The organism is Aquabacterium soli, from assembly GCF_003933735.1.
Taxonomy (GTDB): domain Bacteria; phylum Pseudomonadota; class Gammaproteobacteria; order Burkholderiales; family Burkholderiaceae_C; genus Aquabacterium; species Aquabacterium soli.
Map to the genome: position 1 here is coordinate 1 of NZ_RSED01000020.1, position 56,458 is coordinate 56,458.

Consider the following 56,458-nt stretch of genomic DNA (forward strand, 5'->3'; position numbering starts at 1 on the left):
AGTTTTCGGTCGGCGTCAACAGGCGACGTTAACCTGCAACTGCTGCGCGCTTATGCGCGGGCTCTGCTGCTCCGCGATAAGGCGTGCCTCAGCAAAATCGAGGGCGTAGCCTACAGGCGAAACAAGCGCACTGCCCGCCAATGCGATGCTGATAGCTTTCAGACGATGCAATCGCATCGAGGCCGGCGTTGTGCCTCGGCCGTACGCCGACGGGCGCCCCTCGGGGGCGCCAAAAAAGGGAGTAAACATGGTTGTCCTCGGAATTGGTATTCACGAAATCACGTGGTCTGCCGCATCGGTGCGCGGCGAGCACGGATCGGCGTGTCAATTCCGCAGGACTTGAAACGTGAGATAGATCGGGGGAAAGCCCGCGCGGGGATTGGGAGGAATGTAGGTAACGTGCCGCCTGAGGGCTACCCGGTCGAGAACCAACCCGGGCAGCGAGTTGGGGAGCCACATCACGTGCGCCGCGAGAAACTGAATGTCCAGCCCCTGCCATGAAAGCGCCGACTCCCGATCGCCACTGCAATGAGCGTGGCACAACTGTGGCGCTTCGCTGTCCATGGAATCAGGCATGCCGGTGCAATCCGACATTGGCAACTTGTCAGCCTGCTGCATCGAGATCGTGGCACGCATTTGCGTGGTTTCCACAGATGCCCTCGGGTCTGGCTTGGGACAGACGTACATCGCCATCGCAACCTGCGAGAAAAGCAAGGTTACGACTAGGCCGCTGGTAATCCAGCGGCTCCATCTTGCGAGAAGGCGCCTTAAGCCGATCATGCGGACATACTATTGGAAGTTGTAGGGAGTTGAATTGATCAAGGTCAGTTTCCAGGATGAATTGATGCGTCTGGACGGCGCCTTGGCCCGAACCGGCACCCGCTGCAAATCCACCGGCAAGGGCGGCCACCGCACGTGGTTGTCATGCTTTACGCGCCTCGGCAACTCGCAAGGCTCTAAGCTCAAATCGATCAGCTACAAGATTCGTCTGCCCCGAGAGTCGCTGCAGGTGCGTAATGACCTCGTAGGGGCCATCGGCTATTGGGCGCGTGCAGATTCCGCACTGGCTAGCGGTTTCGATGCGTGATCGCGAAGAAATCCCTACGCCATATCCAGCTGCGACCCAGAGCAATAACATCTCAAAAGAACTGACATGCTGGACATTCGGCCTTTCCGTTGATGACATGGAGGACAGGTACTGGTCCAGCGGAGGAGAATATTCGGCCTTCCATCGAAACACGGAGTGCTCCTTAAGTTCGTCTATTCTGATTGACTGCTGCCGGAGCAGTGGGTATCGCAGCGGCGTGGCAAGAGCTGTCGCCTCGAACCAAATAGAAAGACTCTTGAGCGAAGAATCGCTCACCTGCTTCAGAGAAAGGCCGACGTCGAAGCGCCGTTTGTACAGGCCCGTAATGAGATCGCTCGCCGTAACCTCATTAAATTCCATAGAAACTTCGGGCTCCTCCGCGCGCTGCAGGGCAAGCAATGCAGCTAGGTACGAAGAGGCCACACCAGGCGCTATGGCGAGCCTGAGCTGTGGGCGTGGGCTGGTGGCGTCGTGCATGAGAGGCCCCAAGAAGCGATAAGACAAGGATGGAAAGTCTTCATGATAGCTAGTTTGAGTTAAACTTAACGTGGTTAAATTGTTTGGACTGTTCGACGCTTCCAAGGATGGAGAAGCGAACTGTCCGACGAGGCCGTCCCCCAGGAACTACCACTTTCGACGCCGAGCCAGCGTTGGCATTCGGAGCGGCCGTTCGTGTCGCCCGCCTGACGCAAGGTGTTGCTCAGGAAGAACTGGCTGCGAAAGCAGGGATCGAGCGATCGCACATGGGCAAAATAGAGCGTGGGGAGCACATGCCCACTCTCGCTCTGATCTTAAGAATCGCCGCCGGACTCAAGCTCAGTGCTGCGGAACTCGTCAGCGCAGCCGAACGCAATCTTCGTGCCGCGGCGCACGATTCAGATAGGCATTGACGCTTTAGTCATCCGGAGGTCCTCGCAGACGTTCGATGAAGCGATCCAGCGAAACCGATGAGTTGCTGCTTTCTGGCCGAAGCAGATAGGTTGTGATTACCGCCGTGTCCTGCGCCAGAGGGCGAATCACCACGTCCGGCCTCTGGCTGATGGGAATCTTGGTCGCCGTCATGAAACCAATCCCATAGCCTGCGCCGACGAGCGTTAGCATCATGTCCAGCGACGACACTTCTTCGACAACGTTGAGTCTGTGTTCCAGAACCTGTAGCAGCCGATTTAGTTCTCGGCAGTAGCCTTCGCAGGCCAGTTTGTCGCACAGAACCAGTGGGTGACCCTGAAGTTCGTTCAGCGGAACTTGCTTGTGCGCAAGAAGCGAGTGCCGCGCTGGCACGGCGATCACAATCGGGTCTCGCCAGATCGGTTCAGCCACGATGCCTTCGCCAACATCCGCCGCATGTGCAAATCCGATCGTGAAGTCGCCAGACCGTAGGCCCCGTATCTGCTCGGTCAGCGGTACCTCGGAGAGACGTATCTCGACCTCGGGCTCTTCCGCGCGGCAACGAGCTAGGAACGCCGATAGTCGTGGGTCCATCGCACCATCGGAAATTGCAATGCGCAGGCTGCCCCTCAGGCCCGCGGCAATTGCTCTGGCATTCTCACGCGCTTGCTCCAGGACAGTGAAGAGTCGGCGGGTGTCCTGCAAGAATGCCGCCCCCGCCACGGTCAGCCGTGTGCCCCTGCGGTCGCGGTCAAACAGCGTGACCCCAAGCTCATCTTCCAATTCCTTGATCGCGCGAGACAAGGGGGGTTGCTCTATATGCAGCCTCTCGGCCGCCCGCGTGAAATGCAACTCCTCTGCTAAGACGACAAAGCATCGTAGATGACGCAACTCCATAAATCGGGCTCCTCGCAAGTTCTCATTCGCGCCAGATGTCCCGTGGACGAATCACGGTGGACGGGGAGGCTGGATCCATTTCAGGGAAGTTGATGCGCTTGACATCGCAAAAACTGGCATCTTGAGCGCTCGTGGTTGCTCGTGACGCGTCCCAAGCGCGCGCGCGCCCGATCGGGGCGCGCGTCTCTGTCACACTGTGCAGAAGCTTTGAAAAGCACCGCACACCCGCGGCGTCATCCGCCGTGCTCTTTTTGTAGCAGCGACCCGAGGCGAGCGACTTCATTGCTGGTGATCGCGATGTTGCGCCCATCCTTCGTCGACACCGAAGCTCCGACATTGAGATAGACGGCGCGCCCGAAGCGGCTTTCCTGTGCCATCTTTCCGTCCTTGAAGATGTACAGCGTTCCTCCGTCAGCCAAGGGAACCATTTCCTTGGCTGCTTGGGCTGCTGCATGACCGGCGAAGGCTGGCACGGAGAGAGCGCTCAACAGGGCGGCAATGACAATTTGCGATTTCATGATCGACTCCTTTGTAAAAACGACGACAACTTGCGCCGCGTCGTTAAATGTAAAAGCAGGCGGTCTACAGAGCGCTTACCCGTGCATTACATTCAATTCATGTGCTGTCATCTGCCGCCCATGAAGGACTAGGTTCCAGTGGGAGACAAGATGCCAAGCCATGCAACGCTCGCCAGAACCAAAACGGCCAAGGTCGCCTCCGTGAACAGACTCTGCCTAAGCTTAATGACTGCCTGTGCGCGATTGCCTGCCTTCAAAGCTGCCTCCAGGCTCGGGCTCAACCGATACCGATTGGCAGCAGCCAACGCCAGCATGCCTGCGAAAAGCAAGAGCTTTACCATCAGCAGCCGGCCATACAGCGTCGAGATGAGCGGATCAAACGATGGTCCGGCGATCAACAGGTAATTGAGAATTCCACTCACGACGAGTGCAGCCACGATCGCTGTACCTATGCGAGCAAAGCCATTCGACGTCCGACTGAGGACCGCTACCGGGTCTTGCGCGACATCCCGCTTGTGGGATGCCAGCATCAAGAACGCCACCAATGCGCCCACCCAAGCGCCCGCTGCCCAGAGGTGCGTGATATCCGACGCAAGATGGATGTAGCCGCGAACGCCGTCGTCCATCGCGCCGTGGCCTGCCCACGCAAGGGTCGCCAGCGCCACGCCGGTGGAGAGCGCCATCACTGCAAATCGCAAGGTAGCGTTCAATTTCAACATTGCGACGAGCACACACACCAACAGCGCGAGGATGCGAATGCACCAGGCGATGCCCATGTGCGTGCCCGTAATGAGCATGTCGAAGACGTGCGTTGACAGCTCCGCGTAGCTCTGGGCACCGGACATGGCCTTGGCCATGACCGTCATGCCCCACATCGACAGGGCAATGCCGATGGCAGCGGATGCGCCAATGAGGACGCGATAGCGGCGCGAGATCGTCGAGGATCGCTCGTCGTTGCCCAAAGCATAGAGACCGAACATGGCGACGCCAAACGCCGCCGCCAGGTCCAGATACAGCGCCAGGCGCAGGACGATGGTCAACCAATCCCCGGCCATGGGCTTACTTCACCTTGAAGGTGACGTTACCCGAGATCGGATGCGTGTCCGAGGAGACGGCGCGCCATTCGACGCGATAGTCACCGGGCTGGAGCGCCTGTGCCGGCGTGATGACCATGGTCTTGCCGTCGCCGGCAGCCGCGACGCTGGCGTTGATCTTCATCGGGCCATGGCTCGCCATTCCCGGCATGCCAGTCATGACAAGGCTCGCGGTGGAGAACTGCGGCACCAGCGTCTCGGAGAACTTCAGCTCGATGGTGGCTGGCGCGGAAACCTGCGACTTGTCGGCCGGCGTTGAAGACACCAGCGAAGGATGCGCGAATGCGGCGGTGGCGAACAGACCAGCAGCGATCGGCGCGACGAGCTTGGCGATGAAATGTGAACGGGTCATAGAAGTTTCTACTGGATGTGTGAGGTGTGGTTTAAGAACGAAATGCCGAGATAAGGCTTGCACCTTCGCAACGGCGTGGAACGAAAAAAACGGTTCGCTGGGCGATAGCAGGCTCCTGTAGGTTCAGAAAGAAAATCCGGTCACAGTCGGCTCGCTCTCAGGCGCAAGGCGTTGCCAACGACGGACGCCGAACTCAGGCTCATCGCCAATGCTGCGATCAGCGGCGACAGCAGCCAGCCCGTGAGGGGATAGAGAACCCCGGCGGCGATGGGGATGCCCAGCGCGTTGTAGAGGAAGGCGAACATGAGGTTCTGCTTCATGTTGCGCACGGTACTCACCGAGAGCGTGCGAGCGACAGCGATGCCACGCAGGTCGCCCTTGACAAGCGTGACCTGGGCGCTGTTCATCGCCACGTCGGTTCCCGTTCCCATGGCGATGCCCACGTCTGCCTTCGCCAAGGCCGGCGCGTCGTTGATGCCGTCACCGGCCATGGCGACGATGCGTCCTTCTTTCTGCAGCCGCTCGATCAACATGAGCTTGTCCGCCGGCTTGACCTCACCATGCACCTCGTCGATGCCCAGGCGTGCACCGACGGCTTTGGCGGTGGTCTGCCCGTCCCCGGTGGCCATGATGACCCGCAGGCCCGCAGCCTTCAACGCGGCCAGGGCCTCGGGGGTGCTGCCCTTGACCGGATCGGATACGGCGAGCAAGCCCGCGAGCTGCCCGTCCACCGCCAGGTACATGACGCTGGCCCCTTCGCCGCGCAGAGCTTCGGCCTGGGGTACGAGCGGTTCCACCGATACGCCAGACTGTTCCATCAGCACTGTGTTGCCCAACGCCAGTTGCCGGTGCTCAACCTTTCCGCGCACGCCGATGCCGGTTCCCGATTCAAAGCTCTGAGGCTTCACGAGTTGGAGGCCCTGGGCACGCGCGGCCTGCACGATGGCGTCGGCCAGGGGGTGTTCACTGCCCTGGTCCAGGCTGGCCGCAAGACGCAGCACCTCATCGTTCGTAAAGCCGGGCGCTGCGACGACCTGATCGAAAGCAGGTCGGCCTTCGGTCAGGGTTCCTGTCTTGTCGATGACGAGGGTATCGACCTTGCGAAGATTCTCGATCGCCGCGGCATCGCGGAACAGCACGCCCTGCGTGGCGCCACGGCCCGTTGCGACCATGATCGACATCGGCGTGGCCAGACCCAGCGCGCACGGGCAGGCGATGATCAGGACGGCCACCGCATTGATCAGTCCATAGACCCAGGTGGGCTGTGGCCCGAAGAATCCCCATACAAAGAGCGTCGTGACCGCAATGGCGACGACGGCCATCACGAAGTAGCCGGCAACGACATCGGCCATGCGTTGCATCGGTGCCTTGGAACGCTGCGCCTGGGCGACCATCTGGACGATCTGCGACAGAACGGTGTCCGAGCCGATCCGCTCCGAACGCATGACCAGCGCGCCGCTGGTGTTGAGTGTGGCCCCGATGACCTTGTCGCCCACGCGCTTGCTGACGGGCAGCGGTTCGCCGGTCAGCATGGATTCGTCAATCGAGCTGCTGCCCTCGTGCACGATGCCATCCACCGGCACCTTCTCGCCGGGTCGGATGCGCAGCAGGTCGCCGACGTGCACATGGCTGAGCGGCACGTCTTCCTCGCTGCCGTCCGCATTGATGCGCCGCGCGGTCTTGGGCGCCAGCCCCAGCAGCGACTTGATGGCCGCCGAAGTCTGGGAGCGGGCCTTGAGTTCCAGCACCTGGCCGAGCAGTGTCAGCGAGATGATGACGGCGGCGGCCTCGAAATACACGCCGACCCGTCCCATGGACATGAAGGAAGCTGGAAACACTTCCGGCGCAACGGTTGCCACAACGCTGTAGATGAATGCCGCACCTGTTCCCAGGCCGATCAGTGTCCACATGTTCGGGCTGCGGTTGACCACGGACAGCCAGCCGCGGGAGAAGAAGGGCCAGCCGGCCCACAGCACGATCGGCAACGACAGCACCAACTCGACCCAGCTCTGTGTAGCCATGTCCATCAGGTGCAGCCGCTCGCCCAGCATCGCCAGCGCCAGGACCACGAGCGTCAGCGGCAAGGTCCACCAGAAGCGACGCGAGAAGTCACGCAACTCCGGGTTGTCGTCATCGAGGTCGGGCAGCAGAGGCTCCAGCGTCATCCCGCACTTGGGGCAGGTTCCCGGATGATCCTGGCGGATCTCCGGGTGCATCGGGCAGGTGTAGATGGTTCCGGGCGCGGTTGGCGATGCCGCCGGGGCCGGTGAAACTGCGGTGCTGGCATGGTGATGCGGTGCATGGCCGCTGCGTGTGCCTATGCCCGCGTCACCGCTGGCATATCGCGCCGGATCGGCGTCGAATTTGGCCTTGCATCCGGTGCTGCAAAACAAGTACGTGTTCCCCAAGTGCGTGGAGCGGTGCTGCGACGCCGCCGTGACCGCCATGCCACACACCGGATCTCGCGTCGCGGCATCGGGCTGCGTGTGGCTTGAGGACCCGCCCGCATCGTCACTTCCAGCATGGCTGGCGTGATGGTGGTGCGTATGCGGGCCGGACGTTGTGGCACCCGCCGCCATGCCTGCGTGCTCCTGTCCTGAAGACTTACTGGGTGAATTCATAGTGACAAGTGGCCTCCGCCGTTAACCGTTGGTGTCTGGTGATCGCAGCAGGCCGCAGGCGCGCAAGGAGACAAGCGCGGCGTCGCGTGCTCGCACGGTGCGAGTGCCTCGACTCATTGCTTCTGCTCCTTGGAGGCTGCGGCACCTTCCTCACCCTGACGCGCGGCATGATCGTGTCCGCCGTGGCCGTGACCACGGTGCATGAACAGGTGCATCAGCGGACAAGCCGCCAGCAGCAGGAAGGGGAGATAGCCGGCAACATGCGCCGTGTGCTCCTTGAGCAGGAAATACGCGGCGACAGCGGCGATGATGAGGAACGCCACGCCGTAGCGCGATCGCCAGAACCGGGGACGATCGCTGGGGGTCTGTGTGTGCTGATGCTGCATGGCATATCTCCACGAAGAAGGGTTGATGGATGGTCAGCGATGCGACTGATAGACCGTGCTGCTACCGCTTTTCCCGATCAGCAGCACGTCGTAGGCGTCCTTGCGTCCACCATAGGCCGGACCATCCATGCCGGGCGAACCGACCGGCATGCCCGGCGCCGCGAGGCCGATGGCCTGGGGGGCTTCGCGCAGCAAGCGTTGAATGTCCGAGGCAGGCACATGACCCTCGATGGCATAGCCGCCGATCTGCGCCGTGTGGCAAGAACCGTACTTCTGTGGGATGCCCAGCCGCGTGCGCGCTGCGGTGTTCCCGGTGTCGAGAACCTGCACATCGAAGCCTGCGCCTTGCAGGTGTGAGACCCAGTCCTTGCAGCATCCGCAGCTCGGGTCCTTCCAGACCTTGGCAATCGGTCGGCTCTGCGCCAGGCTCGGTCCTGCGAGTGCCATCACCAACAAGCCAGCGATCAATGCCTGGCGTCTCGGCACTTTGCCCTGGCTTCTGTCGTAGTGCATGTTCATAGATTGCCTCTCATCAGATGATCAAACCCGCTAGGTTCTAGAACCAGAATCGCACGCCAGCCACCCAGCGCGTCTGCTGGGCACGGCCGCCTTCGGCACGCACATAGTCCGCGGTGCGTCCGAAGCTGCCCGCCCGTTCCACGCCGATATAGGGGGCGAACTGGCGACTGAATTCATAGCGCAGGCGCAAGCCAGCAGACGCTTCGGCCAGGCCCTTGCCGATACCGCGTTCCGGGTCGTCCTTGCCATAGAACTGCAACTCGGCGCGAGGCTCCAGAATCAGTCGCTGGGTCAGCAGCAGCTCGTAGCTGCCTTCGACACGCAGCGCCGTACGTCCACCACTTCCCACGTAGCCCGTCGCCTCCAGCTCGAACCAGTAGGGGGCGAGGCCCTGGATGCCGAAAGCCAACCATTGACGGCTCGGGCCTTCTCCGTTATCCACCCGAACGCCGAGCTGGGTGTCCCAGTACGGTGCGACGGCGTGCCCCCAGAGAAGCTCGGTACGCGATTCTTCGAGCTTTCCTTTGGCGATATCGCCTTCGGCCTTCACGACGGCCTTGTTGTAGGTCGTCCCATACCACGCCTGGAGGTCGTAGGCCGTGGAATCGTCCCCTTTGCGCGTGAAGCGGCGTTCCAGGGTTTCGCCGCGCAACGAAAAGAACCTGTGTTCGTCGGCCAGCATCAGCCGCGGCACACCGGGTACGGCGTAGTCGCCCGATCCCAATGTCAGGCCATTGGAGTAGCCGTGCGGATCGCGGGCGTCAGGAGGCGCCGACCCGCCCTGCATCTGCATGTTGCCGTGATCCATGGCCGGGGCCGCGGTCGAGCCGCTCGCCGATGTCGCGTGACCCGCGTGCGGGTCGGCGGCAGGAGCCACGGTCTGAGTGGATGGCGCGGCCGTTTGAGCGTCGGCCTGGCCGTGCGCTGCATGGTCGTTCTGTGCTTGTGCCTGGGCGGCGACGCTTACCAGGGCCAGAAGCGTCGTGGCCAGTGCGCGAGTGGGGAGTGCTTTGGACATTCTTGGTCTTCCTTGTGCGCTGGGTTCAAGACACCACGACTTCGCGGAACATGCCGGCATCCATGTGGAACATCAGGTGGCAGTGCCACGCCCAGCGGCCGAGCGCGTCGGCTGTCACCAGGAAGCTGATGCGTTGTGCTGGCTGCACCGGCAGGGTGTGGCGGCGCGCAAGGAAGCGACCGTCGGGGCTTTCCAGCTCGCTCCACATGCCGTGCAGGTGCATGGGATGGGTCATCATGGTGTCGTTGTGCAGAATGACCCGCAGCCGCTCGCCGTGTTTGAAGTGCACCGGCGTGGACTTTCCGAACTCCAGCCCGTCCAGGGACCATGCGTAGCGTTCCATGTTGCCCGTAAGGTGCAGTTCGACCTCCCGGCCAGGGCCTCTCTTGTCCAGCGGCCCCGACGGGGTATGCAGATCCGCGAGGGTCAACACGCGCCGACCGTTGTTGCGCAGTCCGATGCCGGGGTCATCGAGGTTGGTGCGCGCCATGTCAACGCGCATGTCCGTGCTGGCACCATACTCGGTGCGAGCGTGGCGAGCAGTAGTGCTGGGCACGGCCAGTCCCCCCGCCGCCGCGGCGTGTTGGCTGTGATCCATCGCCATGCCACCGTGGTTCATGGCGCCGTGGTTCATGCCAGCCATCGCCCCATGATCCATCCCGGACATCGAACCCGAGCCCATCCCGGTCATGCCCGTCATCCCGGTCATCTCCATGGCCTGGCCGGACCCGCCATGGTCCATGCCCCCCATCATGCCGCCCATCATGTCGTTCATGGTCAGCCATTCGACCGGATCGAGGGCAGGCACGGGAGCTTGAAGACCTTCACGCACGGCCAGCGTGGCACGCGCGTAGCCTGTCCGGTCCATCGCCTGGGCGAAGATCGTGTAAGCGTCATCCCGTGGCTGGACGATCACGTCGACGGTTTCGCCAGGACCGAATCGGAACTCATCGACGGTCACCGGCTCCACGTCAACACCATCGACGTGCACCACCGTGAGTTTCAGTCCGGGAATGCGTACGTCGTAGAAGGTGTTGCCCGCACCGTTGACCATGCGCAGCCGCACGCGCTCACCCGGTCGGAACAGCGCCGTCCAATTGCCGGCGGGGGTGACGCCGTTGGCCAGATAGGTCAGCGTGGCGGCAGACAGATCTGCGAGATCCGTCGGATTCATCCGCATCTCGTTCCACATTTTGCGCTTGTCGATCGCAGCGGCCGTGCCTTCGCGCGAGGCGTCCCGGAAGAAGTCGAAGACGGTAGGTTGGTTGTAGTTGTAATAGTCGCTTTGGGACTTGAGCTTGGTGAACACCCGCATCGGGTCTTCGTCGGTCCAATCCGAGAACAGCAGCACGTGGTCACGGTCGGCGTGGATGGTCTCGGCGCCAGCAGGGTCGATGATGATCGCCCCGTACATGCCCGTGAGTTCCTGGAAGCCGGAGTGCGAGTGGTACCAGTAGGAGCCGCTCTGCTGAACCTTGAAGCGGTACGTGAAGGTCTCGCCGGGAGCGATGCCATTGAAGCTGATGCCCGGCACGCCATCCATCTGATACGGCAGGATGATCCCGTGCCAGTGAATGGATGTGGCTTCACGCAGCTTGTTGGTTACACGGATTGTGACGGTGTCACCCTCGCGCCAACGCAATGTCGGTGCCGGCAGCGAGCCGTTGATGGTCGTAGCCACGCCTGGCTTGCCCGTGAAGTTCACGGGCGATTCGGCGATCACCAAGTCGAACTCGGTGCCCTTCAGCACAGGGGCGGCACCGCGCGTCGCGGAGCCTTGCTGGGCAAATGCCTTGAACGCTGGCGTGGACAGCCCAGCGAGAACGCCGCCGGCGGCTAACCCTTGGACGAAACGCCGACGAGAAAGGCCCTGTGGGGGCACGATAAAAAAGGGTGAACGAGGCGGCATGGCCTGAAATCCTCCATAGATGACTCGGAAGTCGTTCTAAACGCCACCCCATCCTGAGCGGCACAGTTCGACGCAATGCAGGTCATGCTATGGGTTGGGCACTTTCTATCGAATGACCCTTGAATTACATTCATGTAATGTTCGTGTCATGTTCGTGGAAGCTGGCACCCAGTAAATTACTGATTGAAAGTGGATGAATGCGTACATCGTGAGCGGCTATTGCTCTGCGCCGTAGCGATTTCATAGGACATGCGATGAAACTGCTAGTCGTTGAAGACGAGAACAAGACGGCGGATTACGTCCGCCAAGGTCTCATGGAGGCGGGATTCGTCGTGGTTCTGGCGCGCAACGGATTGGACGGACACCACCTGGCCATGGGCGAGACATACGATCTGGTGGTCTTGGATGTCATGCTGCCGGATGTCGATGGCTGGCGCATCGTGCGTGCCCTTCGAGATGCCGGTAAACAGGTCCCTGTGCTCTTTCTGACGGCGCGTGGCGGTGTAGACGACCGTGTCAAGGGATTGGAACTGGGAGCGGACGACTACCTCGTCAAGCCATTCGCGTTCTCTGAGTTGCTGGCGCGGGTGCGGACGCTGCTGCGACGCGGAAGCGCTCCGAGCCAGCCTGATCGCATCCAGGTTGCCGATTTGGTACTGGACTTGGCGCGCCGGCGCGCAACGCGCGCTGGCCAACGCATCAATCTCACCAGCAAGGAGTTCGCGTTGCTTGAGCTCCTGGCCCGTCGCCAGGGGGAGGTCCTTCCACGTTCTCTGATCGCGTCGCAGGTATGGGACATGAATTTCGACAGCGACAGCAACGTCATCGATGTAGCCATCCGCCGTCTACGCGCGAAGATAGACGATGCGTTCAATCCGAAGCTCATCCACACCGTGCGTGGAATGGGATACACGCTCGATGCGCCCGATGATGCCCCTGCGCCATAAGCCGCGGCAAAGCCGTCCAGCGTCGCTTGCATTAAGGGTCACGGCCCTGGTTGGTATCACCACGACCTTGGTGTTTCTTGTGTTCAACTGGGTCATTCTTCGGTCGTTGGAGCACCACTTTGCTCAACAGGATGCCCACGAACTGGAGGCAGTGACAACCGCTTTGGCTCAGCCCTTGCGCCAGCTTGCAAGTGACATCGCAAGCGACGAACTGAAGCAACACTTGGCCAACGCAGTCGCAGGACATCATGGGATGACGTACGGCGTCTACGATGGGTCTGGCACTAGCATCTATGCCACGCCCGGCCCTGACCTGTCGAGACTTGCCAGTAGCAAAAAGTTGGTCAACCGCATCACCGCTGACGATTTGATCGTGTGGCAGGAGGATCAGAGGTCATATCGAGGTGTGGTGATACAACTGCCTGCTGACGATTCAGCGGCGCCCGGCTACCGCATCGTCGCCGCCATGGACATCGGCTTTCATCTCGACTTCCTGGCGGAGTTCAAGCGCATGCTCTGGTGGGCAACCGGCTTGGTCATGTGTCTGGCGCTCGGTGTGGCTTGGCTGGCGGTGCAGTGGGGCCACCTGCCGATTCGCAAGGTCAATGAAGAGATTCGGGCGATTCGCTCTTCAAAGCTGGATGTGAGGCTGGATCCTCGGGATGTGCCGATCGAACTGGCGGAACTGGTATTCGCCTTCAACGATATGTTGGCGAGAATCGAGGAAGGCTTCACCCGGCTATCACACTTTTCCGCAGACATCGCGCACGAGTTGCGCACGCCCGTCACCAACCTGGTCACGCAGACTCACGTGGCGCTTGGCCAGCCGCGCAGCAACGAGGAATACAGAGAAATCCTCTATTCAAATTTGGAAGAGTTTGATCGGATGGGACGCATGATTGGGGACATGCTGTTTCTTGCCCAAACGGAAAATGATCCCCGCAACTTGCGTCTGTCTACCATTGATCTGTCCGAATTGGTGCGGAGTCTGTTCGACTATTTCGAGGCGCTGGCAGAAGATAGCGGCATTACGCTTGGTGTTAAAGGGGCGATCGGCAGCATAGCGGCGGATCGAGAAATGCTCACCCGGGCGCTGAACAATCTTCTCTCGAATGCAATTCGACACACGCCTCGCGGCAAGAGCATCACGGTCTTGCTTTCGCAGGATGAGCAGTGGACAACGATCAGTGTGGTCAATCCCGGTGAGAGAATTCCTGAGCCCGATCTACCAAAGCTCTTCAACCGCTTCTACCGAGTTGATCCGGCACGGCAACGAAATACGGCGGGCGCCGGTCTTGGCCTTGCCATCGTGAAATCGATTGCGGAGGCACATGGTGGCTCCGTTGCCGTGACCTCCAGTGAGCTTGTCACCAGGTTTGACTTGGTATTGCCCCATCTGCGGCAGTAGTCCGAGGGCGCTGCGGTCCGTCCAGCCAACTGGCGTATCTCTTTGCCTGATTCTGGGATCTACCCGGCCGGCCACGTTGCTACGCGAGCGGGACATTTTTTCTCCGTGACTGCCACGTGCCCAGTCCTAGCGGCAGGCGCCGACATCATGCGCTTGTGTATCCCATCGCTACGTCCACACCGCACGCGAGGGCCTTTGCTCGGCCGCGATCCGGTCACAGTTCCGGACACCGTTCGTAGATAGCCTCCGATCGGTGCCGAACGTCTGCCTGCTCGGCACATCTGTCGCGCGCTCACTTGGCGGTGTGCGCTGAGCCCCTGAGGTGAGCTGGTCTGCTGGTTCGCTGCGCGGGGTATGTACCCCGTAGCTGGGTACAGAGAGTCTTTTTGATCAAGATCAAGGTACTGCCTTTACCTCAGCTCTATGCTGAGCTTAACAAGCCACATTTGGCACGGGTCGATCATGCTCAGAAACTATCGAGGACTTTTTAGCCCGGGGCCATGGAAATCTCCGGTGTTCAGCCCCATTCTTCTGGCATACCTGTCTCATGGATGGGCCTGATCAGCGCCCTGCACGGCACTCGAATGCGGGAATCTCGCCAATCGACAAGGGTCAACTTCACGAAGGAGCATCGCCATGAATATTCCGCCCGATCGAAGTAAGAGCACAGGAAACAGCCCGAACTGGTCTCGCATCAACCAGTGGCTGCTGTGGCTCGGCCTCGCCGCCGCCGTTGCCTGGATGTTCTACCGCCACAACGCCCATCTTCTGCAACTGCTTCCCTTCCTCTTCATCCTCGCCTGTCCGTTGATACACATCTTCGGCCATGGCAGTCACGGCGCACATGGTGGTCATGACCATCAAGATCAGCCGCCTCGGGGCGATGAAGAGGGTTCGCCTGCGCGCCAATCAGACGACCGGAGCCGCCCGAAATCCGTCGGCCAGTCCGGGCACCACCACTGAAACCACCGGAGCATCATCATGGAAACCATCGAACTCAAGGTTGCCGGCATGACCTGCGCCTCCTGCGCGAACTCGGTCAGCAAGGCGCTCAAGCGCGTAGCTGGTGTGCAAGACGTGCATGTCGATCTCGCTCGCGGCGCAGCGAGTGTCACCGGCGACCAGACGGCCCAGAAGACGCCTGAGCTGATCGCGGCCTTAGCTGCCGCGGGCTACGAGGCATCCGCTGATTCCTCGCCGGGCATTGCGGCGGGTGCCGGTGCCTCCCATGCGCCGGCCGCTGTCCGTTCAAAGGGGCATGGCGGCTGCTGCTGCCGCTGATCGACGCCATGGACACCCGCACGAACTCCCAGGGTATGGCCGCCGCACCGCTTGCGCTCTTTGCCGCCTACTGGGGCGACATGCTGTGGCGGACCGTCGCGTCAGGCGAAGCGCTGAGGCAGCGCGCCAACAACATGACCGAACACGAAGCGGCGGGTATGCCGCCGCTTCTCCACTTCGAGTCAGAGCAGGTGGCCGACGGCCACGACTTGCAGCCAGCGAGCAACTACCGGCTCCTGCGTGTCACTCGCTGTGGCACCGACGCCTTGGAGAAACATGTGCGCAAAGGCGCCGCACCGGTGCTGGTGGTCGATCCACGCGCCGGCCACGGCCCTGGCATCGGCGGCTTCAAACGCGATTCTGAAGTTGGCATGGCACTGCTCGAAGGCCATCCCGTGTACTTCGCAGTGTTCGATCCGGAGCCCGTCGAGGGCCAGACCATGGGCGCAGTCGTCCAGACCCTGGCCACATTCATCGACATGGTGGCCAAGCGCCACCGAGGCAAGGCCCCGATCGTCTACGGCAACTGCCAAGGCGGTTGGGCGATCACGCTGGCGCTGTCGCACTGCGAGCACCGTGCCGCCTTGGCAGTGCTCAATGGCTCGCCGCTGTCGTACTGGGCAGGCGAGAGAGGCGTCAACCCCATGCGGCTGCTCGGTGGGTTCACGGGCGGCATCTGGCCGGCGCACTGGGTGTCGGACCTCGGCGCCGGGCGATTCGACGGTGCCTGGCTGGTCCAGAACTTCGAGGCGTTGCGGCCCGAGGGCGTGTTCAAGAAATACGACACGCTCTTCGCGCAGCCGGAGACTGAGCGCGATCGTTTCCTGGAGTTCGAGCGTTGGTGGAATGGCTTCTACCAGCTTGCACGCGAGGAAATGTTGTCGATCGCAGGCGATCTTTTCGTAGGTAATCACCTGGAGAGCGGCGAGGTCGTGGTCGATGGCCACTGCCGCGCGGATCTCAGCCGCATTGGCGCACCGCTGGTAGTCTTTTGCTCCAACGGCGACAACATCACACCGCCCCACCAGGCGCTCGGCTGGCTCAAAGCGGTATATCCGACGACCGCAGACCTGGTGGCGGCGGGCCAGCGCGTGGTGTACCTGCTGCACCAACATGTTGGCCACCTTGGCATCTTCGTCTCCGCGGGGGTGGCGCGACGCGAGCACCGCGCCATCTTGCATCATGCCGAATCGATCCAGGCACTCAAGCCTGGACTCTACGAGATGGTTCTGGAGGACAGCGCCTCTTCGGAGTCGGCCGCCGCTGCGCAGTTCCAGCCGCGGCGGCTGGAAGACCTGCCTTACGACGCCAACCCGGCGGGGTTCGACAAGGTCGAAGCACTTTCGGAGATCACCGAGCGCTTCTATTCGCAGTGGGTGTCGCCGTGGGTCCGCTTCGCCGTCACCCCCGACTCGGCTCGTGAACTTCGCGCGCTGCACCCCATGCGCGTCAGTCGCAAGGTCTGGTCCGAGCAGGTGACCCCGGCCCTGGCGCTGCTGCCATGGGTGCAACGATGGCTTGAGCAGTGGGGTGCGCAGGATCCCCATCGGGCCGAAAATCCTTGGTATCAGCTTGAGCGAACTGGTGCAGACGCGATTGGGCAGGCCATGGAATCATGGCGCAAGAGCCGGGACCTGTGGGCTGAGCTTGTGTTCGAGCAGGCCTATGCCAACTGAACGACCCTCCACTGTGGCTGCAAAAAGAGACGCTCACGGGTCGCAAGCAGCACGCTCCTTGTCGGAGGCGATGCGCCTGCCACGGCCGATTTCGCTTTTCAGCGTCGTCCAGGCACGGATCAAAGTTGGATTCTCCCGTATCACCACGCCAGCAACGGCGCTACAGCATCGGAAGCATGGGCCTGATCGGCGGCCTCGCGTGCTGCTAGCGCCGAGCGAAACTTGGCAATTCGATCTGATGAACGTTGCCAATGGCGGCGACGTCGGCACTGACCGGCGCTGACGGAGCTCCGACATGCGCGTCCTCGCCATCAATGCCGGCAGTGCGACCCTGAAGTTCGGAGTTTTCGAGTCGGCTCGTACCTTGCCATTGATCGACTCGGCGATTGATCATCCTGCGGTGGATGCTGCGACCTTCGAGGAGATCGAGCGGCACTTGCACAGGGCGGGTGTCACAACGATCGATGGCATTGGTCACCGCGTCGCACACGGTGGCCCACTGTTGAGCAACGCGGTGCTCGTGGATGAAGAAGTCGAACGCGAGATCGGCAAGGCTTCGGCTCTGGCGCCGCATCACAATCCTGCCGCATTGGCCGGCATACGCCTGACCCGTGAGCGTTGGCCCGGCGTGCGCCACGTCGCGGTCTTCGACACCGCTTTCCATGACGACATGCCCGAATACGCCCTTTCCTATGCTGTTCCGCCATCGTGGCGCGCGGCAGGGGTACGGAGATACGGCTTCCATGGCCTGTCCCACCAGGGTGTACTGGCCGCCGTCAGCACCGAGCTGAAACGGCCGCCGTCAGAACTTCGTATCGTGAGCTGCCACATTGGAAGCGGCGCCAGCGTCTGCGCGATCGATCGCGGAAGGTCGATCGATACATCGATGGGAATGACCGCGCTTGAAGGTCTTGTGATGGGCACGCGCTGTGGAGACCTCGACCCTGGCGTACCCGGCTTCGTCGCACGCGCACTGGGTTTGACGTTGGCGCAGATCGAGGCGGCGCTTTACAGCGACAGTGGACTCAAAGGATTGTCGGGTGAGAGTTCGGACCTGCGGATTGTGGAGAAGCGCGCGGGAGAAGGAGTCGCAGCCGCCCAACTGGCATTGCAGGTACACGCGTACCGCGTGCGCAAGTACATCGGCGCCTACGCCGCCGCGATGGGCGGTTGCGATGCTGTGGCCTTCACTGGCGGAGCTGGAGAAAATTCGGCCGCGTTGCGTCGGCGCATCGTTGATGGCCTGGAGTTCATCGGCCTGGAACTAGACGAAGAGCGCAATCGCGCCTACTCGCCCAACACTGAAGTCGCCCAGTTGCAGTCATCCCGATCCGCCGTCGCCGTGCTGGTGGTTCAAGCACGCGAGCAGTTAGCGATCGCGCGTGAGACGTTCCGAGCGCTGAATGACCAGGCAAGTGGTTTGGTATAGGCAATGAACTGGGACAAGACCACGATAAGTCTTCCTCCGGGCCGGGAGCCACGCCCGTTGATGCTCGCGCCGAAGATGGTCCAGTTGCCCATCCAACCGCACGTTGAAGGAAGAAACGGAGCGGTTCAGACACCGGGCCCTTGACCCATGTGCAGCACCTGGGTTCAAACTCTCTCGAAAGTGAAGGGATTCAAGACAACCTTGCTGGAGGATGGTGATGCAACTCATTGAATGCGCCAAGGCGGCAGGCGTCACACCGGACACGTTGCGTCACTACCTTCGGGTGGGGCTTGTGGTGCCCGATGGCCGGGGCACGAACGGCTACCGCGCATTCTCGGATCGAAGCGTCGCCCGGGTGCGTTTCATACGCAATGCATTGGCCCTCGGCTTCACGCTCAAGGACGCTGCAGAGTTTGTCGAGATGAGCCAGCGCGGTGCATCGCCTTGTCCGCGCGCGCGGGCGCTGCTGAGCGAACGGCTTGACGAGCAGGCCCGGCGGCTGAAGGAGGCGACGGATTTGCATCGCCGCATGCAGCAGGCAGAGCGCGACTGGAAGCGGCTGCCGGACGGCGTCCCGGATGGCCATTCCGTCTGCGGCTTGATCGAAGGAGCGGATGCGGACGTTCAGCGCAATTCGGTGCGCGCGAAGTCCCGTCGTGTACGCGCATGAATCGCTCTGATCATCGTCGACATTCCCCGGCATCACGACGCTCTACGTACATGCGGTGCAGCGGTTGTGGTCGTGCCGATCACGCCAGCGCCAAGTGTGAGTCGTCTATCCACTTCGCAGCATCCGCTGCACACGAGCGAGCGAGGCGCCCCCGATGAGCCACCTCACGACACGGGATCGAACCGTATCGCCCGACGGATATGCCGCCGCGCTACGGATCTTGCGCCGGCTGCTGGCCGGCATCGAGCGCCCGCCGGCGTTGCGTCTGGGCGATATGCTCTTGCACGAGCTCGAATCGCACCCGGAATACACCCTGATCATCCGTGACCCGGGCCTGCTGCGTCGCTTGGTCCTGCGCCCGGATCCGCTGCTGCTGGCGGAAGCCTATTTCCGCGGCACCATCGACATTGAGGGAGACCTGTACACCGCGCTCGGGCTCAAGGCGCATTTCGAGAAGTTTTCGCTCTCTTGGCGCGACAAACTGGCCCTGTTGCGCGACGCACTGCTGCTGCGCGTGTCCGACCAGGACGGGTTGAAGCCCTCGCGGAGTCTGGCCTCGCGCGTCGCACGTCGCTTCTCCCATCGCCATTCGCGTCAAACCGATCAGGCCGCGATCTCCTTTCACTACGATGTGTCCAACGCGTTCTATGGACTCTGGCTCGATGCCGAGAGGGTCTACTCATGTGGCTATTTCAAGGCGACGGATGACACGCTGGACCAGGCTCAGTGCAACAAGCTGGAGCACATCTGCCGCAAGCTGCGTCTGCAGCGAGGCGAACGCCTGCTCGACATCGGCTGCGGCTGGGGCGCGCTCGTATGCTGGGCGGCAAGAGAACATGGCGTCCGTGCGCACGGCATCACGCTCAGCCAACAGCAACTCGAATACGCGCGCGAGCGCATCCGCTCGGAGGGCCTGCAGGATCTCGTCACCGTTGAACTGCGCGACTACCGTGACCTCGAAGGCACGGCCGTTTTCGACAAGGTGTCAAGCATTGGCATGTTCGAGCACGTGGGACTCGCGAACCTACCGGCCTACTACGCGGTGGTCCAGCGGGTTTTGCGGCCAGGAGGACTCTTCCTCAACCATGGGATCACCCATGACGAGGAGGGCTGGAGCCGAACCGTCGCGACCGAGTTCATCAACCGCTACGTCTTCCCCGACGGCGAATTGGACTGCGTCAGCAATATCCAGCTAGGGATGGAGCGCTCCGGCTTCGAGATCCATGACGTCGAAGGTCTTCGACCCCACTACGCGCTGACCTTGCGTCATTGGGTCCAGCGGCTCGAAGCGCGCCGGGAGGAGGCCTTGCGGGAGGTCGATGAGGTGACCTTCCGCATCTGGCGCTTGTACATGGCGGCGTGTGCACTGGAATTCGAGGCCGGGGGGACTGGGATCTACCAGATCGTCGCGTCCAAACGCGACGGCGGAAGCTGGCCCGTGCCCTTGACCCGCTCTGATCTTTATGGAGAACACCAGCCATGAACGCTAGATGGCCGTGCCGCTGGCGCGCGAAAGACGATCGCAGACGCCAGCCTTCCCAATCTCGCCGTCGCGCTTACCTGCGTGCCGGCTCTCAAGGACTTTCCACATGAACCACGAGCTTCCCTGGGTCGCCGAGCGCGTCCGCGTGTTCCGCGAGTCTGATCCCGAGTTCGCCCGCTGGGCGCGCGGCCACGGCCCCATCACCCACAACGATCTCACGCAACTGCGAGTCCACGATCTCGCACAGGTGCTGGTTGCCGAAGGCAAGGCGAGCGACACAACCGCGGTGTATCGCACGCTGTGGGCGGCGGACCGCCTGGCCGTGGCAGGCATGTGGTTGACGGTTCACATGACCTATGCCGACCGGGTCTATCCCGATGGCCGGGGGATGAGAGCCGAGGATTTCAAGGAGACGCCGGAGGGGCATACCGGTGGGTCGCTGAACATCGTGCCGGCCTATGTCGGCTACCTGGCCGCGAACGCGCTCAGTGGGTTGACGCGTGGCTGGTTGATGGGCCAGGGCCATTGCGTCGCGGGCATCGATGCCTGCAACCTGCTGGTGGGCAACATGACGCCGCGCCACGCCGAGAGATACGACCGCAGCGAAAGCGGCCTCACGCGCTTTGCCCGGGATTTCTATAGCTACGCGATCGACGCACAGGGGCGTCCCGCCTCGCCGCTGGGCAGCCACGTCGGCCCGAATACGGCAGGCGGTCTGTCCGAGGGCGGCTATCTCGGCTTTGCCGAACTGCAGTACGTGCACATGCCCTTGCCCGGCGAGCGGCTGGTGGTGTTCCTCAGCGACGGCGCTTTCGAGGAGCAGCGTGGCAGTGACTGGGCGCCGCGCTGGTGGCGGGCAGAAGACAGCGGCTTCGTGGCTCCGTTCATGATCCTCAACGGTCGCCGCATCGAACAGCGCAGCACCATGCAGCAGCAGGGGGGCCGAGAATGGTTCCACCAGCATCTGCGGCTGAACGGCTTCGACCCGATGGAGATCGACGGCACCGACCCCGCCGCGTTCGCCTGGGCCGTTCACGCGATGGAGGAGCGGTTGTCGGCCTGCGCGGCTGGAGTTTCGCAGGGCACCGTTCAGTACCCGGTACCCCTCCACTACACCATCGCCGAAGCGCCCAAGGGATTCGGCTTCCCCGGTGCTGGAACCAATGCCGCGCACAACCTGCCGCTGGAGGGGAACCCCCGGGTCGACCAGATAGCGCTTCAGCAGTTCAACGAGGGTGCTCGCGCTCTCTTCGTGCCGTCGCACGAACTCGACGAAGCGGTGGCACTACTGTGCCGGCACGAAGTGCAGCATCGTCCCCTGGAGCGGGACCATGCCCTGGCGCACCGCCAGGTGGCGGCCCCCAGACTTCCGGTTCCGCAGTGGCATGTTGCGGGCCAGGGCGAGGTCTCGCCAATGGCGGCACTCGACGGAGCCTTCGCGGCCCTCGTCCAAGCCAACCCACAGCTGCGTCCGCGGGTGGGCAATCCGGACGAGCTGCGCAGCAACCGCATGGGCCAGACATTGGACCTGCTCAAACACCGCGTCTTCACGCCCGAACCGGGCCTGGCGGAGGCCGTCGATGGCGCCGTGATCACGGCGCTCAACGAAGAAGCGGTGGTCAGCGCGGCGCTGGGCAACAAGGGCGGCATCAACTTGGTCGTCTCTTACGAGGCATTTGCCGTCAAGATGCTGGGCGCGCTGCGCCAGGAAATCCTGTTCGCGCGACACCAGGCGCAGGCAGGCACACCACCCGGATGGCTGTCGGTGGTCACGGTTGTGACGTCCCACACCTGGGAGAACGGCAAGAACGAGCAGTCGCACCAGGATCCGACGCTGGCCGAAGCGCTGTTGGGCGAAATGTCCGACACCTCGCGCGTGTTGTTCCCGGTCGATGCCAACAGTGCCGTTGCGGCGCTGCGCGCGGCCTACGCCTCGCACGGCCAGTTCTGGACATTGGTCGTTCCCAAGCGGGCCGTCGCCAGCCAGTTGAGTGCCGAGCAGGCCGAACGCTTGGTCGATCAGGGTGGTTGGGTGGTGAAGCCCTGCGACGCCCCCGACGTGTTGCTGGTTGCCATCGGCGCATACCAGCTGCAGCAGGCCCTGCTTGCGGCGCGGCGCCTCGAAGCCGCCGGACATCGGACCGCAGTGACCTGCGTCATCGAGCCGGGCCGCTTCAGAGCGCCCCGCGACGAACGCGAGCAGGACTTTGTGGCCGGCGACCAGACCTTGCGCGGCCTGTTCCCGGAGACTGCCGCCGTGCGCGTCATCGTGTCGCACATGCGACCCGAGCCGACGCTGGGCCTGATGCGCCGGATCGATACAGGGGCGCGGCAGACCCGTGCCTTGGGCTACCAGGCGCGCGGCGGGACGCTCGATGTGGCCGGCATGCTGTTCGCGAACCGTTGCACTTGGGCGCACGTGGCGGCCGAGGCGGCTCAAGGGCTCGGTGTCGATCCGGTGAGCTTGCTGAGCGTCGAGGAGTTGGCGGCCGTGCAGGGGCATGGCGACCCGCGCATGGTGATGGCCCCGGCTTGAACCCCTTTCGGTCACATGGCGCGACCGGATTTATCGGCGGTCTGCAGCGACAGACCGCCCTGCCGCGGGTCGCCGTCTTGTGGAATGGGTGTGGTCGGATGTCGCGGCGGCCCATGCTGGAGTCGCAAGACCGCCATTGTCCCGTTGCCCCTGGCATTCCGTCAGGTCAGGGCCAAGGCGACTGCGAAGCCAACCGCAGCCATTGCCGCATACGACGGGAACACTCTCCACGCAAGCGATTTTCCGTCCAACGACGTTAACAGGACAAGTTTGGTGGCTTGATTGACGGACGCCGCGATGAACAACGCCAGGGTGGCCGATGCGGCGGTGACGGCGCCTTCGTCTACCAGACGGCCAATCGAGAGCGTGATCGCATCGACGTCCACAAGACCCGAGGCGGCGGCGGTGAGCATGACTCCGGCATCCCCGAAGCGATCGGCAAGAAAGCGGCCTGCCAGCATCACCGTGGCCAAGAACGCCGCGAACTGTAGCGCGGAGCGCAGTTGCAACGGGTTTCCAAGTTGCAGTTCGGGCAAGTCTTCGGCTGACGACCGCGCCGCCAGGAACGTCCCCACAACACCGCCAACTGCGGCCATGGCCACAAAGATGACCACCGGGCCCCAGCCGATGCCGGGGGCCGCGATGGCGACGAGGGCCGCCATGCGGGCAAACATGGCTGCGCACGCGAGCGCCGCACCCGCCGCTGCCAGTGGACGCCACCCTGGCGTCTGCCCGGCCCACCGAGCCAACGTGGCCGTGGTGGCGGTGCTCGACACGATTCCCCCGAGCAGCGCTGTGAATACTAGCCCTCGCTTCCTGCCGAGCGAGCGCATCAGGACGAACCCAGTGAACGACAGCACAGCCAGCAGGACAACGGCCCACCACAGGCGATAGGGATTCAGCGCCTCATAGGGGCCAAAGCCACGGTCAGGGAGCACCGGCAGCACGACCACGCTGATCAACAGCAACTGCGTGCCGCTGCTGATCTCCGCCTCGGACAGCTTGCCGACGCCGGCGTGCAAGAGCTGCTTGAAACGCAGCAGCGCCAGCACGACCACGGCGGCGACCGCCGAAACGCGCCAAGCGCCACTGGTCGCCAGCGCCCCGATGGCGAAAGTCGCCAGGGCGGCGACGGACGTGGTCAGTCCCATCACGGCATGCATATGCGCCGTCACCAGGTAGCCCACCACCAGATACACCCCGACGAGTACGAGCAGCGCGATGAGCATGCCGGCTCCCCAGCGCTGGGCCAGCAGCCCGCCAAGGCCGCCGAGCAGGCCGATCAGCGCAAAGGTGCGAACGCCCGCGACGCGATGTCCCTCGGGCCGCTCGCGTTGCTGCCATCCCCGTTCCAGGCCGATCAGAAGTCCCGAAGCGAGGGCCAGCCCGAGCCCGACCAGCGCGGGATCATCGAATTCACTCATCGTCGAACCTGGACGCGGTCGCGGATGAAATCACGCTGCAGTCCCAGCGAAGCATCGGTGCGCGCCATCGACACCTGGGGATCGGTCTCGATGCCGCTCAAGGCGCGAATGGCATCGATGGTTTCGGGAATCACGATCGCTTGGTTGAAGACCTGGTAGGTGTAGTACGCCTGATCGCCATCGACCGAAAGCACGTCCTCCCACAACGCGACCTCCCACAGGTCGCCGCGCGGGCGGCCGAGATCGGCCATCAGTTCCACCGTGCTGTTGAGGGCCACGAGACCATCCGAGGATCGCACGAACGCGATCCGTGGCGCAGCGCGAAAGGCCGCCAGCACCTCGTCGCGCGTGGCCGGCCTCGTCAGTTCGACCCACCAGGTGTGCAGGTGGCTGCTGTTGTGCGGTGCCTTGACCGCGATCGTGACGACGTCCAGGTCCGGGATCACAGTGCGCGCGTCCGGTCCCTGATGGCTGGGGATCGTCTTCTCCGGCAAGAGCGTGTTGATGATGCCCTCCGCATGCGCCTCCCACGGGTCGGAAGCCCGGCGGATCAGCGTCCCGCGGGCTCGCTTGAGCAGGCCCGCTGTCCGAAGCGCCCCCAGGGTGCGCACGATCGACGTCGTGTTGCAGGACACCACCCGGGTGGAGGTGCGGCCGATCGCGGTTGCGTAGTTCTCCTGCGCGACGAACGAATGACCGGTCAACGCGTGGGACTCGCCGCCATGGAAGATGGACTTCACACCGGCAGCGTCGTACGCCCTCTTGTTGACCGCGGCGACTTTCTTGGGTGTGCAATCGACCACGACGTCCGCGTTGGCGAGCAGGTCGGCCAGATCGCCCGCGACGGGAAGCCCCGCAGCACGCATCGATTGTGCGGCTTCAGCGGTCGCCGCGTAAATCGGGAAAGCGCGCTGCGCGGCCACCTGCAGGCGATAGTCGTGCACCACATCCGCGACGCCGGCTAGCGCCATGTCCTCCTGGAGTGCGACCGCATCCGCCACCCGCTTGCCGATCACACCGTATCCGTTCACCGCCACTCTGACCTTGTTCATGCCTGACTCCTTGCTTGATGAGGCGCCTCAGCCGCGGCTGCGCGCGATGGAAAACGTGAACCGGATCGCCAGCGCATAGCCCAGCAGCGCGAGTACCGGCATGTCGCCCCAGCGCGGGCCCACGCCGTGCTGCATCAACAAGCTCGATGCGATGTACAGGCCGAGCGTCACGAGCGCCAGCGCGACGCGACGGCCGAGGCGGTCGATCCCGCTCAGCATCCTGGCATCCGGCTTGATCGACAGTTGCAGCAGGTCACCCTGCCGCAAGACGCTGTGCAGACGCCGGGCCAGCAGGGAGGGCAGGGCGTGGGCCGCGTTCCCCAGTTCATAGGGCAGACGCTGCGATGCCGCAGACTTGGGCTCGTCGAAGACGCCCGTGGTCGTGTGGCGAGAGATGGCTTCGATGATGGAAAACTCGGGTGCCAGCAGGCGCACCGTCCCTTCGAGCAACAACAGGGTACGCGTGAGCACGAGGAGGTCCCTGGGCAGCCGGACTTCCTGGGTCCGGCCCGCCGCCACGAGCTGCGCGAGAGCACCTGAGAGCGACCAGTCCTTCAGCGGCCTCTGTGCGCAGTCTGCGACCAGGGCACGCACGACAGGCACGAACACGGCCCGATCGGTGCCGTCGCCGAGCAGGCCCAGGTCGAGCCAGGCATCGACCACCCATTCGGCATCCTGCTCGACGAAGGCCAGGGCGAACGCCACCAGCGCCCGCCGCATGTTGCCGTCGACCCGGCCCACGATGCCGAAGTCGTGCAGGCATATGCGGCCATCGTCCATCACGAAGACGTTGCCGGGATGGGGGTCGCCGTGGAAGAAGCCATCGCGGAAGATCTGGGCGACGTAGCTGTCCACGAGTTTGCCCGCGGCCGCCACCGCGGTGGACGAAGGCAGACCGTGCAGGTGAGCTCCGTGGCTGAACTGCTGGACCATGACGCTCGGCGTGCACAGGCCGTCCACCACGTCGGGGATCACGATGTCGGCAGAGCCGCGCCAGGCGTCGGCGAAACGTCGCACGGAAGCTGCCTCGCGCGACAAATCCATCTCGTAGCGGAAGTTGGCCGCAACCTCGTCCACGATGGCTGCCAGCCCCCAGCGACGCAGCGAGGGCACGAGCCCCTGCATGACCAGGACGATGCGGCGCAGGATGCGCATGTCGGTCTCGGCCTGCTCGGCCGCGCCAGGGCGGCGGATCTTCACCACCACTTCCGTCCCGTCCGGCAGGGCTGCACGATGAATCTGGGCGATCGAGGCCGCGGCGAGCGCGTGCATGTCGAAGCGTGCGAAGACCTGCTGCCATGGGCGGCCGAGCGCCGCCTCGACCTCCTGGACCGCCTGCTCGGGAGGAAACGGCACCACATTGGCCTGCAGGCTGGCCAGAGCCTCTTGCGCATCGGGCGCCAGAATGTCGGCCCGCAGGCTGAGATGCTGGCCCAGCTTCACGAAGGTCGTGCCCAATCGCTGCAGCACTTCGGCGAAGCGGTCGGCCGCCCGGTGGGTATCGCAGCGCATCAGGCCCCGGTGCCAGGCCACCCAGAGCAGGAACCCGCTCAGGGCCATAGCGATCTGCGTGGCCCGGCGCAGCGCCGAGCGTTGCGTTGGGCGGCCCGCAAGACGCACGGTGGAAACGGGGCGGTTCGGTCGCGTCATAGCTCATCCAACCTGTTGCGCAGGCGGCCCGCATGCCAGGCTGCGATGTTCGAGATGCTCTCGTCGAGGATGCGCGCGATCGCCTCCGACGTATTGAACCCGACATGCGGTGTCACGAGCACACGCGGATGCGTCAGCAGTGGGCTGGATGCCGACCAGCCGGTATCGCAACCCAGTCCGCCGCAGCCCGTGGGCACTTCGGGAGACAGATCCCCTTCCTGTTCCAGCACGTCCAGACCTGCTGCGGCGACGGTACCTGCCTCCAGTGCGTGCAGCAGGGCGGCCTCGTCGATGAGCGCACCCCGTGCCGTGTTGATCAGTACCATGCCCGGTTTCACGCGCGCGAAGGCCTGGCCATCGAGAAGGTGGTGCGTGGCCTGCGTGGCCGGAACATGAAGGCTCAGAACATCGCTGCTTTGCAGGATCTGCTCCCACGTCACCACGCGGACGCCGGCGATGGGTGCTGCCGTGATGTCGAGCGATTGGGCGAGGGCCGGGTCGTAAGCGAGAACTTCCATGCCGAACCCCAGGGCGATACGGGCCACGTGGCGCCCGATCCGGCCCAGCCCGACGATGCCCAGCGTCTTTCCTTCCAGCTCGAAGCCGGTGAGGCCGCGGTAAGCGAAAGAACCTTGGCGCGCCCGCTCGTGGGCTTGTGTCAGATGGCGAGCCACGCCCAGCAGCAGCGCGAAGGCATGTTCGGCGACGCTGGCAGACCCATAGTCCGGCACGTGGCACACGGCAATGCCGCGTCGGCGGCAAGCCTGCAGGTCGATGTGATCGAAGCCCGCGGAGCGCGTTGCCACGAGCCGCACGCGCGGCAGCAACCGGAGCACCGATTCGTCAACGCGCGTGCGCACGAAGACGCACAGCACCTCGGTGTCTTCATCGCCGACATCGGATACCACCAGGCGTTCGTTCTGGACGAAGTGCGCGTGCCAGTGGGTCGGAAGCCGTTGCTGCAGCGCGGCCTGGTCCGCCGGTGCGATGTCGGAGAACAGAACGGACAGACGGTTTTGTGCGGTCATGAGCCCTCCTCGATTACCCGGTGCAGGGACAGGATGCAGAACGCGGCGATGAAGTGCCCGGTCTTGGTGCCTTGCGCGAGTTCCGCTTGCGCGAACACCGTCGGCAGCCGGCCGGCGACCGCATCGCGCATGGTCTCGAATCCGTCGAGCAACTGAACCGTGAAGAACGCCGCGCAGCGCATCGGGCCCTGCGTGCGGCCGCAGTCCGCGTAGGCCAGTGCGGGCTTGAATCTGGCCGGAGGATTCGTCATGGCACGGCCAGCCTCGCTCGGGGCTCACGGAACTGCCACAGCACGATGAAGCTGAGCCCAGCGGCAAAGAAGCACCACACCGAGATGAACCAGGTTGCATAGAACATGTAGGCGGCGATTGCGGAGACAAAGGCGGCCACCCCAAAAGCCGCCACGCGCCGGTGGCTAGAAACCATCAGGCTTGCGCAGGTGCCGATCAGATACAGGGCCATCGTGGTCATCACGTAGAAGTGCGGAGAGTCGTAGAGGATGTGCTGGCCGACCACGCGGGCCGTGATGGGCAGCTTCACCAGCATCGCCAGCAGGTACAGACCGACGAGCGCGCCCGCGACTGCAATGGCCACCAGAACCCGACGGCGCCAACGGACGCTCTCCAGCGCCAGCGCAGCCAGCGGGACGTAGATCGGCCACAGGACGTGCGAGAAGAACGAGTAGAGATGCGTCAGCGCCACGTTCAGCAAGGGCGCGCGGTCGGGGAACGTCAGCCACAGCATGCCTTCGAGCAGTTGCTGGACGCCGAACAGCAGCGGGATGGCGGCATACGGCAGTTCGCGCCGTGAGCGGGCCCGGCGCATGGTGACGGTCCCCAGGCCCAGCAGAACCGCTGCGGCCGTGAAACTGGCGGGTGCGGAAAAGCACATGGGCAGTCATCTCCCCTCGATCGTGAGCGTCATGGCGAGCGCGGCGCAGCGGCTCATGGCGCGCCGGCTTCCATCAGTTCCTGCACCGCTGTCGCCAGCGGTGCCACCACGCTGATGCCGTTGGAGACATGCGGCACGGTGTCGCAGGTCACCACCCGCTGGGGCCCTGCCGCAAGAAGTGCGTGGTACGCGTCGGCGGCGAACAGGGCGTGCACCCCGATGCACACCGGTGGCGGCAATCCCACGCTGCGCACACTGGCGATTGCCTGGATCATCGTGCGCGCGCTGGACACGATGTCATCGATGAGCACGGGCTCGCGGTCTGCCAGGGCCGCGGTGTCGGGAAGGCTGACCTCCACGTCCTTGTCGCCCCGGCGGATCTTCTGCAACACCGTGAACGGCGCGCCAGCCAAGCGCGCGACTTCCTGGACCCATTGCTCGCTTTCCGCATCGGGTCCGATCAACACGGGACGGTCCACATGGGCTGCGACCCAGGCCGCGATGGCGGGCGCGGACTGGACCACACGGGTCGGCACCCGGTAGACCTCGCCGAGCGAGCGGTAGCGGTGCAGATGGGGATCGACGGTGACGATACCGTCGAACACCGTCGACACCAGCGCAGCGAACGTGCGGGACGTGATGGCTTCGCCCGTGTTGAAGCGCCGGTCCTGACGCAGGTACGCCAGGTACGGGGCAGCCAGCAACACGCGGGTGGCGCCGAGGTCGCGCGCTGCGTCCGCGGCGAACAACAAGGGCAGCGCCTTGGCGTCCGGCTGTGCCAGGCTGGCCACGATCACGACGGTGCGGCCGGTGACGTCGGCGTCCAGCCGCACCAGCGACTCGCCGTCCGGGAACCGGTGCAGTTGCAGGGCAGCCCGCTGCGCGCCCAACGCCCGGATCAGTCCATCGGCGAAGTCTTCGTCGCCCGGCAGGTGAAAAACGAGAGGTTTCATAGGTTCTCCGAAATCTGGAAGATCGGTGGGCGCGAGCGGACGAACTGCAGCGCATAGGCCAGCTCGCCCGGCGCCTGGGCGTGCAGCGTGAAGAGCGGCTGTCCCGCTTCGACCTGGTCGCCCAGGCGCGCATGCACGTCGATGCCGGCGGCAGCGGCGGTCGGTGCTCCGGCGAGCTTGGCCGCCCGCGCGAGCAGCCGGTTGTCGATTCGGGAGACCCGTCCCGTGGACGGCGATGCGACGGTGTGCCGATGCGTTGCCACCGGGATGCTGCGCAGGCCGCCCTGCTCAGCGCAGATCGCCTGGAACGTGGCCCAGGCGCGGCCGTCGGCCAGCACCTGCGTGGCGAGCGTCAGGCCGCCGCCGGCGGGCGCTGCACCGCCCATTTCGAGGATGTCCGCCGCCAGCCGCAACGCTCGCTCCCGCAGGTCGGCCGGGGCCTCGGGCGTCCCTTGCAGGACGGCCAGCACGTCGCGGGCCTCCAGTGCCGGGCCGATCCCGCGGCCGACCGGCTGCTCACCATCGGTGACGCGCAAGGCCACGTGCAGGCCGATGGCGCTGCCCACCTCCTGCAGGCGCCGACCGAGCGCCGCCGCGGCCTGCGCGCTGCGCACTTTGGCGGTGGCACCCACGGGCAGGTCGATCAGCACATGGGTCGAGCCCGCGGCGGCCTTCTTGGACAGGACCGAGGCGACGAGCTGGCCCTCGCTGTCCAGGTCCAGCGGCCGCTCGACGCGGATGAGGATGTCGTCGGCGGGGCTGAGCCGTACCGAGCCGCCCCAGACGATGCAGCCGCCCGTGCGTTCGACCACGCGCCGCATGCTCGGCACATCCAGGTTCACCGGCGCCAGCACCTCCATCGTGTCGGCCGTCCCGGCCGGCGAGGTGATGGCGCGCGAGGAGGTCTTGGGCATCGTGAGGCCGCAGGCGGCCACGATGGGCACCACGAGCAGGGTCGTGCGGTTGCCGGGCAGGCCGCCGACGCAATGCTTGTCCACCACCAGCGGGCGCCCCCAATCGATGCGGTCACCGACGCCAATCATGGCGTTCGTGAGCGAGACGGTCTCCGCGAGGTCCAGGCGATCGCCGGCGCAGGCGGTGATGAAGGTGGCCAGATGCAGGTCCGAGTAATGGCCCGCCGCGACGTCGGAGATGATGGCGCTGAACTCGGCATCGCCCAGGGCATTGCCGTAGACCTTGGCCCGGACATGGCTGAGCGAATCCAGCGGCGGTGCATGGGTCACCGTGACCAGCTGGCCCGGCTGCGCCCCCAGCGACGCCCATGCCGATTCGGACAGGCCAGCGACGTTCTCGGCCAGCCAATCCCCATCGACGACGCTGAGCGTCGCCACGATGCTGCGGCGGCCGGCCGTCAGCTGCACGCGCGCCTGGGTCGTGAAACCCTCCGACCGGCAGACAGGGCAGTCGCGCCGCATGTAGACCACCGGCTCCTGATGGGTGTCGATGCCGGTGCGCCACGCCTGCAGCGTGTTCACGCCATCCTCTCCGGTGCCGGTGCCGGTGCCGGTCTCGTGCAGGTGCGCCGTCATACCAGATCCACCGTCTGCAGGTACTCGGGCACGGCAACCGACCAGCCCAGTTCATGGTCGATCCGCGCGCGCAGCGCATCGGCCGCCTCCGGCTCGCCGTGGGTCACGAAGGTTCGGCGCGGTGTTTGCGTGAAGCCGCGCATCCACGCGAGGATCTCGTCGGCATCGGCGTGGGCGGAAAGGTTGTCGAGCGAGGCCACCTCGGCGCGGATCGGCACGTCCTGGCCATGGATGCGGACGGTGGACGCGCCGTGCACGATCGCGGCGCCACGGGTGCCGCCCGCCTGGTAGCCGGCGAACAGGATGGTGTTGCGATGGTCGGGCGCGAATGACTTGAGGTGGTGCACCACGCGTCCTCCCGTGGCCATGCCACTGGCGGAGATGATGACCATCGGTCCACGACCGGCGCTGAGCGCCTTGGACTCCTCGACCTTGTTGACGATCTTCGCGGCATGGCACATGCCCTCGCATTCCTCGGGCGAGAGCCGGTGCTCGTCGCGATGGGCGTGGTACAGCCGTGTGGCATCGATGGCCATCGGGCTGTCCAGGTACACGGGCAGGTGCTGGTGGATGCGCCCTTGCTTCTTGAGCTGGTAGATGCCGTACATCAGGCTCTGCGCTCGGCCGACAGCGAACGCTGGGATGACCACGACCCCTCCACGGGCGGCCGTCTTGTTGATGACAGTCTCCAGCTGCGCCAGTGCGTCGGACGCTTCATGCTTGCGGTTGCCGTAGGTGGATTCCACCAGCAGGTAGTCGGCGCCGGGGACCTGCACCGGCGGGCGCAGCACCGGGTCGTTGGGCCGGCCGATGTCGCCGGAGAAGAGCACGGATCGCCGGCCGTCGTTGAGGTGCACGAAGGCCGAGCCGAGCATGTGCCCGGAAGGCGTCAACCGCGCGGTGAGTCCGGGCAGCGCCTCGAAGTCCTGAGAGAACGGACGTGGCGCGAACAGCTTCAGGCAGCGCTCGGCGTCCTCACGGGTGTACAGCGGCAGCGCGGGCTGGTGTTTGGAGAAACCGTGCCGGTTGGCGAACTTCGCCTCTTCCTCCTGCAGATGGCCGCTGTCGGTGAGCAGGATCTTGCACAGCTCGTGCGTCGCGGACGTGCAGTAAACCCGGCCGCGAAAGCCTTGTCGCGCCAGCAGTGGCAGGTAGCCGCTGTGGTCGATGTGGGCGTGGGTGAGCACGACCGCGTCGACGGTCTTGGGCGCGACCGGCAGCGGCTCCCAGTTGCGCAGGCGCAGCTGCTTGAATCCCTGGAACAGGCCGCAGTCCACCAGAATGGTCGCGTCGCCATGGCGCAGCAGGTATTTGGAACCGGTCACGGTGCCGGTGGCACCCAGAAATTGAAGTTGCATGGTAGGTCTCCAAGGATGTTGTCGTTCAAAGAAGGACCGGCCGATCCGGCAACTCGTTGCCGTGGTCCGCGCCCCGCGGAAAGTGCTGCACCAGCAGGTGGCTGACGGCCACGATGCCTTCCAGGGCTCCGGCCTCGAAGCGTCCCTGCGCAAACTGGGCTTCCATGCGCTGGCACACAGCCGACCACCTTTCGGCACCGCAACAGGCATGGATGCCGCGATCGGCCACGATCTCCACGGCCCGGTCGGCCAGCAGCACGTAGATCAGGACGCCGCTGTTGTGCGCCGTATCCCACACACCCAGGCGTGCGAACAGGTCCAGCGCCCGCTCGCCCGGCGATTGGTTGCGCCACAGTGGCGATCCGTCCAGCGCACCCTCGACCACGAAGCGCAGCTGGCCCCCATGCTGGAACTCTCCCGTGCGGATGGCCTGCTCGATCGCATCCAGCGCGCACGGGGGGAAGGCGCGGCGGACTGCGCGATCCGTGGTCGCAAGGTGGCGAAGAAGTCGTTGCATGTTCATCTCACCACCGTCCTGACGCGCCGCCGCCACCGAAGCCGCCGCCGCCGCCGCCGCCGCCGCCGCCGCCGCGGAATCCACCGCCACCACCGCCCAATCCTCCGCCCGGCCAGCCGCCTCCCCGGTGGCGCCCGTGCATGCCGCCGTGGCCACCCATGCCGATGCCCAGCAGCGTGACGAGGAATCCCGCCAGTCCAGCCACCGCGGCCACCGCGAAGGTGCCCACCAACTGCCACGCAGCGGCACCCAGCACGCCAGCCGTGACCAGGGAGCCTGGAAGGCGGCCGAGGGCGTTGCGTAGCACTCCGCCCAGCATCAGGGCCGCGACGAACAGGAAGGGCCAGGCCTGCCCGATGTCGTTGGTCTGCCCCTGCCGCCGTGGGTCCGCCGCAGGCAGGGCCTCGCCATCGATCACCCGCATGATCTGTTCGGCGCCTGCGGCGATGCCGCCGTCGAAATCGCCCTGGCGCAGGCGCGGCGTGATCACCTCGTCGATGATGCGCCGCGATACCACGTCGCTCAGCGCACCCTCGATGCCGTATCCGACTTCGATGCGCACGGTGCGGTCGTCCTTGGCCACCAGGAGCAACGCGCCGTCGTCCACCTTGCGACGGCCGAGCTTCCATTGCTCTACCACCCGCAGGGCGTACTGCTCGACGGGTTCGGGCCGCGTCGAGCGGACCATCAGCACGGCGATCTGCACGCCCTTGCGTTGCTCGAAGGCCCGAAGCTGCGCATCCAGCGCGGCGACACGATCGGCGGCGAGCGTTCCCGTGAGATCGGTGACGCGCGCCTGCAGCGGAGGAACGGCGACCAACTCCTGCGCGGACGCGACCGAAAGGAACAGGCTCAGCAGCAGCCAGGCCAGAGCGTGGGCCAGCCGAAGAGGGGCCGCCGGAGAGAGCACCACTGTTCTGGGCGTTCTCATGTCAGGGGCGCGCCGCCGGCGCCGAGGCGCCGAAATCGACCTGTGGCGGCGCCGCCATGGCCTTCTCGTCGGCGACCGAGAAATTGGGCTTGACGACGTAGCTGAACAGCTTGGCCGTGATGTTGGTCGGGAAGCTGCGCGTGAGCACGTTGTAATCCTGCACCGCCTTCACGTAGCGCCCACGCGCCACGGTGATGCGGTTCTCCGTGCCCTCAAGTTGGGCACGCAGGTCTTGAAAAGCCTGGTTCGCCTTGAGTTGCGGGTAGTTCTCGCTCACCACCAGCAGCCGGCTCAGCGCGCCGGACAGTTCGCTCTGTGCCGCCTGGAACTTCTGGAACGCCTCGGGGTTGTTGACGAGTTCCGGCGTGGCCTGGATCGAGGTCGCCTTCGCGCGGGCCTCGACCACCCGGGTCAGCGTCTCCTGCTCGAAGTTGGTCTCGCCCTTGACGGTCGCGACGATGTTGGGGATCAGGTCGGCGCGCCGCTGGTACTGGTTCAGCACCTCGGACCAGGCGGACTTGGTCTGCTCGTCCAGCCGCTGGAAGTCGTTGTAGCCGCANTCTGCTCGTCCAGCCGCTGGAAGTCGTTGTAGCCGCATCCGCTCAGCGACAGGGCAAGCGCTGCGAGCAGGGACATCAGGATCAGTCTCATGGTTCGGTTTCCGTGGAAGTGAGAAAAGTGCGGGACGGTGAAGCGCTCACCAGGACGGGGTTGGCTGGCCACCAATGCCGCGGAATGAGCAGCAGCGCGAGGGTGGCGGCCAGTGGAATCGACAGCCACGCAAAGGTGCTCTGCATCACAGCGCCGAATAGCCATCCGGTGGCGGCCGATCCCAGTGTTTGTCCGAGGCCGGCTGCCGCGGCGAGCCCTCCCATCGCGATACCGAGCCGCCGCGCCGAGGTGCCGGCAGCGAGGTAGGCCAGGGTGGGGAGCACGAGACCCGTGCCCGCAGCCGTGAAACTCACGCCGACGTACAGCCACATCTCGCTGCCATGGCGGGCCAGCATCAGGAGCCCGGCGATGCCCAGGACCATGCCGCAGGCCAGTACGCGGCGTGGGTCGGCGCGCTCCAGCAGGCCGGTGAAGAACAGCACCGCGTTGACGCCCAGCATCACCAGACTGCACTCGGCGAACATCAACGACACCTCTCGGGAGGAGAGATCGGGGTGGCGCTGGCCCTGCAGCACGATGCCGAGTTCAAAGCCGGCAAGCACGAACATGATCACACCGTTGAGAATCCAGAGCGCCAGGGAGCGGCTCCGGGGTGCTCCGTCGTGATCGGCTGCGTCCGCCTCTCCAAGGGAGGAAGGTGCGGGAAGCGTTGCGGCCAGGCCCAGCATCATCAGCGCGCCGAGCGCGGCCGAGAGTGCGATCACGAGCGTGGTCGATGAGCCCTGTACCAGCACGCTCAAGAAGCCCAGGCCGACAAGCCGTTCTGCAGCGGCGTTCAGGCCGGGGCCGAACAGGAACCCGAGCAGCGACATCGCACCCAGCCATGCAAAGCGCCTGGCGCGAATCGATTCTGGGGTGTACTGCGCGACGAGCGCCGGCACCACCGGCACGACCGCGGCCACAAAAAAGCCCGTCGCGCCGCGCAGCGCATAGATGCCGACCACGCCCAGGGACTCGGGGCGCAGCAGCGGGAGCAGGCTGGCCACGTAGCCGATCAGGCCCACCAGCAACACGCGGGCACGCCCCAGCCTGTCCGCCAGCATGCCCCACAGGGGCGCACCCAGCAGGATGCCCGCCGTGTAGATGCCGCTGAGGTAGCCGACATGGCGCGCAAGCGCCGCAGGATCCGCGTCGCCCATCAAGGGCCGCAGCCAGTCGGGGATCAAGGGCATCAGTGCCCCATATCCGGCCGAGACGACGAATACGGCCGCAGCGAGCCAACCCAGCTGCGCGACGCCGAGGTCTTGCTGGCGGGTGGGCCCGGATTCGCGCGGTGATCGCATGGCGCGGCTCTCTACCATGGTGGCCCGCCGCTCAGGCTGACGCGGCCGCTGGGACACTGGCACGCGACGTCACGCGCTTGATCCCCGGCAGGCGCGTGCGCTTGAGCATCAGCGCATTGATCGCGACGATCGCGGAACTGCCCGACATGGACAATGCAGCGACCTCGGGCGACAAGGTGAACGGATACAGCACCCCGGCCGCCAGCGGGAAGGCGATCACGTTGTAGGCCACGGCCCACCAGAGGTTCTGGTGCATCTTGCGCAGCGTCGCCCGGGACAGTTCGATGGCCCCGACCACGTCGTAGGGGTCACTCTTCATCAACACCACCTGGGCGCTTTCCATCGCAACGTCCGTCCCCGCGCCAATCGCAAAGCCCACGTCGGCCTGCGTCAGCGCCGGAGCGTCGTTGATGCCGTCGCCGACCATGCCGACCTTGTGACCCTGCTGCTGCAGTTCCTTGATCTTGGAGGCCTTCTGCCCGGGCAACACATCCGCAAGCACGATGTCGATGCCCAGTTCCTTGCCGATGCGCTCGGCGGTCGCCTGGTTGTCGCCGGTCAGCATCGCGACCTTCACGCCGCGTGCCTGCAGCTTGGCGATCGTCTCGCGCGAGGTCGGCCGCACGGCATCGGCGATCGCGATGAGGCCGATCAGCCGGCCACCGCGCGCGACGTGGACCACAGTGCGCCCCCCGCCTTGCAGCCGCGCCGCCTCGCTGGCAAGGGGAGCCAGATCCACCTGTTCCGACTGCATCAGCAGCCGGTTGCCCAGGAGCACCGTCTCGCCCCCGATAGTGGCCCGTGCGCCTTGCCCATCGATGTTGGTGAAGTTCTCGGTGACCTCCGTCGGCATGTCTCCCGCACGCTTGAGCACTGCGAGCGCGAGGGGGTGCTCGGAGAACTTCTCCACCGCGGCGGCCGTCGCCAGAAGCCGCGTCTCCTCGACACCGGGCGCGGCCACCATCTCGACGACATCGGGCTGCCCCAGTGTCAAGGTGCCGGTCTTGTCGAACACCACGACCGTCAACTTGGTGGCGTTCTCCAATGCGGCCGCATTCTTGAAGAGAATGCCGTTCATTGCGCCCAGCCCGGTCCCGACCATGATGGCCATCGGGGTGGCCAGCCCCAGCGCGTCAGGGCAGGCGATCACGAACACGGTGATGGTCAAGGTGAGTGCGAACAGCAATGTCTGTCCCATCACCCAGTACCAGACGCTGAAGGTCAGCAGGCCAATTACGATCGCCGCCAGCACCAGCCACTGGGATGCCTGGTCGGCCAGCAGCTGGCCGGGGGCCTTCGAGTTCTGGGCCTCCTGGACCAGCTTGACGATCTGCGCCAAGGCCGTGTCCGCGCCGACCTTCGTGGCCTTGTAGCGAAAGCTTCCGCTCTTGTTGATGCTGGCGCCTACGACGGTGCTGCCCACGCCCTTCTTGACCGGCATGGACTCGCCCGTCAGCATCGACTCGTCCACTTGCGACGCGCCCTCGACGATCTCGCCGTCCACCGGGATCTTGTCGCCGGGCTTGATCACGACCAGTTCGCCGGCTGCAACCTCGGCGGTCGGTACCTTGGTCTCCACCCCGTTGCGCACGACCGTGGCCATGGGCGGGGCGAGATCCATCAACGCGCGAATCGCGTCGGATGCGCCCGCGCGGGCGCGCATCTCCAGCCAGTGCCCCAGCAGGATGAAGACCAGCAGCACCGATGCCGCTTCATAGAACACCTCACCCTCGTAGAAGAAGGTCGCGCCGATGCTGAACAGGTAGCCGGTGCCCACCGACAGCACGACCAACGTGGCCATGTTGGCGACGCCGTTGCTTAGCGCGCGCCACGCCGCCACGTAGAAAGGCCAACCTGGATAGATGATCGCGGCACTTGCGAGGAAGAAAAGAAAGAGCTTGTCGTCCAGCCCGAACGGCGTCTGGAAGTCGCCGAACATCTTCCCCATCGGGGAATAGAAGAACACGGGAATGGCGAAGACCAGGGCCACGAAGAAGCGATTGCGCATGTCCCGGGCCATGTCCTGCATCGAGCCCGACCCGTGGCCCATGTCGTGCATCATGTCGGCCATCGCAGGGTCGCCTGCGTGGGCCTGGTGCGCAGCATGGGCGGCGGGCGTCGTGGCCGCAGCCTTCGCGCGTGCGGCCGTGGCGGGGGCATGCGCGTGGTGCCCCTCATGCCCCATCTCTTGCGCCTGACGTGCGGGTGCGCCGTGATGGCCGTGCACCGCATGGCTGGGGTCGGCAGAGACGCCAGCGGCGGGCGCGCACACGTGCTTGGGCGTCTGCTCGCCACGGCAGTGATAGCCGCATTCGGCGATGCGCTGGCGCAGATCCTCGACACTGAGTTGTCCCTCATCGAGATGGACCGTTGCGCTTCCCGCAACATAGTTGACATCTGCATGATGGACGCCGGGAAGCTGCAGCAGCTTGCGGCGTACTCCCTCCGCGCTCAGGCTCGATACGAGCCCTCCGACTTCAACGTTGATCGACTTCATGGATGTTCTTCCTGTTCGCTGTGTACGTGGTCTCAACGAGCGAGTCGGCCCGAGTCCAGGCAGTCCTGCGAAAACTCGAAGACGATCTCCCGGTCGGGAGCGATGACCTTGTGCTTCTTGCCGGCGTAGTGCAGCCGGGAGAGGATGTCTCTGATCAGGTTGAGCCTCGCCAACCGTTTGTTGTCGCCGTGCACGACAGACCAGGGCGCTGCGGCCGTATGGGTGCGCATGAACATCTCGTCGCGCGCCCGTGTATAGCCGTCCCAGTGCTTCAGCGCGACGGCATCCACCGGGCTCGACTTCCACTGTTTGAGGGGATCACGGCGGCGTTCCCCGAGCCGGCGGCTCTGCTCCTTCTTGCCGATGTCGAGGTAATACTTCAGCAGCTTGATGCCGGAGTTGACCAACATCTCCTCGAACTTGGGCACTGAGTTCATGAATTCCTCGTGCTCCTCGGCGGTACAGAAGCCCATCACCGGTTCCACGCCCGCACGGTTGTACCAACTGCGGTTGAACACCACGAGCTCTTCGCCAACCGGCAGGTGCGGGACGTAGCGCTGGAAGTACCAGCCCGTGCGATCCCGGTCGGAGGGCTTTCCTAGCGCGACGACCCGTGTTTCCCGAGGACTCAGGTGTTCGACCAGCCGCTTGATGCTGCCGTCCTTGCCTGCGCCGTCCCTTCCCTCCAAGAGGATCAGGATACGGTCGTTGCATTTGATGAAATGCCGCTGCAGTTTCACCAGTTCGATCTGCAGCATGTGCAACTGTGCTTCGTAGTCCTCGCGGCCGATCGAGCGTGTCGCTGTCTCGTCGCGCGCTGAGCCGTGGGCAGTGCCGGTGCCGTCCACATCGGCCTTGTGCTTGGCGCCTTTGGCACCCTTCTTGTTCTTTGCCATGGGTTCTCCGTTAGGTCTGGTCGCAGGCGATCAGCATTGCGTGTGTCGACGCCCGGCGGGGCGCGGCGCTCATGTCCGCATCCGAGCGGGAGCCGCAGCCATCGCCTTGTCCGTAGGCTGCAGCCAGGTACGGTCGATTGATGCGCTGACGCCAGCGGGTCTTCTTCATGTCAGCCTCGCTGGCGCGTGTCCGAAAGGGAGGGAAGGAAGCGCGGCGTGCGCGCGGCATAGGCGTCGAACTCGGCGCCGAACTGCTTGCGCATGTCCTTCTCCTCGTTGACTGCCAGCCTCGAATACATCACGACGAGGAAGGGGAACATCAGCAGCGTCAACAGCGTCGGCCACTGCAGCAGAAAGCCGAAAAGGATCGCCACGAAGGCCACATACTGCGGGTGCCGAATCCTGGCGTATGGGCCGCTCACGGCAAGTTGGGCGTGCCGTTGCGCGTGGTAGAGCACCGTCCAGGCGCTCGACAGAAGCCAGAAGCCGCCCCCGATGAAGATGTAGCTTGCGATATGAAGCGGGCTGAAGTGAGGGTCGCCGCTCTCGCCCAGCAGGGTCGACCAGAGATGGCCGCTGTTGTGCGACAGCAAGTCCAGACTGGGATACTTGGTCTGAAGCCAGCCGGACAGCACGTACAGCGTCAGCGGAAAGCCGTACATCTCGACGAACAAGGCAACAATGAACGCTGCGAATGTCCCGAAGGTTCTCCAGTCGCGCGAGGTCTGCGGTTTGAAGAAGCTGAAGGCGAACATGATGAAGACCGCCGAGTTCACGAGGACGAGCAGCCAAAGCCCATAAGCGGGCGCATCGTGGTTCATTTGCGCTCTCCCGGGTACGGTGGATTCGCCTTGCTACCGTCGCCTGGTACGGCATGGCGATGCATCAGCACATGAGCGATGACGCAAGTCGCCAGGAGGACCAGTGGCAGCGCGGCCAAGTAGTGCCCGCGGTGTTCCGTCAGCAGCATGTAGATGCTCACGGCCAGGAAGACCAGAAAGCCCAGGAACCATCGCGAGCGCGAAAACCTTGGACCGGTGCGGTGAGAAGTTGTCATGGTCGTCCTCCTCACTTCGCCGGCTCAGGCATCCGGTCCATCATCATCTGCATCATGGATTGGCACATGTCCATGCGCATTTCGAGCATTTGCTGCCGCTCAGCCGTCGGCGCCGACTCGGCTCCATCCTTCATTGCGCCCATCATCGCCATGCCAGCCCGCATGGCCTGCATGTGTTCGGCCATGAGCGCCTTGCGCTGCGCAGGCGTCTTCGCAGCCACCATCCGTTCGTGCATGGCCTGCATCGACTTCAGTTGCGCATCCATGCCCTCGGTGGTCGGCGCCCTTGGCGTCTCGGCCGCGGTCGGACTCGCACCTGCGGGGTGATGGGCCAGATGGTTGTCCTGCGCGAACGCAGACAAGGTGACCAGTGCGGCGCCAACGATGGCCGCGATCGAATGCGTGAATTTCATTTCTCTCTCCTTTAGCCGCGGGTGCCTGCCATTGGGGCGAAACCGATGTCGCCGCAAGCGGACAAAGCCCTATGAAAACTCCGTAGTCGGGTACAGAGTCAAGGCTTATGAGTTGTGCGCCGGGTGTGACCGACACGGCAACTCAAAGGAGGCGCTACAGCGCGAGACGCTCGAACAGCAGCCACGACGGCCGCTTGGGAGGTGGTCGCTGGTGACCCCTCGATGGGATGGCTCGCAGAGCCAACGTCGGAGCCAGCAGCTGGTCTCCATAGGCGGGAGGCGCCAAACCGACGAGGTCGAACGCGAAGGTTGGTGCTTTCTGAATGGCGGACTGGTTGACGTCGCCGCAGAGCTTCAGGCACGGGGCCTTCGACGGGTCATGGGAACCTTCTTCGTGCTCACCATGGAGGCCTTCATGATTTCCATGCCCGGACGATGGGACATGCTCATATCCGACAGCATGCCGATGTTGCTGCGGAGACTCCAGAAGGCAGGCATTGGCCACCCCGGCCCCGAGCGCAAACAGCCATACCCCGAGCACCATCCACGCGATGGCGCGAATCCTGCGGTGGTTGAGAAGTGTGCGCATGTGCGGCCTATTTGCCCATTGACACTGGTCATCCTAGGCCCAAATGAGCTGCGGGATATTGATTTGGATCAAATGGACGCAGGGGTCAACTACGCAGTGCTGCGTTATTCTTTGTTGGTCATGAATAAGACAGTGGATCCCTCAATGAAAGAAGGTCCTGGTGATTGGATGACGGTCGGCAGGCTGGCGAAGGTCGCTGGTGTCGGCGTAGAGACAATCCGCTACTACCAAGGACGCGGGCTCTTGCCGATCCCGAAGACCGCGGGCAGCTTCCGGCGCTACCCCGCTTCGATGATCCAGCGGATTGGTTTCATCAAGCGCGCTCAGAGTCTTGGGTTTTCGCTGGACGAGGTGAAATCCCTCTTGGACCTGGAGGATGGACGGAATCGCCGAGCCATTCAAACTGTGACGCGGCGGCGCCTTGACCAGATCGACGAGAAGGTCGGCGATCTTGAGCGCATGCGAGGCGCTCTGCGGGACATGCTGGTGAGGTGCGAAGAGACGGGAGAGGCGCTGCCTTGTCCCATCATCGCTGCGCTGATGACGCCTTTGACTCCGTCCGAATGAAGGTATGGCGTGGGAGTCAGTCCCGGCGAAGTTGAGAAGTTCATGTTGACCCTCGTCACCTTCCTGAAGTCTCGTCGCCGTGTTTGGTCTCACCCAACAGGGATAGATAGGGATTGCCCGGAGGCGTTTCCGGGAAAAGCAGGCTCGAATTTTCCAGAAGGTATCCGTGCAGGCGGCGGGACTTTCTTGGCCCGGTGACTTCGCACGTCCAAATGTTCAGGCCATTGGGATGCTTGACGTGTAGTTGGAGCTTTTCAAAGCGCTTCTGCACCCACTGCCAATCCTGTTGCTGCTCTTGCCTGGCCAGTGCGTCCACTTGCGGATGCTCCTGCGCATAGCGTTGGAACACGCCTGGGCTGACGAGATAGGCGGTGCCGCTCACGGTATGCACGAGCGCCTTCGCGTCGTTGATGATGAGCCGGCGGGAAGCGATGGCCTGTTTCAGCCACGCCATGAAGTGCTCTCCGGATGACTGCCTTGTCCTGGGCGTCGGCGCTGGGGACGAACGCTGAGGGGCGGTCAAGGGTGGCGCGTCGGTACGCGCGGCAGACACCAGCTCAGAAAGTGCTTCAGCATCCTGCCGGGTCGCGGGTGAATCCCCCATGCCCACCATCGAAAGCATGTCTTCCATCGCGTCGGGCAGTGGCTCACCTTCCGCTGGAGGAGAGGAGTTACCTTTCTCCCATGGCGGAATCCCTTGCCCCTCCGAAGCGAACTGCGCGTCTGCCGGCGGAATGGCGGCGGGCACATTGGCCTCTTTGGCTGTGGCCGCCGCGTCGACCGACACCGTGCCGGTAAACGGCGCCGGCCTCTCGGTTGGCTCCCAGATCAGCGCGGTCGCGAGGCGCAACAGGGTGAACGAGTGGGACCAGCCGGTGGAACTGGTCACGGTCGCGCGCCAGATCGCCTTGCCGTCGGGGGTGGGCTGCAGCATGCCGTGATCCTGCAGGACGTTGAACACCGCAGTGTTGTTCGCGGGGATGCCATCGACGCCTTGGGACAACAGGTGCGCACGCAATTTGTCCGATACCGTCTTGCTCACCAGCCACAGCGTGTCCTCGGTGAGCCACCCATCGGAGGCTTCGGGCTGGTTCAGCTTCAGCTCTTCCTTGAGCAGGTAGCGCAGTCCGTTGACCAGCTTGCGTTGCAGCGAGTGCTTAGGCGCGGCCATAGCGCGCGCGGGATCGCCGCCCAACTCCTGAGCCACGGAAGCGCGGTCGGCCTGTACGACCAGCTCGCCCAGCACCCCGGCGTGCTCGTACTGACCGGCCAGGACGAAGAGCAGCGGCGACCACAGGGACGGATAGTCGCTGAGCCAGTCCAGGAGATCGCGGTCGAGCAGTTGCTGATAGAGCAAGCCGGTCGCAGCGCTGTGAAGCCGATATTCGCGATCCTCGCGGTAGCGGAATCGGTATGGCTGGCGCAGCGGGCCGTGCCACGGGTGCCAGGTGCTGCCGTCGGCAAGCTCGACGTGCATATCGACCGCCACCTTTCCGATGTCATGGAGCAGCGCGGCATAGGCGATGGCGGCGGTCCAGGCTTCGGACTGCGCCGCCTGATCTTCGGGGCTGGCGCCGATGGGCAGCAGATGGGACTGCCGCAGTTTCAGGCTGTAGGCGACGATTTCCAGGCCGTGGTCCAGCATGCCGCCAGGGTAAGCGTGATGATGCGCCTCGGAAGCCGGGAAAGCCTGGACCAGCTCGGCGTAGCGTTCCAGTGGCGCCCGATACAAGGTGGCGAATTGCCTGCGTGAGAGCGACGTGCGCTGCCAGATGTGCTCCAGCAGCTTCTGCCGGCGCGGGGTGGCCAGCAGCGAAGCGGCCGACTCGGGCCGCATCAACCCTTTCGGGAGGTCGGCGGTGGGTGGTGGCGTCGGCGCGGCAGCCACCGGGGGCCGTTTTCGCTGGAACAGGGAGAGCATGCGGGTGTCCTGTGGCGGGCCGGCCGGGAGGCCTTTTTGCCTTTTCGAGGTAGGGCCTTTCCCCTTGCACCCCATTCCCTTGCCGTTTCGGCCCTTTGGCCTTTAACCTTTTCGGTATAGCCGGGCCTGGGTTGCGTCTCCAGCGTCAATGTGGAACCCGCACGAATGGATTGGACGGAGACCTGGCGCTGGCCCCTGCCTATGCTGCGGGGACGCTACCCCCGGCAGGTAGGCTCTCGCTCAGGCGACTAAGTTGACAAATGCGACAAGGGCGACTAGAGTGAATCCTGTCTCAAACCTGCCTGGGAGATCACCATGCCCAATGCCATTGAATTCATTGCCGACCATCTGCCGCGCGTCACGGTGGAGGATGTGCGCCGCTTCGCGGATACCGTCGAAATCCGGGATGCCACGGCTTTTGCGGCCGAGTTGCAGGCGTTCGTCCACGAGCGTGTGGAGGCGGTGAAGCTGCCCGCCAGCCTGGAAGCGGACACGGTGCAAGAGGCCCTGGCACGCAAAGCGGGCGCGCTGCGCGCCGAGACGCGGTGGGCGCCGAGTGAAACCGACGTCCAGCGTGGCCGCGCTGCGCTGCTGGAAACCTTCAACCAGCCGCACAACCTGGCGATCCCCGAGTACGCCAAGCTGGCGGACAAGTCGCGCCAGCAGATCTACAAGGACATCCTCGCGCGCCGGCTGCTGGCGCTGAATGTGGGGCCGCGCGGCCAGAAGCTGCCCGACTGGCAGCTCGACCCGGTGAAGCAGCAGTTGACCCAAACCGTGCTTCAGGAGGTCGAGGGCATCGACCACTGGACGATCTACCGCGCGCTGTCCGAACCGCTCGAAGGCTTGGGCGGACGCTCGCCGGTGGATACGGTGACACATGGCACGATCGATGACGTGGCCGAAGCGGTGTTCAACGTGCTGGGCGTCCAGGTGCATTGAGGCAAGACCGCCATGAGCCGCGAACTGCCCTTGTTCCTGATCGATGCGGGTGAACTGCTCCAGCATGTGAGCCGCGTCGTCTATCGGGGCAGCCCGCTGTACTATGGCCGCAGCGGCACCAATCGCTACGACGACCCGGCGCGGACCTACGGCGTGCTCTACCTGGGCCGCGACCTGCCCACGGCGCTGATGGAGTCGGTGTTTCACAAGCACCAGTGGCTGGCGGATGAAAAGCGCTCGATCGCGCTGAAGGAAGTCGAGAGCCGGCTCGTGCGCGCCGTGGGCGTCCTGGACGACGTGCGGCTGGCCGATCTCACGGCCGAGGGTGTCATGGCGGGTTACTTCGGCCTGAACCTGGAACAGTTGGCCAGCCGCGACTACACGCACACGCAGCAGGTGTCCGCCCAGGTGCATGCGATGCTCGGAGACGACGGCCAGCCGCTGTTCGACGGGGTGCTCTATCCTTCGCGCAACAACTATCCCGCCAAGAGCATCGCCCTGTTCGAGCGTGCGGCAGCAAAGGTTGGCGTTGTCGATGACATCGACCTGGTGGACCATGTGGACTGGCCGCGCTTCGTTGCCACGTATCGCGTCGGCGTGGAACCCGACCCCGGCCCGGTGGAACCGGATGACGAAGCGTCCTGAAGCAGCAAGAAAACACATTGAAGCCCCAAACGGAATGAAGTGGAGCAAACTGGAATAGGCATACCTTTGTAGCAGGAGACGACCATGAACACGACAACCCGCATCGGCACCGCAGAACGTCTCGGTCGCAGCCTCGGCCGGGGATGGCGCGCTTACGCGCGCGGCGAACGTCGGGCGTCGAACTGGTTGGTGTCCAAGGGGGTGCCGGCGGTCATTGCCACCGCGCTCGTGTGGGTGGTCAAGCTGGTTGCGCTCGGGATGCTGGTGTACACCACCTTCTGGCTGGCCCTGCTGCTGGTGTGCGTCATGGTCGTTGCCTGGATGGCCCGCAACGCCGACTTGGGCGAAGGGTTACCCGAGCCAGAGTGGCGAAACGGACCAGCAGGATTCGGCCTATACACCTATGACGGTTTTCGCATTGATCCTCATGTCGAGGACGACTAGCAGTCATCACTTCTTCAAAACTGCATTGATCGCAATGCTTCCGCCCCTCCCGCCAGCAGCCTTGGCATCTCCGGTGGCACCAGCGAGGCCTTGGAGCACATTGCCGGCGCGAACGCCCGCCCAAGCCAGGGCCATGATCCAGAACGTGGGCAGTACGATGAACATCGTGCCCGTGACGAACATCAGGAGCATGTCGCCGAAAGCGTTGTTCAGGCCCACCAGCGGGTCGAAGTTGGTATGCGGCCGGTTCCAGCCGAAGCCCCGGCCATAAAGCGCATCCAGGATCGTTGAATCGATCCAGCGCGCAAGCTGAAACCAGAAGTCCGTGAAAAACAGCGCAAACTGCACGACGCTGACCGTGACTACCGTCTTCAGGTCATAGGTGCCCACGACCAGCACGAGCGGGATGCAGATGACCAGCGCCATCTTGAGCAAGGCGAGGACCATGGGTAGAGACTGTCTCACGACGTCCATGGCGGGAAACGCGGCAATCGCGCCGACGGCCATCCCAACGTCTCCCGTGGCCCGTGTCACGATGTTCGGCAAGGTCTTGTCGATCTGGCCGCCGTAGTCCGTATAGACGCTGCCCTGGTTCAACTTTTGCTGCCGCGGTGACGCGATGGCTCGGATCACCGAGTCGTCCACCTCGGCCCGGCTCAGGAACCCGGCCCAGCCCGCCAGGCGACTCAACAGGCTCGGGTCCACCTGACCCAGCAGGCGTGCCCGCAGGCCGTTACTTCCATCGCTCCACCACTGGCGGCAGGTCGGGTAGCCGCCACCGCTGGCCACCTGCGCAAGCCCTGCGTCGCGGGTGCTGTCATAGGGCCAGTCCTCGCGTGGGGTGCTGGAACGGTATGTGTCGTAGTAGCCGTTCGTGTCGGTGAAGAACCGCGATCCGATCCAGGTCACGTCGTGCATCTGCTGCTCATCGAGCTGAGGGCGCTGCATGAACAATTTGGCCCGTGCAGGCCCATAGCAATCCCGCGAGAAATCCGCTACTTCCTGAGCCAGCACCGGGTCATCGATGCGCGTAGCGTCGATCTCCATGCGCATCTGCCGCAGGTCCGTGCCGCACGGGATCGCTGCCACCGAAGCGCCCGTGACGGCGCGCGAGAGCGCGTGCATGAACGCCCACCACACCGGCACCTTCGCCGACTGGTTGTTGATGGTGCTGAAGGACTGCGACCAGCCGGTATCCCCGGGCTGCGCCACGCTGACCTGGCACTGGGCCGAGCGCGAGCTGTCGTACTGGATGGTGTTCAGGTCCACGTCGATGAACGGAATGCCGGCGAACATCACCACCACGATGGCGACGAAGACCCGGTTCTCGATGCGGGCGGCGCTCAGCACGCCTTTGTTGCCCTCGTCGGCGCCTTCCGCACGGGCCTTCAACCACTCCTGCACGATGATGGCGACGAAAGGCAGCGCGAATACCCCGCTGGATACGAGGACCGCCCAGATGCCGTTGTTGACGATCCAGGACACGAGGGTTAGGTAGTACTCCAGGTAGTCGGTCGTGAAAAGCGTCATGGCCTCGATCCCCTCAAGCGGCCTGCATCAACAGGCTGGCTTCCAGCGCCACGATGGCAACAATGCCGGCGACCTCAGCGCGAATCAGCCGGCGTCGGGCCAGCGTGCTGTCCTCGCGCGCCAGCAGCCGCCGCCGCATCCAGACCCAGCCGCAGGCCGTCGCCCCGTACAGGAACAACCGCCACACGAAGAAGTAGCCCGATGCGGCCGCGAGCCACCGCTCCCAGCCGGCCACGCTGCCAACGAGATAGATGCCGGCGATGTTGGCGCCCACCGCAGCGGCGACGATCACGGCCGCCCACAGCAGTGCTTTCGCCGCACGCCGGCTGATGAGCCAGCGCAAGGGGCGCCAGGCCATGCGCTCCGCGCTCATGGCCGGCCTCCCGGATTGCCCTTCTGCAACTGGTCGAGGCGGTCGGGCACCGGATCGCCCTCATAGATGCCGCGCGAGCCTGCCGCGCGCGTGCCATGGCGCTGGATGATGGCCATCGGCGAGTTGTTCGCCAGCTCGCGCCGCAGTTCAAGTTCGGTCTTGAGGTTGCGGATCTCCCGGTCGAGCGTGTCGCTCTCGTGGTTCACGGCCTCGACTGCCAACTCGTTGGCTGCCACGTTGGGCTCTTTCTTGCCGGTGAGCAGCGTGCGCTGGAGCAGCAGTGCCTTCTCCAGCACCGACGAAAGCGCCACCTCGGACGCGAGGCGCCGCGCCAGCAGGTCCTGGTCCGGCTCGTCGCGCAGCGCCTCGATGACGCCGCGCGTGATCGGCAGCGACGTGCTGCCGGCCTCGCGCAAGTTCTCGAAGGTGGTGTTGCGCACGCCGGAAACCAGTTCCTGCAAGACTTCCAGCTTGGCTTCGTACTCCTCCTGGATCAGCGGCGTCAGCCCGACGCCGGGCACCGTCTCGGTCTTGGTGCAGGAATCGCACGTGCGCTGCACCTGTTCCCCGAGGACCCGGGTGGCCCATTCGGTCGCCTGCTGCGGCGACGTCCAGGTCTGGCAGGACAGGCTCGCGCAACTGGTGGACGCGATGGAGGATGTGTCCGTCACGCCGCGCCCGTTGACCAGGTTGTAGCCCGCGCGGGTGACGTCGCCGACCACGCGGATGGCGGACTGGCCTGCGCCACCGGCATTGCTGCCGCCCACCCAGGGAACGCCGTCGTTGCCGCGGCGCGTCTCGGCCTGCTCGACGGCCGACACGGCATCGTTGCTGCCAACCGCGTCACGCAAGGCCATGCCTTCGGCCATCTGGCTCCAGCCAAGCTGGCCACCCGCAGTCTCGGCCATCTTCTCCGCCATGGCGCGGCACGTCAGCTTGGAGCGGTCGAAGTCCAGCCGCGCCTGCAGCACGCCGTTGGTCAGCAGGTTGTACAGGCCCGGATCGGCGCGCTGAATGATCAGCGCCGGCAGCGATGCAACCGCGCTGGTCGCGCTCTGGATCACGTTGCTCATGATCTGCTGAAAGCCGTTCGTGATGCCGTTGAGCTGATTGCGCAGCGTGGTCTGGATGCTCATGTCGCCGCAGATCAGGTTGCTGTTCCACCCCACGCCGACCCCGATGGAGCGCATGCCGGCCGCGCGGCCCATGGACACCGCACTGCCACCGCCGATCGAGTACATGACGTCATCGCCGAGGAAGGGGCCGCTGTTCTGGTATCCGACCTGCGCCCACGCCAGGCCGCAGACCAGAGCGAGCGGGCCGGCCAGCGCCTTCGGGCGCAGCAGGCGGCACGCCTTGGCGGAAAGGTTCATCGATTCAGGACGCTTCATCGTGGCACCTCAGAGGAAATCGACGCTGCCCAGGAACACCTGCCCGCGGCGTTCGCAGCACGCATAGGGACGCCACAGCGCCCAGGCGTAGTCGCCTTGTTGGGCCTGGGTCAGCGTGCCGCTGTGCGGGAACACCACGCAGGTGTTGGACAGGCGCGGCGTCAGCTCCTGCCACTTGCCCGTAGAGGCATCACCCTCCATCAGCGCGCCGGCCGGCCAGTAGCCGTCGCGGGCGTTGGCAAGCAGCGGCTGGTACACGTGGATCTGCCCGCGGCGCGTGACGACATCACCGGCGCGCTGGGCCACGACGGCCCCGGATTTGTAGTCATCGGTCTGATGCAGGAAGCCGCCGCGCGGATAGACATTGCCCCAGAGGTTCATCGTGGTGCGCGCACCGACCTCGCGCATGCCCGGAATCAACGCCTCCGGGTAGGTCATTTCAGGCACGTTGTAGCGCCAAGCCAGCGTGTCCAGGGTGCTGAGTAGATACGGCATGAAGGCCGTGCCCGCGCCTTGGCAGAAATAGCCCGACGACGATGCGAACTGGTTGAATACCTCGCCGCCAGGATGGCCGATGACATCGCTGTTCTTGAATTTGGCGAGGTTGTTTTCGTGGTCTTCGTTCGTGGTCCCATCCCCACCTGCCTGTGCGGATGGGTTGGGCGTGCTCATCGCCTGCACCTCGACCCAGGGGTTCTCTCCGGTGTTGCTGTAGCTGGAGACGACCGCATCGGGCACGTAGTGCCGGACCTTGGTGGATGTGCGCACCGTGCAGCCCGTCCAGGTGCAGTAGAGCCAGTAGCAGATGCCCACCACCCGGTACTCCAGGCAGTCCGGCGACATGACGGAGGACACGATGGTGGCGGTGTTCAAGGCGTAGCTGCCCGTGGCGCTGATCAGCAGCAGCGAGGCCACGGCGACGCGCAGGCGGCGCAGCAGGTCGAATGGGCGATGGGTCACGGCTGCGTCCTCCGGTGTTGCTCGATGCGCGCGACGGCCCGGGCCACGTCCGGCTCGCCATAGACCACAAAGCGTTGATCCACCACGACGGCCGGGATGGTCGTGACATCCAAACTCCATGCGTCGGTGACGCCCTGGTAGGCGGTGCCGATGCGGCGCTGAAGATCGGTGCCGCCTTGCTTCAGGCGTTGCCGGACGATGGCTGCTGCCCGCTCAGGGTCGGCTGGAAGATTCGCGGAAAGCTCGGCCTCGATCCGGGGCGTTTCGCCCAACTCGATCAGTCGCTCGCCGCCCATGGTCTTGACCGGGTGGCGGCTGTCGGTGACGACCACCACGTCGGCGGCGAAGGTGGCCGGGCTGAACACCGCCAGAGACGTCGGCAGCGCCACGGCCATGCCAAGGGTTCGCCAGCCTGGTGCGAACCGGGTAAAAGCTGCTGGCATGTCATGTGCCCCGGAAGTTGATCAGGGCCATAGTCAAACGCCGAACCCCAGGCGGCCCCAACAAACAATGCGCATCGCGGCCACCCCGCATACCTGCTTGCGTCGCCGCAAAGAAAAAAGCGGAGGCCGAAGCCTCCGCGCTGATCAACGAAGCAGTGCAACCCTTACAGCAGGCCGGACTCCGCAAAGGAGAACGGGGCACCCTGGCCGACGATGATGTGGTCCAGTACCCGCACATCGATGAGCGCCAGCGCGGCCTGCAGTTGCTGGGTCAGCATGCGATCCGCGCTCGACGGCTCGGAAATGCCCGAGGGGTGCTGGTGCGCGAAGACCACCGCGGCGGCCTTCAACTCCAGCACACGCTGCACGACGACACGCGGATAGACCGAAGTCGAGTTGATCGTGCCCCTGAACAACGGCTCGTAGGCCAGCACCTGGTGCATGCTGTCCAGGAACACAGCGGCGAATATCTCATTGGGCTCGGCGACCAGCTTCACGCGCAGGTAGTCGCGCACGGCCGTGGGGTCGAGGAGTTTCGCACCCGCTTTGAAAACCCGCTTCTCCAGCAGTGCAATGGCTTGCTGGATGATCCAGTCCTCGTGTTGGGCAGCGATGGCGGAAAGCGACTCCAGGCAGGAGTCATTGACGACGAAAGACATGGCGAACCTCCAGACGGTGAGATCGGAGGGCGCGCGCCCTGGGAGGGCAAGCCCTCCTGGGGAACGAACAAGGTGCATCCATCACCGCGGCAGCGGTGATCGTTCGCGGCCAGGATGCGAGGCGAACGGGTTTCGGTCAGCGCAGTGGACTGCGCCGTAGCCTTGAAGACCGGGGCTACCTGGGCATGTCGCCGACGACGTCGGCAGGCATTTCCGATGTAGTAGGTGTGGCGGCGGGATCGCCGGCCGCGAGCATGTCCATGGCCGACAGCAAGGCATCGCCCTCGATCGGACCCTGCAGTAGGATCGCCTTGCCGGTTTCGCGATCGTGCAGCCGCAGCGACGGCGTGGCGGTCACGCCGCTGCTCGTGGCTTCCGCCGTCTGGGTGCGGATCGGCGCCTCGGGCCGTTCGCTCGCCAGACACTGCTCGATGGCTGGCGTAAGGTCGGGGTACCGCAGGTCCTCGGGCAAGCCCTGGCCGTCGCTGCGCGTGTGGGCATAGACCCACTCGACAGCCTGCCAGAAGGCGGCATGGCCGCCAGATTCGCCGGCGCACTCCGCCAGGCTCGCTTCGGCAGACGCGGCCGGCTCATGCGCGGCCAACGGGAGGTGGTGCCATTGCAAGGCCACGTCCGCGTTGCCGGCCACCCAACGCTTGAGCACTGGGAAATAGGATCGGCAGAACGGGCATTCGAGGTCCGCGTAGAGCGTCAGCGTGAAACGCCCTTCCGGATTTCCCATCTGCCACGGAGGCCCGGCCACCTGCGTCACGCTGACCGGCGTTGAAGTCTGGGGAGTGGACTTGCCAGAATAGCGGGACACGAGCCAGATCAGCAGCAGCGCTACCAGCACGGCGGCCAACACCCAGGGCCAGCTGAGCCTCCAGCGCCGACGGCGGAACGCCTGTACCTGCATCGGAATGGATGGGCGTTTCTGTTCCATGGCGTTCTCCGGTGTACGGCAGATTCAGGGCAGGTCCAGGGTCGGCGACTCGATGCCACGTGCCCGGTCGATCTTCTCAGCCACCTTGAAGGCGGCATCCAGCTCGCTGACGCCGTGCTGCTGCATGAGCTGGTAGCGTTCTGCCTTCTCCTCGGGCTCGGTTTGCGCGAGCGCGAGGTAGAGACTTGGCGGCACGGCGCGGAACAGCACTTCCATGCTCTTGGAGAGGATGACGCCCTCGGTGAACTTGCCCGCTTCCTTGCGTGCGGAGAGCATCAGCGCCTTCTGCGCCGGCGAGAGTTCGCGGAACCTGGCGATCTTCTCCACTTCGTCCGGCGGCATCGACAGGCACACCCACCACTCGATCATGTTGAGCATGGGCTCTGCGGCGCGCGGCAGATCGTCGATGTTTTGCGTCGCCAGCCAGAACCAGGCGCCCAACTTGCGCCACATTTTTGTAATTTTCACGACATAGGGCGCGAGCAGCGGGTTCTTGGTGATGATGTGACCTTCGTCGGTCACGTTGACGATCGGCCGGCCCAGGTACTGGTCGCGCTCGGCGATGTTGTTCACCGTGCTGATCAGGCTGATGTAGGCGATGGAGAGCTGCGCGTTGTAGCCCTCGCGGGCATAGGTCGCCAGATCGACCAGCGTGATGTCGGCCTCGGGCCACGGCGTGCCGTCACGGTCGAACATCTCGCCGTCCGTGCCTTGGCAGAACATGTCCATCGCGTCCGCCATCTCCAGCAGCCGCACGCGCCGCATCTCGGGCAGCGTCGGGTCCTGGCCACGGGCGCGCAGCGCGTTGCGCACGTCGCGCGTGAGCACGGTGCGCTTTTCGGCCACGCAATGTTCGGCGGCGTCGAGGATGCACTGGCGGATCAGCGAGCGGTCGGCCCGCGTCATCCGCGCTTCTTCCTTGTCTTCGCCGCCCGTGATCATCAGCCGCGCTGTGATCTCCAGTTCGCCCAGCACGTCGCGCTGCTCGTCCGCTTCCATGGCCGAGGCATCGGGGGGCAGGTCTTCGTCCAGCGCGTCGGCATCGAGCGTCTGTACGTCGCTGGGCGTTTCGATCAGCCGGCGTGCGTCGGCGAACGGCGCCAGGCTGATGCCCGATCCGGGGGCCAGCTTGACCCGGTTCACGGTCAGGCCCAGGCGCCTGGCGAAGTCGCTGAACAGGCCGAAGCTGTTGCCGGCTTCCACGATGAAAAGCCGCGGCCGGTAGATGGCCGTCACCTGGTTCAGCAGGTTGTTGAGCGTGGCGGACTTCCCCGAGCCGGTGGGGCCAAATAGAAACAGATGGGCATTCATCTGCCGATCCAACCTGTTCAAGGGGTCGAACGTAATCGGGCCGCCGCCGCGATTGAACATCGTGATGCCGGGATGCCCCGTGCCCTGGGCGCGGCCCCATACTGGCGACAGGTTCGCCGCGTGCTGGGCGAACATCAGTTGCGTGTACCACCGGCGCCGGTCCTTGCCGGGGTTGTAGCAGCACGGCAGCCAGCGCAGGTAGCTGTTGAGCGGCGCCACCTCGTCGTCCTCGCGCACCGGCTGCAGGCCGGCGTTGAGCATCACGTTCGCGAGGTCCAGGCCGCGCCGATCCAGTTCCGCCTCGTCGCGCCCGCGTAGGTAGAACGCCAGAGTGCCCCGGTAGAGCTTGTGCGCGCTGCCGATCAGGGAGCGGGCTTCATGCACGTCCTTGAGCGTCTGCTCCGACGCCAGCGTCTCGCCCACAGCTTTCTTCGCCAGATGGTTGAGGTCCGATTCGAGGACGTCCTGCGGCGTGGCCACCATGGTGAGACACATCAAGGTGTCCTCGGGCATCTGGTCGAACAGCGTGTTGATCGCGTCCCCCTTGCGGGTCTCGCCGGTCAGGTGCCCGGTGCCGGGCGGCATGCGCAGCCGGTCGGTGATCAGCACGCGGTGCGGCATGCCGTCGAAGTACCAGGCCCCTTGCGCCACGTCCGAGCGCGGCTGCCCAAAGAACAGCCGCTGGCTGAAATCCCGCCCGCTCGCCAGCTCGATCTCGCCGGCCTCGCTTTCCTCGGTACTGTCCGGATAGCGCGCCAACGCGTAGAAGCGCTCCCGGTCCTCCACCCCAGGCCCGAGCAGCGTGGGGCGCGGGTTGAACCACCGCAGCAGCCAGTCGTGGACGTCGGCCGCGACCATGCGCCGGGCCTGGATGCCGGCGTTCGCCAGGCCGCCGCACAGGCGGTCGCAGACGATGCCCAGCATCTGCTCGGGTGTCTGGCCGCGGCGGTTTGCCTGTCCCTGTCCGCTCGCGCGGCGGTACACCACCATGCGCACGCGCCGCGTCTGGCCGCGCCAGCGCAGCCGCGTGACCACCGTGTCCTCGAACAGGCCGCCGGGCTTGGCCACAGCGCGCAGGTGGTGGCCGAAGAAGCGCAGGTAGAACTCGGTGAACGCCGAGCCGCGCGCACGTGGCTGCACGTAATCGCGCAAGGTCTGCATGTACTGGTCGAAGCTCGGTTCGTCCTGGGCATAGAGCTGGAGCACCCACGGGTTCTCGTCCAGTTCATCGAAGCTGTCCTGAAGCGCGTTTTCCAGGGCGTCGCGGGCATGCGCGAGCCAGCCGGGTTCCCGGCCTTCGGTGCCCAGCGGCACCAGCTCGTAGAAGGCGGCCACCGATTGGCCGTCCTCCAGGAGCATCGATTTCGACTCGGGCAAGAACTCCACCCAGGGCAGCAGTTCCACGAAGGACGGTGCGACGTCGTACAGCGCCTGCTCGTCGGCCACGGTCGCCGGCTTGCGGCCCTGGACCGCGGCGCCGGGTTCGGGGATGCCGGCTTGCTGCAAGGCCTCGACGTGGCGCTGCCAGCCGTCCGGCTGCTCGTCGGCGGCGGTGTCTTCGGCGCTGACGGCAGCCAGCTTCGGCCATGGAAGTTTCCACCGCATCAGTAGTCCTCCGTCCTCTCGCCAGGCATCGCGTACTGCACGCGCTGGTACAAGGGGAAAACCGTCGTGTAGCCCGGCACGGGAACGGGGTCGGTGCCGGCCAGGTGCGGGTACACGTACATCACGAGATCGGGATTGGGCAGACGCTGGAACTGGCGGTGGACCTCATTGCGCGCGGTGCGCGTGTAGCGCATCTGCTCAACAGGTGCGGCCTGCACGTCGGCGTCGGTCAGGGGCCGACGCAGGCTCTGGCGCGCATCGAGCAGCTGGCGGCCGGCGTTCCGCCCGGCTGCGCCACCGCCACCGCCGTCGCCGGCTTCCTGCTGCCAGATGTCCATCATCGTGCGGTCACCGTGGGTCAGCAGCTTTTCCTTGCTGGTGGCGCAGCCGCCAAGCACCGCGACGGCGAGGGCCAGTGCCAGGCCACGGGCCAGGTTAGTCAAGTTCGAGTGCATGGCTTTCTCCTGCGCGGTGATCGACCTTGCGGCCTTCGGGATCGAAGTCGATGGCGAGCGGCTTTTCGAGGTGGACGGCAACCTTGGCGCCGGGTTGGACATAGACGGCGGCGAAGGCTTGGCCGTAGAGCTTGTTGACCCAGGCCGACATGTCCCGGACACCGCCCGCGAGAATCTGGCCGACCGCTTCCTGGCCGGTGATGCCCACGGTGCCGATGGAGCCGTCCGAGCCGACATAGGACATGCGGCCGCTGTCACTCTCGATGAGCGAGGCCACACCGGCACCGGCCGCGGTGATCAGGGCCTGCGAGCCGAGGTATTGCTGGGCGTTGCTGCGCCGCTCGCCGCTGACGCAAGGAATGCCGTGGGGATCGCTGATCCAGCCCAAGCCGTCGCGCTGTTGGTTGTTCTGCTGGTTGCCCTCGCGGTCTTCGGGGATTGTGCGAATCGTGCCGTCGTTGAAGACGAACGTGATGCTGCGCACCTGACCGCGCACGCACGAGAGCGTCCAGTCGCCCGAGGCGGTGCCGCTGAACACGGCGCCGGCCACGTCGGGAATGTCGATGCCATTGGCGGTCAGGTTGTCCGGCCCGACCAGAACTTTGAACGGATAGGGATCGTTGACCGTGCCGTCGATCGGCACGCGGCCGATCAGCGCGGTCATGGCGACCGAACCCATGAGCGTGGAGTTGGTCGGCACGGTATAGACCGGCTTGGCACTCTTGCCCCCGGCGGCGCGGGCGCCCGCGTTGGCCACGGTTTCCGCGGTGGTTTCGAGCGTGCTCTGC

The 56,458-nt window shown here is 64.8% G+C and carries 55 protein-coding genes (1 of these 55 cut by a window edge); 14 read left to right on the plus strand and 41 right to left on the minus strand.

Features of this window, described 5'->3' with window-relative positions:
- Positions 1-324: 324 nt before the first annotated feature.
- Both EIP75_RS19420 and EIP75_RS19425 read right to left on the minus strand, forming a co-directional pair.
- Positions 325-636, minus strand: coding sequence for a hypothetical protein (locus EIP75_RS19420; protein WP_196643839.1), 312 nt, complete (start codon positions 634-636; stop codon positions 325-327).
- Between the two features lie 286 nt (positions 637-922).
- On the minus strand, positions 923-1,564 hold the full coding sequence (locus tag EIP75_RS19425; RefSeq protein WP_125244951.1) for a LysR substrate-binding domain-containing protein: 642 nt from the start codon (positions 1,562-1,564) through the stop codon (positions 923-925).
- Positions 1,565-1,671: 107 nt separating this feature from the next.
- On the opposite strand from EIP75_RS19425, the gene EIP75_RS19430 reads away from it, so the two are divergent.
- Positions 1,672-1,977, plus strand: a complete 306-nt coding sequence (locus EIP75_RS19430; protein ID WP_003097526.1) for a helix-turn-helix domain-containing protein — start codon at positions 1,672-1,674, stop codon at positions 1,975-1,977.
- A gap of 4 nt (positions 1,978-1,981) precedes the next feature.
- Here the strand turns inward: EIP75_RS19430 and EIP75_RS19435 are convergent, their stop codons facing one another.
- The 9 genes from EIP75_RS19435 to EIP75_RS19475 form a co-directional block, all read right to left on the minus strand.
- Positions 1,982-2,872 carry a LysR family transcriptional regulator gene (locus tag EIP75_RS19435; protein ID WP_003097524.1) on the minus strand — a complete coding sequence of 297 codons (891 nt, stop codon included), beginning with the start codon at positions 2,870-2,872 and terminating at the stop codon, positions 1,982-1,984.
- A 233-nt stretch (positions 2,873-3,105) separates the two neighbouring features.
- Positions 3,106-3,390 (minus strand): CopK family periplasmic copper-binding protein, encoded by a 285-nt coding sequence (locus tag EIP75_RS19440; RefSeq protein WP_003090336.1) that lies wholly within the window; start codon positions 3,388-3,390, stop codon positions 3,106-3,108.
- Positions 3,391-3,518: 128 nt separating this feature from the next.
- On the minus strand, positions 3,519-4,445 hold the full coding sequence (gene copD, locus EIP75_RS19445; RefSeq protein WP_125244952.1) for a copper homeostasis membrane protein CopD: 927 nt from the start codon (positions 4,443-4,445) through the stop codon (positions 3,519-3,521).
- A 4-nt stretch (positions 4,446-4,449) separates the two neighbouring features.
- Positions 4,450-4,836, minus strand: a complete 387-nt coding sequence (gene copC / locus EIP75_RS19450) for a copper homeostasis periplasmic binding protein CopC (protein ID WP_125244953.1) — start codon at positions 4,834-4,836, stop codon at positions 4,450-4,452.
- A gap of 140 nt (positions 4,837-4,976) precedes the next feature.
- Positions 4,977-7,415 (minus strand): heavy metal translocating P-type ATPase, encoded by a 2,439-nt coding sequence (locus tag EIP75_RS19455; protein WP_079279894.1) that lies wholly within the window; start codon positions 7,413-7,415, stop codon positions 4,977-4,979.
- A 155-nt stretch (positions 7,416-7,570) separates the two neighbouring features.
- The gene (locus EIP75_RS19460) at positions 7,571-7,843 is read right to left on the minus strand and encodes a DUF2933 domain-containing protein (RefSeq protein WP_006226242.1); all 273 of its coding nucleotides are present in this window, start codon (positions 7,841-7,843) and stop codon (positions 7,571-7,573) included.
- Positions 7,844-7,876: 33 nt separating this feature from the next.
- The gene (locus EIP75_RS19465; RefSeq protein WP_023087259.1) at positions 7,877-8,362 is read right to left on the minus strand and encodes a DUF411 domain-containing protein; all 486 of its coding nucleotides are present in this window, start codon (positions 8,360-8,362) and stop codon (positions 7,877-7,879) included.
- A gap of 37 nt (positions 8,363-8,399) precedes the next feature.
- Positions 8,400-9,380 (minus strand): copper resistance protein B, encoded by a 981-nt coding sequence (locus tag EIP75_RS19470; protein ID WP_005408883.1) that lies wholly within the window; start codon positions 9,378-9,380, stop codon positions 8,400-8,402.
- A gap of 25 nt (positions 9,381-9,405) precedes the next feature.
- Positions 9,406-11,289, minus strand: a complete 1,884-nt coding sequence (locus EIP75_RS19475) for a copper resistance system multicopper oxidase (RefSeq protein ID WP_023093271.1) — start codon at positions 11,287-11,289, stop codon at positions 9,406-9,408.
- Positions 11,290-11,543: 254 nt separating this feature from the next.
- On the opposite strand from EIP75_RS19475, the gene EIP75_RS19480 reads away from it, so the two are divergent.
- The 9 genes from EIP75_RS19480 to xfp all read left to right on the plus strand — a co-directional run bounded on the left by EIP75_RS19480 (position 11,544) and on the right by xfp (position 22,719).
- The gene (locus EIP75_RS19480; protein ID WP_023093272.1) at positions 11,544-12,236 is read left to right on the plus strand and encodes a heavy metal response regulator transcription factor; all 693 of its coding nucleotides are present in this window, start codon (positions 11,544-11,546) and stop codon (positions 12,234-12,236) included.
- Positions 12,220-13,644 carry a heavy metal sensor histidine kinase gene (locus EIP75_RS19485; protein WP_476561147.1) on the plus strand — a complete coding sequence of 475 codons (1,425 nt, stop codon included), beginning with the start codon at positions 12,220-12,222 and terminating at the stop codon, positions 13,642-13,644. The genes EIP75_RS19480 and EIP75_RS19485 overlap by 17 nt, the downstream gene beginning before the upstream one ends.
- Before the next feature lie 636 nt (positions 13,645-14,280).
- Positions 14,281-14,607, plus strand: coding sequence for a DUF2933 domain-containing protein (locus tag EIP75_RS19490; protein WP_023087262.1), 327 nt, complete (start codon positions 14,281-14,283; stop codon positions 14,605-14,607).
- A gap of 18 nt (positions 14,608-14,625) precedes the next feature.
- A complete protein-coding gene (locus EIP75_RS19495) occupies positions 14,626-14,925 on the plus strand; it encodes a heavy-metal-associated domain-containing protein (protein ID WP_023093273.1) in 300 nt (99 codons plus the stop codon).
- 8 nt (positions 14,926-14,933) lie between these two features.
- Complete coding sequence (locus EIP75_RS19500) at positions 14,934-16,601, plus strand: DUF3141 domain-containing protein (RefSeq protein ID WP_023093274.1); 1,668 nt, start codon at positions 14,934-14,936, stop codon at positions 16,599-16,601.
- A gap of 295 nt (positions 16,602-16,896) precedes the next feature.
- A complete protein-coding gene (locus tag EIP75_RS19505) occupies positions 16,897-18,030 on the plus strand; it encodes an acetate/propionate family kinase (protein WP_023093275.1) in 1,134 nt (377 codons plus the stop codon).
- A gap of 217 nt (positions 18,031-18,247) precedes the next feature.
- Positions 18,248-18,700 (plus strand): MerR family transcriptional regulator, encoded by a 453-nt coding sequence (locus EIP75_RS19510; protein WP_009516039.1) that lies wholly within the window; start codon positions 18,248-18,250, stop codon positions 18,698-18,700.
- Between the two features lie 154 nt (positions 18,701-18,854).
- Positions 18,855-20,183, plus strand: coding sequence for a class I SAM-dependent methyltransferase (locus tag EIP75_RS19515; protein WP_023093276.1), 1,329 nt, complete (start codon positions 18,855-18,857; stop codon positions 20,181-20,183).
- Positions 20,184-20,289: 106 nt separating this feature from the next.
- On the plus strand, positions 20,290-22,719 hold the full coding sequence (gene xfp / locus EIP75_RS19520; RefSeq protein WP_023093277.1) for a phosphoketolase family protein: 2,430 nt from the start codon (positions 20,290-20,292) through the stop codon (positions 22,717-22,719).
- A gap of 161 nt (positions 22,720-22,880) precedes the next feature.
- Here xfp and EIP75_RS19525 read toward each other — a convergent pair whose 3' ends face one another.
- From EIP75_RS19525 to EIP75_RS19610, 19 genes are all read right to left on the minus strand, one after another.
- Entirely contained in the window at positions 22,881-24,143 is a 1,263-nt protein-coding gene (locus EIP75_RS19525; RefSeq protein ID WP_023087268.1) for an MgtC/SapB family protein, read from the minus strand.
- Positions 24,140-25,195, minus strand: a complete 1,056-nt coding sequence (locus tag EIP75_RS19530; protein ID WP_023087269.1) for a type II glyceraldehyde-3-phosphate dehydrogenase — start codon at positions 25,193-25,195, stop codon at positions 24,140-24,142. The genes EIP75_RS19525 and EIP75_RS19530 overlap by 4 nt, the downstream gene beginning before the upstream one ends.
- Before the next feature lie 27 nt (positions 25,196-25,222).
- Positions 25,223-26,755, minus strand: coding sequence for an ABC1 kinase family protein (locus tag EIP75_RS19535; RefSeq protein WP_172626311.1), 1,533 nt, complete (start codon positions 26,753-26,755; stop codon positions 25,223-25,225).
- 86 nt (positions 26,756-26,841) lie between these two features.
- Positions 26,842-27,873, minus strand: a complete 1,032-nt coding sequence (locus tag EIP75_RS19540) for a hydroxyacid dehydrogenase (RefSeq protein ID WP_023093279.1) — start codon at positions 27,871-27,873, stop codon at positions 26,842-26,844.
- A complete protein-coding gene (locus tag EIP75_RS19545; protein ID WP_006226045.1) occupies positions 27,870-28,124 on the minus strand; it encodes a hypothetical protein in 255 nt (84 codons plus the stop codon). The genes EIP75_RS19540 and EIP75_RS19545 overlap by 4 nt, the downstream gene beginning before the upstream one ends.
- Positions 28,121-28,765 (minus strand): DUF6629 family protein, encoded by a 645-nt coding sequence (locus tag EIP75_RS19550; RefSeq protein WP_006226044.1) that lies wholly within the window; start codon positions 28,763-28,765, stop codon positions 28,121-28,123. The genes EIP75_RS19545 and EIP75_RS19550 overlap by 4 nt, the downstream gene beginning before the upstream one ends.
- Before the next feature lie 53 nt (positions 28,766-28,818).
- Complete coding sequence (locus EIP75_RS19555) at positions 28,819-29,718, minus strand: ribose-phosphate pyrophosphokinase (RefSeq protein WP_023093280.1); 900 nt, start codon at positions 29,716-29,718, stop codon at positions 28,819-28,821.
- Positions 29,715-31,268 carry a thymidine phosphorylase family protein gene (locus tag EIP75_RS19560; protein WP_049296404.1) on the minus strand — a complete coding sequence of 518 codons (1,554 nt, stop codon included), beginning with the start codon at positions 31,266-31,268 and terminating at the stop codon, positions 29,715-29,717. Before EIP75_RS19560 ends, EIP75_RS19555 begins: the two co-directional genes overlap by 4 nt.
- Positions 31,265-32,626 carry an MBL fold metallo-hydrolase gene (locus tag EIP75_RS19565; RefSeq protein WP_003090261.1) on the minus strand — a complete coding sequence of 454 codons (1,362 nt, stop codon included), beginning with the start codon at positions 32,624-32,626 and terminating at the stop codon, positions 31,265-31,267. Before EIP75_RS19565 ends, EIP75_RS19560 begins: the two co-directional genes overlap by 4 nt.
- A 25-nt stretch (positions 32,627-32,651) precedes the next feature.
- Entirely contained in the window at positions 32,652-33,149 is a 498-nt protein-coding gene (locus EIP75_RS19570) for a TPM domain-containing protein (RefSeq protein ID WP_023083478.1), read from the minus strand.
- A gap of 1 nt (position 33,150) precedes the next feature.
- Positions 33,151-34,074 carry a TPM domain-containing protein gene (locus EIP75_RS19575; RefSeq protein ID WP_125244954.1) on the minus strand — a complete coding sequence of 308 codons (924 nt, stop codon included), beginning with the start codon at positions 34,072-34,074 and terminating at the stop codon, positions 33,151-33,153.
- Position 34,075: 1 nt separating this feature from the next.
- The gene (locus EIP75_RS19580; RefSeq protein ID WP_125244955.1) at positions 34,076-34,672 is read right to left on the minus strand and encodes a LemA family protein; all 597 of its coding nucleotides are present in this window, start codon (positions 34,670-34,672) and stop codon (positions 34,076-34,078) included.
- Positions 34,673-34,721: 49 nt separating this feature from the next.
- Complete coding sequence (locus tag EIP75_RS19585; RefSeq protein WP_023083480.1) at positions 34,722-36,047, minus strand: MFS transporter; 1,326 nt, start codon at positions 36,045-36,047, stop codon at positions 34,722-34,724.
- 13 nt (positions 36,048-36,060) lie between these two features.
- Positions 36,061-38,526: a heavy metal translocating P-type ATPase gene (locus EIP75_RS19590; protein ID WP_125244956.1), complete on the minus strand. Its 2,466-nt coding sequence runs from the start codon at positions 38,524-38,526 to the stop codon at positions 36,061-36,063.
- A gap of 32 nt (positions 38,527-38,558) precedes the next feature.
- Positions 38,559-39,422: a polyphosphate kinase 2 gene (gene ppk2, locus EIP75_RS19595; protein ID WP_023087280.1), complete on the minus strand. Its 864-nt coding sequence runs from the start codon at positions 39,420-39,422 to the stop codon at positions 38,559-38,561.
- Positions 39,423-39,432: 10 nt separating this feature from the next.
- The gene (locus tag EIP75_RS24375) at positions 39,433-39,591 is read right to left on the minus strand and encodes a hypothetical protein (protein ID WP_010791738.1); all 159 of its coding nucleotides are present in this window, start codon (positions 39,589-39,591) and stop codon (positions 39,433-39,435) included.
- 1 nt (position 39,592) lies between these two features.
- Positions 39,593-40,243: a methyltransferase family protein gene (locus tag EIP75_RS19600; protein ID WP_003090238.1), complete on the minus strand. Its 651-nt coding sequence runs from the start codon at positions 40,241-40,243 to the stop codon at positions 39,593-39,595.
- Positions 40,240-40,479, minus strand: a complete 240-nt coding sequence (locus EIP75_RS19605; protein ID WP_003090237.1) for a DUF2933 domain-containing protein — start codon at positions 40,477-40,479, stop codon at positions 40,240-40,242. The genes EIP75_RS19600 and EIP75_RS19605 overlap by 4 nt, the downstream gene beginning before the upstream one ends.
- An 11-nt stretch (positions 40,480-40,490) precedes the next feature.
- A complete protein-coding gene (locus EIP75_RS19610; RefSeq protein ID WP_023093282.1) occupies positions 40,491-40,892 on the minus strand; it encodes a hypothetical protein in 402 nt (133 codons plus the stop codon).
- 379 nt (positions 40,893-41,271) lie between these two features.
- Here EIP75_RS19610 and EIP75_RS24665 point away from each other — a divergent pair, with 379 nt between their 5' ends.
- Positions 41,272-42,048 carry a MerR family transcriptional regulator gene (locus EIP75_RS24665; protein ID WP_225321160.1) on the plus strand — a complete coding sequence of 259 codons (777 nt, stop codon included), beginning with the start codon at positions 41,272-41,274 and terminating at the stop codon, positions 42,046-42,048.
- 55 nt (positions 42,049-42,103) lie between these two features.
- Here EIP75_RS24665 and mobH read toward each other — a convergent pair whose 3' ends face one another.
- Complete coding sequence (gene mobH, locus EIP75_RS19625; RefSeq protein ID WP_023093284.1) at positions 42,104-43,969, minus strand: MobH family relaxase; 1,866 nt, start codon at positions 43,967-43,969, stop codon at positions 42,104-42,106.
- Positions 43,970-44,284: 315 nt separating this feature from the next.
- On the opposite strand from mobH, the gene EIP75_RS19635 reads away from it, so the two are divergent.
- The 3 genes from EIP75_RS19635 (at position 44,285) to EIP75_RS19645 (ending at position 46,000) form a co-directional block, all read left to right on the plus strand.
- Complete coding sequence (locus tag EIP75_RS19635; protein WP_023093285.1) at positions 44,285-44,911, plus strand: hypothetical protein; 627 nt, start codon at positions 44,285-44,287, stop codon at positions 44,909-44,911.
- A 12-nt stretch (positions 44,912-44,923) separates the two neighbouring features.
- Entirely contained in the window at positions 44,924-45,556 is a 633-nt protein-coding gene (locus EIP75_RS19640; protein ID WP_023093286.1) for an RES family NAD+ phosphorylase, read from the plus strand.
- 84 nt (positions 45,557-45,640) lie between these two features.
- Complete coding sequence (locus tag EIP75_RS19645) at positions 45,641-46,000, plus strand: DUF3742 family protein (RefSeq protein WP_023093287.1); 360 nt, start codon at positions 45,641-45,643, stop codon at positions 45,998-46,000.
- Between the two features lie 6 nt (positions 46,001-46,006).
- Here EIP75_RS19645 and EIP75_RS19650 read toward each other — a convergent pair whose 3' ends face one another.
- The 10 genes from EIP75_RS19650 to EIP75_RS19695 all read right to left on the minus strand — a co-directional run.
- Positions 46,007-47,530, minus strand: a complete 1,524-nt coding sequence (locus tag EIP75_RS19650; RefSeq protein ID WP_023093288.1) for a conjugal transfer protein TraG N-terminal domain-containing protein — start codon at positions 47,528-47,530, stop codon at positions 46,007-46,009.
- Positions 47,531-47,543: 13 nt separating this feature from the next.
- Positions 47,544-47,903 (minus strand): hypothetical protein, encoded by a 360-nt coding sequence (locus EIP75_RS19655; RefSeq protein ID WP_003090212.1) that lies wholly within the window; start codon positions 47,901-47,903, stop codon positions 47,544-47,546.
- Positions 47,900-49,294, minus strand: a complete 1,395-nt coding sequence (locus EIP75_RS19660) for an integrating conjugative element protein (protein WP_006226032.1) — start codon at positions 49,292-49,294, stop codon at positions 47,900-47,902. Before EIP75_RS19660 ends, EIP75_RS19655 begins: the two co-directional genes overlap by 4 nt.
- Before the next feature lie 9 nt (positions 49,295-49,303).
- The gene (locus EIP75_RS19665) at positions 49,304-50,167 is read right to left on the minus strand and encodes a TIGR03756 family integrating conjugative element protein (RefSeq protein ID WP_425536172.1); all 864 of its coding nucleotides are present in this window, start codon (positions 50,165-50,167) and stop codon (positions 49,304-49,306) included.
- Positions 50,168-50,250: 83 nt separating this feature from the next.
- Positions 50,251-50,697: a TIGR03757 family integrating conjugative element protein gene (locus EIP75_RS19670; protein WP_006226031.1), complete on the minus strand. Its 447-nt coding sequence runs from the start codon at positions 50,695-50,697 to the stop codon at positions 50,251-50,253.
- A gap of 164 nt (positions 50,698-50,861) precedes the next feature.
- Positions 50,862-51,356 (minus strand): JAB domain-containing protein, encoded by a 495-nt coding sequence (locus EIP75_RS19675; protein ID WP_003090203.1) that lies wholly within the window; start codon positions 51,354-51,356, stop codon positions 50,862-50,864.
- Positions 51,357-51,531: 175 nt separating this feature from the next.
- Complete coding sequence (locus EIP75_RS19680) at positions 51,532-52,299, minus strand: DsbA family protein (RefSeq protein WP_003090202.1); 768 nt, start codon at positions 52,297-52,299, stop codon at positions 51,532-51,534.
- A 24-nt stretch (positions 52,300-52,323) separates the two neighbouring features.
- A complete protein-coding gene (locus EIP75_RS19685; protein WP_003105079.1) occupies positions 52,324-55,215 on the minus strand; it encodes a conjugative transfer ATPase in 2,892 nt (963 codons plus the stop codon).
- A complete protein-coding gene (locus EIP75_RS19690) occupies positions 55,215-55,670 on the minus strand; it encodes a TIGR03751 family conjugal transfer lipoprotein (protein WP_003090198.1) in 456 nt (151 codons plus the stop codon). The genes EIP75_RS19685 and EIP75_RS19690 overlap by 1 nt, the downstream gene beginning before the upstream one ends.
- Positions 55,651-56,458, minus strand: the 3' portion of a protein-coding gene (locus EIP75_RS19695; protein ID WP_006226029.1) for a TIGR03752 family integrating conjugative element protein. Its footprint extends 611 nt past the window's final position; only the last 808 of its 1,419 coding nucleotides appear in the window; the start codon falls outside the window, past its right edge — the gene reads right to left on this strand; the stop codon is at positions 55,651-55,653. The genes EIP75_RS19690 and EIP75_RS19695 overlap by 20 nt, the downstream gene beginning before the upstream one ends.

Bases quoted from the DNA above. Each gene is read 5' to 3' on its own strand.
- EIP75_RS19420 (WP_196643839.1), bottom strand. From the start codon at position 636: ATGCGTGCCACGATCTCGATGCAGCAGGCTGACAAGTTGCCAATGTCG.
- EIP75_RS19425 (WP_125244951.1), bottom strand. From the start codon at position 1,564: ATGCACGACGCCACCAGCCCACGCCCACAGCTCAGGCTCGCCATAGCG.
- EIP75_RS19430 (WP_003097526.1), top strand. From the start codon at position 1,672: ATGGAGAAGCGAACTGTCCGACGAGGCCGTCCCCCAGGAACTACCACT.
- EIP75_RS19435 (WP_003097524.1), bottom strand. From the start codon at position 2,872: ATGGAGTTGCGTCATCTACGATGCTTTGTCGTCTTAGCAGAGGAGTTG.
- EIP75_RS19440 (WP_003090336.1), bottom strand. From the start codon at position 3,390: ATGAAATCGCAAATTGTCATTGCCGCCCTGTTGAGCGCTCTCTCCGTG.
- copD (WP_125244952.1), bottom strand. From the start codon at position 4,445: ATGGCCGGGGATTGGTTGACCATCGTCCTGCGCCTGGCGCTGTATCTG.
- copC (WP_125244953.1), bottom strand. From the start codon at position 4,836: ATGACCCGTTCACATTTCATCGCCAAGCTCGTCGCGCCGATCGCTGCT.
- EIP75_RS19455 (WP_079279894.1), bottom strand. From the start codon at position 7,415: ATGGCGGCGGGTGCCACAACGTCCGGCCCGCATACGCACCACCATCAC.
- EIP75_RS19460 (WP_006226242.1), bottom strand. From the start codon at position 7,843: ATGCAGCATCAGCACACACAGACCCCCAGCGATCGTCCCCGGTTCTGG.
- EIP75_RS19465 (WP_023087259.1), bottom strand. From the start codon at position 8,362: ATGAACATGCACTACGACAGAAGCCAGGGCAAAGTGCCGAGACGCCAG.
- EIP75_RS19470 (WP_005408883.1), bottom strand. From the start codon at position 9,380: ATGTCCAAAGCACTCCCCACTCGCGCACTGGCCACGACGCTTCTGGCC.
- EIP75_RS19475 (WP_023093271.1), bottom strand. From the start codon at position 11,289: ATGCCGCCTCGTTCACCCTTTTTTATCGTGCCCCCACAGGGCCTTTCT.
- EIP75_RS19480 (WP_023093272.1), top strand. From the start codon at position 11,544: ATGAAACTGCTAGTCGTTGAAGACGAGAACAAGACGGCGGATTACGTC.
- EIP75_RS19485 (WP_476561147.1), top strand. From the start codon at position 12,220: ATGCCCCTGCGCCATAAGCCGCGGCAAAGCCGTCCAGCGTCGCTTGCA.
- EIP75_RS19490 (WP_023087262.1), top strand. From the start codon at position 14,281: ATGAATATTCCGCCCGATCGAAGTAAGAGCACAGGAAACAGCCCGAAC.
- EIP75_RS19495 (WP_023093273.1), top strand. From the start codon at position 14,626: ATGGAAACCATCGAACTCAAGGTTGCCGGCATGACCTGCGCCTCCTGC.
- EIP75_RS19500 (WP_023093274.1), top strand. From the start codon at position 14,934: ATGGACACCCGCACGAACTCCCAGGGTATGGCCGCCGCACCGCTTGCG.
- EIP75_RS19505 (WP_023093275.1), top strand. From the start codon at position 16,897: ATGCGCGTCCTCGCCATCAATGCCGGCAGTGCGACCCTGAAGTTCGGA.
- EIP75_RS19510 (WP_009516039.1), top strand. From the start codon at position 18,248: ATGCAACTCATTGAATGCGCCAAGGCGGCAGGCGTCACACCGGACACG.
- EIP75_RS19515 (WP_023093276.1), top strand. From the start codon at position 18,855: ATGAGCCACCTCACGACACGGGATCGAACCGTATCGCCCGACGGATAT.
- xfp (WP_023093277.1), top strand. From the start codon at position 20,290: ATGAACCACGAGCTTCCCTGGGTCGCCGAGCGCGTCCGCGTGTTCCGC.
- EIP75_RS19525 (WP_023087268.1), bottom strand. From the start codon at position 24,143: ATGAGTGAATTCGATGATCCCGCGCTGGTCGGGCTCGGGCTGGCCCTC.
- EIP75_RS19530 (WP_023087269.1), bottom strand. From the start codon at position 25,195: ATGAACAAGGTCAGAGTGGCGGTGAACGGATACGGTGTGATCGGCAAG.
- EIP75_RS19535 (WP_172626311.1), bottom strand. From the start codon at position 26,755: ATGGCCCTGAGCGGGTTCCTGCTCTGGGTGGCCTGGCACCGGGGCCTG.
- EIP75_RS19540 (WP_023093279.1), bottom strand. From the start codon at position 27,873: ATGACCGCACAAAACCGTCTGTCCGTTCTGTTCTCCGACATCGCACCG.
- EIP75_RS19545 (WP_006226045.1), bottom strand. From the start codon at position 28,124: ATGACGAATCCTCCGGCCAGATTCAAGCCCGCACTGGCCTACGCGGAC.
- EIP75_RS19550 (WP_006226044.1), bottom strand. From the start codon at position 28,765: ATGTGCTTTTCCGCACCCGCCAGTTTCACGGCCGCAGCGGTTCTGCTG.
- EIP75_RS19555 (WP_023093280.1), bottom strand. From the start codon at position 29,718: ATGAAACCTCTCGTTTTTCACCTGCCGGGCGACGAAGACTTCGCCGAT.
- EIP75_RS19560 (WP_049296404.1), bottom strand. From the start codon at position 31,268: ATGACGGCGCACCTGCACGAGACCGGCACCGGCACCGGCACCGGAGAG.
- EIP75_RS19565 (WP_003090261.1), bottom strand. From the start codon at position 32,626: ATGCAACTTCAATTTCTGGGTGCCACCGGCACCGTGACCGGTTCCAAA.
- EIP75_RS19570 (WP_023083478.1), bottom strand. From the start codon at position 33,149: ATGAACATGCAACGACTTCTTCGCCACCTTGCGACCACGGATCGCGCA.
- EIP75_RS19575 (WP_125244954.1), bottom strand. From the start codon at position 34,074: ATGAGAACGCCCAGAACAGTGGTGCTCTCTCCGGCGGCCCCTCTTCGG.
- EIP75_RS19585 (WP_023083480.1), bottom strand. From the start codon at position 36,047: ATGGTAGAGAGCCGCGCCATGCGATCACCGCGCGAATCCGGGCCCACC.
- EIP75_RS19590 (WP_125244956.1), bottom strand. From the start codon at position 38,526: ATGAAGTCGATCAACGTTGAAGTCGGAGGGCTCGTATCGAGCCTGAGC.
- ppk2 (WP_023087280.1), bottom strand. From the start codon at position 39,422: ATGGCAAAGAACAAGAAGGGTGCCAAAGGCGCCAAGCACAAGGCCGAT.
- EIP75_RS24375 (WP_010791738.1), bottom strand. From the start codon at position 39,591: ATGAAGAAGACCCGCTGGCGTCAGCGCATCAATCGACCGTACCTGGCT.
- EIP75_RS19600 (WP_003090238.1), bottom strand. From the start codon at position 40,243: ATGAACCACGATGCGCCCGCTTATGGGCTTTGGCTGCTCGTCCTCGTG.
- EIP75_RS19605 (WP_003090237.1), bottom strand. From the start codon at position 40,479: ATGACAACTTCTCACCGCACCGGTCCAAGGTTTTCGCGCTCGCGATGG.
- EIP75_RS19610 (WP_023093282.1), bottom strand. From the start codon at position 40,892: ATGAAATTCACGCATTCGATCGCGGCCATCGTTGGCGCCGCACTGGTC.
- EIP75_RS24665 (WP_225321160.1), top strand. From the start codon at position 41,272: ATGGGAACCTTCTTCGTGCTCACCATGGAGGCCTTCATGATTTCCATG.
- mobH (WP_023093284.1), bottom strand. From the start codon at position 43,969: ATGCTCTCCCTGTTCCAGCGAAAACGGCCCCCGGTGGCTGCCGCGCCG.
- EIP75_RS19635 (WP_023093285.1), top strand. From the start codon at position 44,285: ATGCCCAATGCCATTGAATTCATTGCCGACCATCTGCCGCGCGTCACG.
- EIP75_RS19640 (WP_023093286.1), top strand. From the start codon at position 44,924: ATGAGCCGCGAACTGCCCTTGTTCCTGATCGATGCGGGTGAACTGCTC.
- EIP75_RS19645 (WP_023093287.1), top strand. From the start codon at position 45,641: ATGAACACGACAACCCGCATCGGCACCGCAGAACGTCTCGGTCGCAGC.
- EIP75_RS19650 (WP_023093288.1), bottom strand. From the start codon at position 47,530: ATGACGCTTTTCACGACCGACTACCTGGAGTACTACCTAACCCTCGTG.
- EIP75_RS19655 (WP_003090212.1), bottom strand. From the start codon at position 47,903: ATGAGCGCGGAGCGCATGGCCTGGCGCCCCTTGCGCTGGCTCATCAGC.
- EIP75_RS19660 (WP_006226032.1), bottom strand. From the start codon at position 49,294: ATGAAGCGTCCTGAATCGATGAACCTTTCCGCCAAGGCGTGCCGCCTG.
- EIP75_RS19670 (WP_006226031.1), bottom strand. From the start codon at position 50,697: ATGCCAGCAGCTTTTACCCGGTTCGCACCAGGCTGGCGAACCCTTGGC.
- EIP75_RS19675 (WP_003090203.1), bottom strand. From the start codon at position 51,356: ATGTCTTTCGTCGTCAATGACTCCTGCCTGGAGTCGCTTTCCGCCATC.
- EIP75_RS19680 (WP_003090202.1), bottom strand. From the start codon at position 52,299: ATGGAACAGAAACGCCCATCCATTCCGATGCAGGTACAGGCGTTCCGC.
- EIP75_RS19685 (WP_003105079.1), bottom strand. From the start codon at position 55,215: ATGCGGTGGAAACTTCCATGGCCGAAGCTGGCTGCCGTCAGCGCCGAA.
- EIP75_RS19690 (WP_003090198.1), bottom strand. From the start codon at position 55,670: ATGCACTCGAACTTGACTAACCTGGCCCGTGGCCTGGCACTGGCCCTC.